Annotated in this window: 49 protein-coding genes, 1 other RNA gene and 2 pseudogenes (1 of these 52 running past the window's edge); 27 read left to right on the top strand and 25 right to left on the bottom strand. The window is 38.3% G+C overall.

Features of this window, described 5'->3' with window-relative positions:
• The 3 genes from ESZ39_RS07845 to ESZ39_RS07835 all read left to right on the top strand — a co-directional run.
• Positions 1–1,787 carry the end of a response regulator gene (locus tag ESZ39_RS07845; protein WP_146879354.1) on the top strand. It extends 2,173 nt beyond the left edge of the window, so 1,787 of the gene's 3,960 nt are visible here — the last part of the coding sequence; its start codon lies beyond the left edge, outside the window; its stop codon occupies positions 1,785–1,787.
• Between the two features lie 2 nt (positions 1,788–1,789).
• Positions 1,790–3,454: a CheR family methyltransferase gene (locus ESZ39_RS07840; protein WP_146879353.1), complete on the top strand. Its 1,665-nt coding sequence runs from the start codon at positions 1,790–1,792 to the stop codon at positions 3,452–3,454.
• Positions 3,455–4,296: 842 nt separating this feature from the next.
• Positions 4,297–6,021, top strand: a complete 1,725-nt coding sequence (locus tag ESZ39_RS07835) for an OFA family MFS transporter (protein ID WP_146879352.1) — start codon at positions 4,297–4,299, stop codon at positions 6,019–6,021.
• Positions 6,022–6,117: 96 nt separating this feature from the next.
• On the opposite strand, the gene ESZ39_RS07830 is transcribed toward ESZ39_RS07835, so the two are convergent.
• Positions 6,118–7,206: a substrate-binding domain-containing protein gene (locus ESZ39_RS07830; RefSeq protein WP_146879351.1), complete on the bottom strand. Its 1,089-nt coding sequence runs from the start codon at positions 7,204–7,206 to the stop codon at positions 6,118–6,120.
• A 301-nt stretch (positions 7,207–7,507) separates the two neighbouring features.
• Between ESZ39_RS07830 and ESZ39_RS07825 the strand changes: the two genes are divergently transcribed.
• Genes ESZ39_RS07825 through ESZ39_RS07805 form a run of 5 tightly spaced genes read left to right on the top strand, consistent with a single transcriptional unit; the run spans position 7,508 to position 13,525 of the window.
• A complete protein-coding gene (locus ESZ39_RS07825; protein WP_146879350.1) occupies positions 7,508–7,990 on the top strand; it encodes a formate dehydrogenase subunit gamma in 483 nt (160 codons plus the stop codon).
• 8 nt (positions 7,991–7,998) lie between these two features.
• Positions 7,999–9,570 (top strand): formate dehydrogenase beta subunit, encoded by a 1,572-nt coding sequence (locus tag ESZ39_RS07820; RefSeq protein WP_146879349.1) that lies wholly within the window; start codon positions 7,999–8,001, stop codon positions 9,568–9,570.
• The gene (gene fdhF / locus ESZ39_RS07815) at positions 9,563–12,466 is read left to right on the top strand and encodes a formate dehydrogenase subunit alpha (protein ID WP_146879348.1); all 2,904 of its coding nucleotides are present in this window, start codon (positions 9,563–9,565) and stop codon (positions 12,464–12,466) included. Before ESZ39_RS07820 ends, fdhF begins: the two co-directional genes overlap by 8 nt.
• A 2-nt stretch (positions 12,467–12,468) precedes the next feature.
• The gene (gene fdhD, locus ESZ39_RS07810) at positions 12,469–13,287 is read left to right on the top strand and encodes a formate dehydrogenase accessory sulfurtransferase FdhD (RefSeq protein WP_146879347.1); all 819 of its coding nucleotides are present in this window, start codon (positions 12,469–12,471) and stop codon (positions 13,285–13,287) included.
• Positions 13,288–13,309: 22 nt separating this feature from the next.
• On the top strand, positions 13,310–13,525 hold the full coding sequence (locus ESZ39_RS07805; RefSeq protein ID WP_146879346.1) for a formate dehydrogenase subunit delta: 216 nt from the start codon (positions 13,310–13,312) through the stop codon (positions 13,523–13,525).
• A gap of 532 nt (positions 13,526–14,057) precedes the next feature.
• Here ESZ39_RS07805 and ESZ39_RS07800 read toward each other — a convergent pair.
• Together ESZ39_RS07800 and ESZ39_RS07795 are read right to left on the bottom strand one after the other, a co-directional pair.
• Positions 14,058–15,404 carry an ABC1 kinase family protein gene (locus ESZ39_RS07800; protein WP_146879345.1) on the bottom strand — a complete coding sequence of 449 codons (1,347 nt, stop codon included), beginning with the start codon at positions 15,402–15,404 and terminating at the stop codon, positions 14,058–14,060.
• A gap of 863 nt (positions 15,405–16,267) precedes the next feature.
• Positions 16,268–16,648: a hypothetical protein gene (locus tag ESZ39_RS07795; protein ID WP_146879344.1), complete on the bottom strand. Its 381-nt coding sequence runs from the start codon at positions 16,646–16,648 to the stop codon at positions 16,268–16,270.
• A 174-nt stretch (positions 16,649–16,822) separates the two neighbouring features.
• Here ESZ39_RS07795 and ESZ39_RS07790 point away from each other — a divergent pair, with 174 nt between their 5' ends.
• Positions 16,823–17,074 carry a type II toxin-antitoxin system Phd/YefM family antitoxin gene (locus ESZ39_RS07790; protein ID WP_146879343.1) on the top strand — a complete coding sequence of 84 codons (252 nt, stop codon included), beginning with the start codon at positions 16,823–16,825 and terminating at the stop codon, positions 17,072–17,074.
• Positions 17,071–17,332: pseudogene (locus tag ESZ39_RS07785) on the top strand (Txe/YoeB family addiction module toxin). The gene ESZ39_RS07790 and the pseudogene ESZ39_RS07785 overlap by 4 nt, the downstream one beginning before the upstream one ends.
• A gap of 103 nt (positions 17,333–17,435) precedes the next feature.
• Here the strand turns inward: ESZ39_RS07785 and ESZ39_RS07780 are convergent.
• The 5 genes and pseudogenes from ESZ39_RS07780 to rnpB all read right to left on the bottom strand — a co-directional run.
• Positions 17,436–17,630, bottom strand: a pseudogene (locus ESZ39_RS07780) (type II toxin-antitoxin system RelE/ParE family toxin); the annotation flags it as partial.
• Positions 17,631–17,646: 16 nt separating this feature from the next.
• A complete protein-coding gene (locus ESZ39_RS07775; protein WP_191321724.1) occupies positions 17,647–18,159 on the bottom strand; it encodes a thioredoxin family protein in 513 nt (170 codons plus the stop codon).
• 921 nt (positions 18,160–19,080) lie between these two features.
• Positions 19,081–19,434 carry a hypothetical protein gene (locus ESZ39_RS07770; RefSeq protein ID WP_223270289.1) on the bottom strand — a complete coding sequence of 118 codons (354 nt, stop codon included), beginning with the start codon at positions 19,432–19,434 and terminating at the stop codon, positions 19,081–19,083.
• A 145-nt stretch (positions 19,435–19,579) separates the two neighbouring features.
• Complete coding sequence (locus ESZ39_RS07765) at positions 19,580–19,858, bottom strand: peptidylprolyl isomerase (RefSeq protein ID WP_146879341.1); 279 nt, start codon at positions 19,856–19,858, stop codon at positions 19,580–19,582.
• 351 nt (positions 19,859–20,209) lie between these two features.
• An RNA gene (rnpB, locus tag ESZ39_RS07760) (RNase P RNA component class A) lies at positions 20,210–20,645 on the bottom strand.
• A 99-nt stretch (positions 20,646–20,744) separates the two neighbouring features.
• Between rnpB and ESZ39_RS07755 the strand changes: the two genes are divergently transcribed.
• Positions 20,745–21,398, top strand: a complete 654-nt coding sequence (locus ESZ39_RS07755) for a glutathione S-transferase family protein (protein WP_146879340.1) — start codon at positions 20,745–20,747, stop codon at positions 21,396–21,398.
• 4 nt (positions 21,399–21,402) lie between these two features.
• Here ESZ39_RS07755 and rsmI read toward each other — a convergent pair whose 3' ends face one another.
• The gene (rsmI, locus tag ESZ39_RS07750) at positions 21,403–22,254 is read right to left on the bottom strand and encodes a 16S rRNA (cytidine(1402)-2'-O)-methyltransferase (RefSeq protein WP_146879339.1); all 852 of its coding nucleotides are present in this window, start codon (positions 22,252–22,254) and stop codon (positions 21,403–21,405) included.
• A 62-nt stretch (positions 22,255–22,316) separates the two neighbouring features.
• On the opposite strand from rsmI, the gene ESZ39_RS07745 reads away from it, so the two are divergent.
• From ESZ39_RS07745 to ESZ39_RS07730, 4 genes are read left to right on the top strand one after another with little or no spacing between them, the layout of a single operon-like run.
• Positions 22,317–24,194 carry a penicillin-binding protein activator gene (locus tag ESZ39_RS07745; RefSeq protein WP_146879338.1) on the top strand — a complete coding sequence of 626 codons (1,878 nt, stop codon included), beginning with the start codon at positions 22,317–22,319 and terminating at the stop codon, positions 24,192–24,194.
• Between the two features lie 13 nt (positions 24,195–24,207).
• Positions 24,208–24,555, top strand: coding sequence for a YraN family protein (locus ESZ39_RS07740; RefSeq protein WP_262984483.1), 348 nt, complete (start codon positions 24,208–24,210; stop codon positions 24,553–24,555).
• A 42-nt stretch (positions 24,556–24,597) separates the two neighbouring features.
• The gene (locus ESZ39_RS07735) at positions 24,598–25,188 is read left to right on the top strand and encodes a phosphoheptose isomerase (protein WP_146879336.1); all 591 of its coding nucleotides are present in this window, start codon (positions 24,598–24,600) and stop codon (positions 25,186–25,188) included.
• 1 nt (position 25,189) lies between these two features.
• The gene (locus tag ESZ39_RS07730) at positions 25,190–25,762 is read left to right on the top strand and encodes a BON domain-containing protein (protein ID WP_146879335.1); all 573 of its coding nucleotides are present in this window, start codon (positions 25,190–25,192) and stop codon (positions 25,760–25,762) included.
• Between the two features lie 252 nt (positions 25,763–26,014).
• Here ESZ39_RS07730 and ESZ39_RS07725 read toward each other — a convergent pair whose 3' ends face one another.
• Both ESZ39_RS07725 and mrcB read right to left on the bottom strand, forming a co-directional pair.
• A complete protein-coding gene (locus tag ESZ39_RS07725) occupies positions 26,015–26,440 on the bottom strand; it encodes a hypothetical protein (protein ID WP_146879334.1) in 426 nt (141 codons plus the stop codon).
• A 206-nt stretch (positions 26,441–26,646) separates the two neighbouring features.
• Complete coding sequence (mrcB, locus tag ESZ39_RS07720) at positions 26,647–29,010, bottom strand: penicillin-binding protein 1B (protein WP_146879333.1); 2,364 nt, start codon at positions 29,008–29,010, stop codon at positions 26,647–26,649.
• Positions 29,011–29,574: 564 nt separating this feature from the next.
• Between mrcB and miaA the strand changes: the two genes are divergently transcribed.
• Complete coding sequence (miaA, locus tag ESZ39_RS07710) at positions 29,575–30,510, top strand: tRNA (adenosine(37)-N6)-dimethylallyltransferase MiaA (RefSeq protein ID WP_146879331.1); 936 nt, start codon at positions 29,575–29,577, stop codon at positions 30,508–30,510.
• A gap of 169 nt (positions 30,511–30,679) precedes the next feature.
• On the opposite strand, the gene ESZ39_RS07705 is transcribed toward miaA, so the two are convergent.
• The 3 genes from ESZ39_RS07705 to hrpB all read right to left on the bottom strand — a co-directional run bounded on the left by ESZ39_RS07705 (position 30,680) and on the right by hrpB (position 36,351).
• A complete protein-coding gene (locus tag ESZ39_RS07705) occupies positions 30,680–31,012 on the bottom strand; it encodes a PBPRA1643 family SWIM/SEC-C metal-binding motif protein (RefSeq protein WP_146879330.1) in 333 nt (110 codons plus the stop codon).
• A gap of 481 nt (positions 31,013–31,493) precedes the next feature.
• On the bottom strand, positions 31,494–33,299 hold the full coding sequence (locus tag ESZ39_RS07700; RefSeq protein WP_146879363.1) for an ABC transporter transmembrane domain-containing protein: 1,806 nt from the start codon (positions 33,297–33,299) through the stop codon (positions 31,494–31,496).
• Positions 33,300–33,843: 544 nt separating this feature from the next.
• Positions 33,844–36,351 carry an ATP-dependent helicase HrpB gene (gene hrpB, locus ESZ39_RS07695; protein ID WP_223270288.1) on the bottom strand — a complete coding sequence of 836 codons (2,508 nt, stop codon included), beginning with the start codon at positions 36,349–36,351 and terminating at the stop codon, positions 33,844–33,846.
• A gap of 461 nt (positions 36,352–36,812) precedes the next feature.
• Here hrpB and ESZ39_RS07690 point away from each other — a divergent pair, with 461 nt between their 5' ends.
• Positions 36,813–37,214, top strand: a complete 402-nt coding sequence (locus ESZ39_RS07690) for a hypothetical protein (RefSeq protein ID WP_146879329.1) — start codon at positions 36,813–36,815, stop codon at positions 37,212–37,214.
• Between the two features lie 361 nt (positions 37,215–37,575).
• Here the strand turns inward: ESZ39_RS07690 and pepB are convergent, their stop codons facing one another.
• Positions 37,576–38,883 (bottom strand): aminopeptidase PepB, encoded by a 1,308-nt coding sequence (gene pepB / locus ESZ39_RS07685; RefSeq protein ID WP_146879328.1) that lies wholly within the window; start codon positions 38,881–38,883, stop codon positions 37,576–37,578.
• Positions 38,884–39,326: 443 nt separating this feature from the next.
• On the opposite strand from pepB, the gene sfsA reads away from it, so the two are divergent.
• From sfsA to panC, 7 genes are all read left to right on the top strand, one after another.
• Positions 39,327–40,037, top strand: coding sequence for a DNA/RNA nuclease SfsA (gene sfsA, locus ESZ39_RS07680; protein ID WP_146879327.1), 711 nt, complete (start codon positions 39,327–39,329; stop codon positions 40,035–40,037).
• Between the two features lie 296 nt (positions 40,038–40,333).
• Complete coding sequence (dksA, locus tag ESZ39_RS07675; protein ID WP_146879326.1) at positions 40,334–40,774, top strand: RNA polymerase-binding protein DksA; 441 nt, start codon at positions 40,334–40,336, stop codon at positions 40,772–40,774.
• A gap of 21 nt (positions 40,775–40,795) precedes the next feature.
• A complete protein-coding gene (gene gluQRS / locus ESZ39_RS07670) occupies positions 40,796–41,692 on the top strand; it encodes a tRNA glutamyl-Q(34) synthetase GluQRS (protein ID WP_146879361.1) in 897 nt (298 codons plus the stop codon).
• A gap of 120 nt (positions 41,693–41,812) precedes the next feature.
• A complete protein-coding gene (gene pcnB / locus ESZ39_RS07665; protein WP_411266864.1) occupies positions 41,813–43,222 on the top strand; it encodes a polynucleotide adenylyltransferase PcnB in 1,410 nt (469 codons plus the stop codon).
• Entirely contained in the window at positions 43,222–43,713 is a 492-nt protein-coding gene (gene folK, locus ESZ39_RS07660; protein WP_146879324.1) for a 2-amino-4-hydroxy-6-hydroxymethyldihydropteridine diphosphokinase, read from the top strand. The genes pcnB and folK overlap by 1 nt, the downstream gene beginning before the upstream one ends.
• 57 nt (positions 43,714–43,770) lie before the next feature.
• Entirely contained in the window at positions 43,771–44,565 is a 795-nt protein-coding gene (gene panB, locus ESZ39_RS07655) for a 3-methyl-2-oxobutanoate hydroxymethyltransferase (RefSeq protein ID WP_146879323.1), read from the top strand.
• A 137-nt stretch (positions 44,566–44,702) separates the two neighbouring features.
• Positions 44,703–45,554, top strand: a complete 852-nt coding sequence (gene panC, locus ESZ39_RS07650) for a pantoate--beta-alanine ligase (RefSeq protein WP_146879322.1) — start codon at positions 44,703–44,705, stop codon at positions 45,552–45,554.
• A gap of 85 nt (positions 45,555–45,639) precedes the next feature.
• On the opposite strand, the gene panP is transcribed toward panC, so the two are convergent.
• The 5 genes from panP to efp all read right to left on the bottom strand — a co-directional run bounded on the left by panP (position 45,640) and on the right by efp (position 51,507).
• Positions 45,640–47,268, bottom strand: a complete 1,629-nt coding sequence (panP, locus tag ESZ39_RS07645) for a pyridoxal-dependent aspartate 1-decarboxylase PanP (RefSeq protein WP_146879321.1) — start codon at positions 47,266–47,268, stop codon at positions 45,640–45,642.
• Between the two features lie 631 nt (positions 47,269–47,899).
• Positions 47,900–48,589 (bottom strand): tRNA (guanine(46)-N(7))-methyltransferase TrmB, encoded by a 690-nt coding sequence (trmB, locus tag ESZ39_RS07640; RefSeq protein ID WP_146879320.1) that lies wholly within the window; start codon positions 48,587–48,589, stop codon positions 47,900–47,902.
• A gap of 44 nt (positions 48,590–48,633) precedes the next feature.
• Positions 48,634–49,407: an ABC transporter permease gene (locus tag ESZ39_RS07635; RefSeq protein WP_146879319.1), complete on the bottom strand. Its 774-nt coding sequence runs from the start codon at positions 49,405–49,407 to the stop codon at positions 48,634–48,636.
• A gap of 5 nt (positions 49,408–49,412) precedes the next feature.
• A complete protein-coding gene (locus ESZ39_RS07630) occupies positions 49,413–50,354 on the bottom strand; it encodes an ABC transporter ATP-binding protein (RefSeq protein ID WP_146879318.1) in 942 nt (313 codons plus the stop codon).
• A 580-nt stretch (positions 50,355–50,934) separates the two neighbouring features.
• Complete coding sequence (gene efp / locus ESZ39_RS07625) at positions 50,935–51,507, bottom strand: elongation factor P (protein WP_146879317.1); 573 nt, start codon at positions 51,505–51,507, stop codon at positions 50,935–50,937.
• A 58-nt stretch (positions 51,508–51,565) separates the two neighbouring features.
• Between efp and epmB the strand changes: the two genes are divergently transcribed.
• On the top strand, positions 51,566–52,582 hold the full coding sequence (epmB, locus tag ESZ39_RS07620) for an EF-P beta-lysylation protein EpmB (protein ID WP_146879360.1): 1,017 nt from the start codon (positions 51,566–51,568) through the stop codon (positions 52,580–52,582).
• A 208-nt stretch (positions 52,583–52,790) separates the two neighbouring features.
• Positions 52,791–53,087 (top strand): hypothetical protein, encoded by a 297-nt coding sequence (locus ESZ39_RS07615; RefSeq protein ID WP_146879316.1) that lies wholly within the window; start codon positions 52,791–52,793, stop codon positions 53,085–53,087.
• A 172-nt stretch (positions 53,088–53,259) separates the two neighbouring features.
• Here ESZ39_RS07615 and ESZ39_RS07610 read toward each other — a convergent pair whose 3' ends face one another.
• From ESZ39_RS07610 to ESZ39_RS07590, 5 genes are all read right to left on the bottom strand, one after another.
• Positions 53,260–53,763: a DUF3016 domain-containing protein gene (locus ESZ39_RS07610; protein WP_223270285.1), complete on the bottom strand. Its 504-nt coding sequence runs from the start codon at positions 53,761–53,763 to the stop codon at positions 53,260–53,262.
• A 531-nt stretch (positions 53,764–54,294) separates the two neighbouring features.
• Positions 54,295–54,972, bottom strand: a complete 678-nt coding sequence (locus tag ESZ39_RS07605) for a GNA1162 family protein (RefSeq protein ID WP_146879315.1) — start codon at positions 54,970–54,972, stop codon at positions 54,295–54,297.
• Positions 54,973–54,977: 5 nt separating this feature from the next.
• Positions 54,978–55,334, bottom strand: coding sequence for a DUF4810 domain-containing protein (locus ESZ39_RS07600; RefSeq protein WP_146879314.1), 357 nt, complete (start codon positions 55,332–55,334; stop codon positions 54,978–54,980).
• Positions 55,335–55,345: 11 nt separating this feature from the next.
• Complete coding sequence (locus tag ESZ39_RS07595; RefSeq protein WP_146879313.1) at positions 55,346–55,651, bottom strand: hypothetical protein; 306 nt, start codon at positions 55,649–55,651, stop codon at positions 55,346–55,348.
• An 11-nt stretch (positions 55,652–55,662) separates the two neighbouring features.
• On the bottom strand, positions 55,663–56,748 hold the full coding sequence (locus tag ESZ39_RS07590; RefSeq protein WP_223270284.1) for a CsgG/HfaB family protein: 1,086 nt from the start codon (positions 56,746–56,748) through the stop codon (positions 55,663–55,665).
• Between the two features lie 633 nt (positions 56,749–57,381).
• Here ESZ39_RS07590 and ESZ39_RS07585 point away from each other — a divergent pair.
• A partial coding sequence (locus tag ESZ39_RS07585) for a transposase (RefSeq protein WP_146879312.1) occupies positions 57,382–57,671 on the top strand: 290 nt, incomplete at its 3' end.

Genomic DNA, 57,671 nt, shown 5'->3' with positions numbered 1-57,671 from the left:
GGCTTATCAACGATATACTTGATCTTTCCAAGGTAGAAGCAGGAAAAATGGATGTTATTCTAGACGAATTTGAATCAAGCACATTTAATGATGAAATTAGCACACAATTTGAACATCAAGCACAAGAAAATAATCTAGCATTCATTGCTTCAGATCATTATAAAGGCCTAATTAATAGCGATAAAGCTAAATTAGCGCAAGTTGTGCGTAACCTAATCTCTAATGCTTTAAAATTTACCCAGCAAGGAACAGTCTCTTTAGATATAGACAATGTTGACCATGACAGCATTAAAATATCGGTGAGCGATACTGGCATTGGTATACCTAGTGATAAATTAAAAAGTATCTTTGAAGCCTTTCAACAGGCTGATGGTGGTACCAGTAGAACCTACGGTGGCACCGGACTTGGACTGTCTATCAGTAAAGAACTTATCCATATGTTAGGGGGAAAAATAAGCGTAACCTCTAAGATTAATGAAGGTAGTACCTTTAGTATTACCATCCCAAAGATGAATAAAGCTATAAATTCAAATGCAAATGAAGAAAGAGATATATACAATCATCAAGCAACAGCATTAAAAGAAGATAATACGCCCAGTAGCGACAGTATTATTGATGATAGAAAGCTTTTAACAGCAGTAGACAAGGCATTTTTGATTATAGAGGATGACAGAAATTTTGCTGATATTTTAAGAGCAAGAATCAATAAAGAAAATGAATATGCACTAATAGCACTCAATGGTAAAGATGGCTTACAACTGGCAAAAGAGTATGAAATAAAAGGGGTTTTGTTAGATTTAGGACTGCCTGATATGAATGGAATAGATGTACTAAAAGAATTTAAAATGAACCCAAGCCTGAGAAAAATACCCGTCTATGTGATTTCAGGCGAGGAGAAAGCCAAAAAGACATTAGCACATGGCGCAATAGGATATAGCTTTAAACCCGTTGCTAGGCATGACATTTCCAATGCTATAGAAAAAATAAATTCATTTAATAACAAAAAAATCAAAGACTTACTGTTGGTGGAAGATGATGACACACAAAGAGAAGCGTTACTTGAATTTACCCAAAGCGGTAGTGTTAAATCAACCGGAGTTTCTTCAAAAACCGAAGCACTTAAAGAGTTAGATAAAGGTATTTATGATGGCATTATTATTGATTTGGGCCTAAATGATGGTAACGGTTTTGAGATATGTGAGTATATTAAAGCAAATAATATTCAAATTCCTATTATCATTTATACCGGAAAAAACCTCAGTACTGACGAAGAGAAAACATTACGACAATACACAGATACTATAGTCATAAAAACCGTGGCATCACAAAAGAGACTGTTAGAAGAAGTTGATATTTTTATGCACAGGGTAAAAATTAAGAGTAAGGGTAAAGTACAAAATATTAATGATATAGATTTAAGCGGCGCAAAAATTCTAGTCGCTGATGACGATATACGCAATATTTATGTGTTGAGTGAAGCCTTAGGCTCTAAGGGTGCTGAAATTATAACGGCAAGTGATGGTAAAGAAGCCGTTGAAATTTTAGATGCACATAGCGATATAAACGTGATCCTGATGGATATTATGATGCCTGTTATGGATGGCTACGAAGCGACAAAAATCATTAAAAGTAATGCTAAAACAAAAGATATTCCTATTATTGCCGTGACAGCAAAAGCGATGGCAGAAGACCGAGTAAAAGCACTCGAAGCCGGGTGTGATGACTATATATCAAAACCTTTAAAAATGGATATTTTATTGGGTATAATGAAAAGCTGGATTAGATAAATATGTTACATATTGCCTTAAAAAATAATATAAAAAAAATACTGATTGAAGACACTATTGACGTTTCAGATACAGTCGTGTTGAAAAGAGAGTTATCCTTAAATTTAGAAAACATTACCTATGAGGTAAGTTTTATATCTATTGATTCAATACCCTATTGGCTAGTAAAATTATTTTTGAAAATGAAAAATCAGATCACTATTGAAACTACCCATAGTGCTTTATGGGGGTATTTATCAAAATTAGGCATAAAAAACAGTTTAAAAAACAATCACTACGAGGTCGATGTCTCTATAACTAAACCGCCGGTTAAGGCAATAGTTTTTGGTGGCAGTGCCGGCAGTATTGAGAAGACATTAGAACTTATAAAACAGCTACCCTATGTGGATATCGCTATTTTTATTGTCTTGCATCTTAGTCCAGATAAAAAAAGTCTTTTAGTCTCAATTGTACAAAATGTGACGCAATATAAAGTGCAAGAAGCGGTTCACAATACTCAGGTAAAAACTAATTGTATCTACATTGCCCCACCAAATTATCATTTAACCATTATAGATAATTACATGTACTTAGATAGTACGCCTCATGTCAGCTATTCAAGACCCTCTATAACGACGACATTTAAGTCTTTGGCGTATGAGTATCAAAGTGCTTTAGTTGCCGTACTTTTGTGTGGCTATGGCAGTGATGGCACACAGAGCATTGTGGATTTAAAACAAAATAATAGTGAAGTTATTATACTTGATCCTCAAGAATGTGAAGCTACTGCTATGCTTGAAAATGCTATCGAAACGAATAATCATAGCAAAATATTAACATCTCAAGAGATAGCAACATATCTTAAATCACTGTTAAGTGCTGAGGTTGACTTAGCCGATGAGCTTGAAATTTTTTTAAAAAACATAAAACTCACTTATGGGTATGACTTTATCAATTACGATAGAGGCTCTTTAAGTAGAAGAATAGAATTAACCATGAAACAAAGCATGATAAGTAGCTTTAGCGAATTTAAAAAAACAGTTTTTAATGATGAAAGCTTATTTGCAAAACTGCTTAGCTCTTTTTCAATAAATGTCACCACTTTCTTTAGAAATCCCGAAGTTTTTAAAACCTTAAGAGAAGATGTTATTCCCTACCTGGAGACTTTTCCATCAATAAGAGTCTGGTGTGCCGGTTGCTCTCGTGGTGACGAACCTTATAGTATCGCCATCATGTTAGATGAACTGGGTTTATTAGATAAAAGTTTAGTGTATGCGACTGACTTTAATCCCCGTGTGTTAAAAGAAGCGGGCAATGGTTTATTTTCTAGAGAAGATTTTACTGATTTTGAAGCAAATTATATAAAAAGTATGGGTAAAAAACCGTTACGAAATTGGTTTGAGTTTGAAGGAAAGGTTGTTGAAATAAAAGAACATATCAAAAAGAAAGTGCTTTTTTTCCAGCATAATTTAGTGACTGATGATTCTATTAATGAGTTTCATTTAATTTTTTGTCGAAATGTGCTTATCTATTTTAATCGCAGCTTACAAAAAACCGTGTTTAAGACTATCAATGATTCACTGTTTAAAGGTGGCTTTTTAGTGCTTGGAGAAAGTGAAAAACTACCTGAAGAATATGATTATAAAATAATAGACAAAAAAATATATAGAAAAGGATTGGTGACCTAAGCGCACCATTAAACTGTGCGCTTAGTTATAATCGCTACTCTTGAACTAAAGTAACATTTTATTTTTTGATAGAACCGGTATCCCAAAATGGACGATGCCAGTAAGAAACTAGCAATCAGCTCTAAGCTTATTTATGATTGAGGATCGTTCAAAGGACTTTTTTTAAAACAGTCCACTACATAAAATCTGTTATAGGCTCAATTAAGCCTGTTGTTATTTTCTGGCTGATTAATATGGATAAATGATGACATTACTCTTTATCGATACTTCTCAATAGTTGATTTAAAATCTAATCTGTTGCAACTGACGAGGCTTTGATAGGTTGCCACATCGGAAAGTATCATTAATCCAAAAATAGGCCATGAACCACACTTAGTTGATTGAGCGCTACTCATTTACTATTTTTCATTTAATGTAATTTTTTGATTTAAACCAGCAAAAATCATCACTGAATATGAATATTGATTCATATTTTAATGCCAATACTCCAGTGCTATAGTTTTCTGGTAATAAAAAACCAATATATGCAATTTAATTCATATACTTGTGTTAATAAAAGCAAGGTAGTTAAATTGATTGTCAAAAAAAGATATAAAAACTTTAGTTGTTTTTAACTCTAAGGCTTTTATAAAAACATACATTCAGCTTAATTATTCTCTTTTTTTATACTTGGTACAGCTTAGCTGTGAATAATTTAGAACAAAGAATAACGGTAAAGCATTGTATGTTTTATGCTCAAAAAAAATTTTGAACATCAATAGCTGCTGTCATTACCATTCATCGTGTTCTAGTTGTACGTGTATAAATATTTATATCAAGCTGTAGCTACAAGGTATTAAATAATGTCAAATAAAAGTGGGGGCTTTTTCTCTTTCTTAATGAAAGATAAAATAATTGCTAAATCGGGGTTTAATCGCTGGCTAGTCCCACCAGCATCTATTGCAATTCATTTATGTATTGGCTCTGTTTACGCATGGAGTATTTTTAACCCTGCGCTTATTAAAGAATTAGGGGTAGTGACGAGTTCATCTGGAGATTGGTCTTTAAGTAACGTTGTTTGGATATTTTCTGTTGCTATTGTTTTTCTTGGCTTATCTGCCGCAGTCGCTGGAAAATGGCTAGAAAAAGTCGGTCCTCGCTGTGTTGGTGTTGCTGCCGCATTTCTTTGGGGTGGCGGTTTTATTATCGGTAGTATTGGTATATCAACCCATCAATTATGGCTTGTTTACCTAGGTTATGGTGCACTTGGGGGCTGTGGTCTAGGTTTAGGCTATGTTTCACCTGTCTCCACTTTACTGCGTTGGTTCCCTGATAAACGCGGTATGGCTACGGGTATGGCCATTATGGGATTTGGTGGCGGTGCGATGATCGGTGCTCCACTTATTGCTGCTTTGTTAAAATTCCATGCTGTTGCTCCTACTTATTTAGGTACAGAAGGTGCGGTAAAATTAATAACTGAAGCGGGTAAACGTTTTGCAGAAACAGCTTCTGGTACAGTAGAAGTTATTGTTGCAACCGCTGGTGAAGCCGCAAGTATGGCTTTTCCTGGTGATGCAGGGGTTTATATTGTAGGTACGGGTGATACCGGTGCGGCAGGAACATTTTTAACCTTAGGTATTGTTTACTTTATTGTCATGATTGTCGCTTCTTTTGCGTATCGTGTCCCTGCTGAAGGATGGACGCCCGAAGGTTGGACTCCACCTGAAAAAGATTTTTCAGCAGAAAGTTTGATCACTCATAATGATGTTCATATTGACCAAGCCATGAAAACGCCTCAATTTTGGAAATTATGGGTTGTTCTTTGTTTCAACGTAACGGCAGGTATTGGTGTTATTGGTGTAGCTAAAACCATGATGGTTGATATTTTTGGTTCGACCCTACCTGATGTAGCTACCGCCGCCTTTGCGGGTACTTACGTATTGATGATTTCGGTATTTAATATGTGTGGTAGATTCTTCTGGGCTTCAATTTCTGACTTTATTGGTAGAAAAAACACTTACCACTTTTTCTTTGTGTTAGGAACGCTACTTTATTTATCAATACCTTACGCTGCATCTCAAGTAAGTGCAGATCCATCAACGGTTTGGTTACTTATGTTCTACGGTGCCACAATGATTATATTCACTATGTATGGTGGCGGTTTTGCAACTATTCCAGCTTATCTAGCCGATATATTTGGTACCTTACATGTCGGTGGTATACATGGTCGCTTGTTAACAGCATGGGCAACCGCTGGTGTTTTAGGTCCGTTTGCTATTACGTATCTTAGAAATATGTCGGTTAATGACGCCATAACCGACTTAGTCGCAAAAATAGATCCTGCAGTATTCCAGGCTAAATTTGGCTCTGCCGTTAGTCAGTTAAATGAACTTGTGGCGGCAAAAACAGTTACGGTGAGTAAGTTAATGGAATTAGTGCCAGCAGGTACTATTGACCCAACACCAAGCCTATATAATACCACTATGTATACTATGGCCGCTTTGTTAGTTGTTGCTTTCTTTGCCAACTTAACCATTCGTCCTGTAGAGGCTAAGCACCATGTTGAAAATACACACCCTAAGGGTTAATACTTTTAACTTGTAAACTGCAATTTAAACCGCTTTAAATTTATTTAAAGCGGTTTTATTTTTATCATGACCATCAAGGTAACAAGCGCTTTAAAATTAAACCTGCCAGGGTAACATATCTTCTAAATCCACAATATCACCACAAGCAATAGACTCATAACCCGCTAACTTTGATACCTCCTCATGAAACTTATCACTTTTTATCTCCGCAATTAAACGCTGTACAGATGGTTCTTTCAGGGTCTTGTGATGACAAACTAACACATAATGTTCAGTAGTTAATGGGATGAAATTCAAACCAAATTGACGAGCTGCAGTTTCAATACCAATACCAACATCAGCCATACCTGAAGCTACATAAGCGGCAACGGCAGAATGTGTAAATTCAAATTTATCAAAACCAATCACTTTTTTAGCGTCCACAGATGATCTTGCCAGTAATTCATCTATTAATAAGCGTGTACCTGAATGTTTTTGCCGATTAATAAATGTAACCTCATCCTGCATTAAGTCTGAAATTTTAGTGATATTTTTAGGGTTATCTTTTTTAACAATCAAGCCTTGTTTACGGGTCACAAACCGAATGACTTTATAGGTATTAGCTTTAAAATATTTATTATAAATATCAATTAAGCTTTGGCTAACAATATCAGTGGGTAAGTGAAATGCGGCAATATTACATTCACCTTTACTTAACGCATTAAATGACTCTTCATAGCTTTTATATTGCAAATCTAATTTAAATTTATTGGTAAAATCAGGCAGCAAAGCCACAGCATAACCATAACTTGCAGCAATTTTTAGCAGAGGGTCTTTCACCATTAAGTGTTTTTGTATTTCTAAATTTAATTCTGACGCTATGCTAATTAACTGAGGTTCAAATCTTGCCTGAGCTCTTTGTTCAGCCCAAAGTAGCTTTTCACCTAACGGCGTTAAAAGTGCCCCTTTGCCTTTTTTTAGTTCGACTAAGTCAGAGCCAAAAAAGTCAGTCCATTTTTTTAGTACATTCCAGACATGACGATACGACATACCTAGTTTTGTTGCCGCTACCGTCAACTTGCCATCATTGTGTACCGCATTAAGCAAGACAAAAAGTCTAGGGTCTACATACTCACCCTGCTCATCATAAAATGACCATGCGGGCTTAATTTGAATTCTCTTTGCCAATGCTGTTTTATTAGTCATTTTTTCACCTGTATATTATTGTTAGTTATATTGTTAGTTATATTGTTAGTTATATTTTTTGTTGTGTATTTTGTCTGTTCTAGTAACTGATAATACTTAAAGCTGTTGACCGATAAATTTTATATTTAACTGCCAAACCTTGTCTTTAAAGCCATCCAAAAAATCACTTATTTATGAATAAAAGTTCATATTCTTATACTAAAGCAATGCTGCTATAGTCAAGTAATAAAGAACTATAAAACAATAACAAATATGAAATTTGTTTCACATATATATTTTATAACAGGCCTTCGGAGTTAGTATGAAAATAGAATTTTCTTCCCCCTTATCAAATGTGGAAAACATCATTGATTCTTTAAAAAATAAAGAAGGCTCTCTGTTACCTATATTACATGCCATTCAAAAAGAAGTGGGCTATATAGCTCCTAAAGCGATTGAGCGAATAGCGACAAAGCTAAAACAAACGCCCGCAGAAATTCATGGTGTTATTAGTTTTTATCATCAATTTCGTACAACTCCTCCTGGTAAATATCAAATTAAAATTTGCCGTGCAGAGGCCTGCCAAGCTCGAGGGAGTCGAGCACTTGAAGCACACGCTAAAGATTTTTTAGCTATTGATTATCATCAAATGACGAGTGATAAAAAATTTAGCTTGGATAGTGTTTATTGTCTCGGTAACTGTGCAACTGGCCCTAACATTAGAATTAATGATGAGCTTTATGGTCGTATTTCTAATCAGAGATTTGACCAAATTCTTTCTAATGTCGACAGCGATTTAAAGTGAGATAGACCATGACAACAAAAATTTTTATTCCACGAGAAAGTACGGCTATTTCTTTAGGAGCACATCAAGTTGCTCAAGCATTTACCCACTATTTATCACAGCATGATCTTGACATAAAGGTCATAAGAAATGGCTCGCGTGGCTTATTTTGGTTAGAGCCTATGGTTGAAATAGAAACAGCACAAGGCCGTATGGCATATGGCCCTGTAGCACCCGCTGATGTTGCAAGTATTATGGAAGATATTAGCCAGAATATCCTCCATGAAAAGCCACAATGCCATGCGCTAGCCTTAGGCTTAACCGAAAACATTGCCTATCTAAAAAAACAAACTCGCCTTACATTTGCCCGTGCAGGTATTACTGATCCCGTCTCGCTTGATGATTACCTTGCCTTAGATGGCTTCAAAGGTTTACAAAAATCAATCGCGTTATCGACTCAAGAAATTGTCACCGCTGTTGTAGACTCTGGCCTTCGTGGCCGAGGTGGCGCTGCTTTTCCTACCGGTATAAAGTGGCAAACGGTAAGAGATGCTACTGCGGATAAAAAATATATTGTCTGTAATGCCGACGAAGGCGATTCAGGGACCTTTGCGGATAAATTAGTGATGGAATGTGATCCCTTCATGCTGATTGAAGGCATGATTATTGCCGGATTAGCGGTCGGTGCTGACCAAGGCTATATTTACTTACGCTCAGAATACCCTATTGCTGATGCAATATTACAACAAGCTATTGAGGTTGCTGGTGTAGCCGGTTATTTAGGTAATGACGTTTGTGGTAGTGGTAAAAGCTTTAATTTAGAAGTGAGATTAGGCGCAGAAGCTTATATTTGTGGCGAAGAAACCGCCCTATTAGAATCACTAGAAGGTAAAAGGGGCATGGTGCGCTTTAAGCCGCCACTACCGGCTTTAGAAGGATTATTTGGTAAACCCACCATTGTTAACAATGTACTCTCCCTAGCCGCTATTCCTTTTATCATGAGTGAAGGCAGTCACGCCTACCAACAATATGGCACAAATCGTTCACGAGGCACCTTACCTTTTCAACTTGCAGGTAATGTCAAACAAGGTGGATTAATTGAACTGCCGTTTGGCTCAAGCTTAAAAGATCTAATTGATGACTTTTCTGGTGGAACCGCCAGCAATCGGCCAATAAAAGCTATTCAAGTCGGTGGTCCATTAGGTGCTTATTTACCTAGCCATAAACTAGATATTTTGCTTGATTATGAAGCATTCTCTAAAGCCTCTGCTGTGTTAGGTCATGGCGGTATTGTCGTGTTTGATGACAGTGTTGATATGCTTGAACAAGCACGTTTTTCAATGGAATTTTGTGTAGTTGAATCTTGCGGAAAATGTACCCCCTGTAGAATTGGTTCAACGCGCGGTGTCGAAGTTATTGATCGTATAAAAAATGATGAGCGCCGCGCTGAAAATATGATTTTACTTAACGACCTTTGCGACACCATGATTGATGGCTCTTTATGTGCAATGGGCGGTATGACGCCAATACCGGTGCGCAGTGCTTTTACTGATTTTCCTCAAGACTTTTTTTTAACCACACAGGAGAACCACCATGATTAATTATTTTGATCCAGCCACTAATACCACGTCTAATAAACCCATCGATTTTAATAAAGATTATGGCACGCCTGCCAGTACCTCAACACAAACAGTGTGTCTTGAGATTGACGGGGTAAAAATAACCGTTGCTGCCGGTACTTCAGTGATGCGCGCGGCCGCAATAGCTGATATTAATATTCCTAAACTTTGTGCAACTGATAACATCGAAGCCTTTGGCTCATGTCGTTTATGTGCGGTACAAATTGAGGGTATGAGAGGCTATCCAACCGCTTGTACAACATCGGTTAAAGAAGGCATGATGGTGTCTACTGAGAATAATGACATTGCAAAATTACGACGCAATATCATGGAACTCTATATATCTGATCACCCACTTGACTGTTTAACTTGTTCAAGTAATGGTGACTGTGAATTACAAGATATGGCAGGAGCTGTTGGCTTACGTGAAGTACGTTATGGTTTTGATGGCGATAATCATCTTGATGCCAAAATTGATGACTCTAATCCTTATTTTACCTTCGAACCCAGTAAATGTATCACCTGCTCTCGTTGTGTTAGAGCCTGTGAAGAAGTTCAAGGCTCCTTTGCTTTAACGATTGAAGGTCGTGGTTTTGCTTCAAAGGTCAGTGCTGGCACCAGCGAAAATGACTTTTTATCCTCTGATTGTGTTTCTTGTGGCGCCTGTGTACAGGCTTGCCCGACGGCAACACTAATGGAAAAATCAGTGATTGATAAAGGGCAACCAGAGCACAGTATTATCACCACTTGTGCTTATTGTGGCGTTGGTTGTTCTTTTAAAGCTGAAATGAAAGGCGAAGAAGTTATACGCATGGTGCCCTACAAGGGCGGTAAAGCCAACCAAGGTCATTCTTGTGTAAAAGGCCGCTTTGCCTTTGGTTATGCGACTCATAAAGACCGCGTCACTGAACCTATGGTGCGCGACAGCATTGATGAAGAGTGGCGAGTCGTCGGTTGGGATGAAGCCTTAGAGTTTGCCGCCAATAAAATTAAAAACATTCAGGCTAAATATGGCCGTGAAAGTGTTGGCGGTATTACTTCATCTCGCTGCACCAATGAAGAAACCTATTTAGTACAAAAATTGATCCGCGCTGCTTTTGGTAATAATAATACCGACACCTGTGCCCGTGTTTGTCATTCGCCAACAGGTTATGGACTCAAAGCAACTATTGGTGAGTCTGCCGGCACACAAACCTTCGACTCAGTGATGCAATCTGATGTTGTTATGGTTATTGGCGCCAATCCAACTGACGCTCACCCAGTGTTTGCCTCGCAGTTACGTAAACGCTTACGCCAAGGTGCAGAGTTAATTGTTGTTGACCCTAGAACCATTGATTTACTTAATACCGCTCACATCAGTGCTAATCATCATCTGCCACTAAAACCTGGTACTAACGTTGCTATGATCAATGCCATAGCGCACGTCGTTATCAGTGAAGGCTTAGAGGACAAAAATTTCATTGAGCAGCGCACCGATGAATATAACGCATGGCGTGAATTTATTCTTGATGACATAAACTCACCCGAAGCAATGGCAGGTATTACCACCGTAAATGCTGAACAAGTCCGTATTGCTGCTCGTGCTTTTGCCAAGGCAAAAAATGGTGCCATTTATTATGGCTTAGGCGTTACCGAGCATAGCCAAGGTTCAACCATGGTTATGGGTATAGCAAACTTAGCATTAGCCACAGGTAATATCGGTCGTGAGGGCGTAGGCATTAATCCATTGCGTGGCCAGAATAATGTTCAAGGCTCTTGTGATATGGGTTCATTCCCACAGGAACTCCCTGGTTATCAGCATGTGAGTGATGATGTCTTGCGCGCTAAGTTTGAAAAAAGTTGGGGCGTAAGTTTAGATAACGAACCGGGCTTTCGTATTCCGAACATGTTTGATGCCGCCATTGAAGGTACGTTTAAAGCCATGTATGTACAAGGAGAAGACATTTTACAATCAGATCCTAATACCCAACATGTACAGGCGGCATTGTCATCATTAGAATGTTTGATTGTTCAGGACATTTTTTTAAATGAAACCGCGCTATATGCCCACGTATTTTTACCCGGCTCTTCATTTCTAGAAAAAGATGGTACCTTTACCAATGCAGAAAGACGCATAAATCGGGTGCGTAAAGTGATGAAGCCATTGGCAAAATTCGCCGATTGGGAAGTCACTCAAAAGCTGTCTAATGCTTTAGGTTACCCGATGAATTATCAACATCCTTCAGAAATAATGGATGAGATAGCCTCATTAGTACCTACCTTTAGTATGGTAAGTTATAAGAAATTGGACGAACAGGGCAGTATTCAGTGGCCTTGTAACGAAGAGTTTCCTGATGGTTCGCCCATCATGCATGTGGACAGCTTTCCCATTGGCAAAGGGCGTTTTGCCATTACGCCCTATCTTGCTAGTGAAGATCGCGCAAACAAGCGCTTTCCGTTATTATTAACCACGGGGCGAATACTCAGTCAATATAATGTCGGCGCACAAACACGACGTACCGCTAACCAAACTTGGCACCAAGAAGATTTGCTTGAAATACATCCTAATGATGCCGAAGAAAGAGGTATTAATGATGGTGACTGGTTAGGCATTAGCAGCCGCGCGGGTGATACGGTACTAAAAGCTAAAGTCAGTGAGCGTATGCAAAGCGGTGTGGTATTCACTACCTTCCATCACCCAATTAGTGGCGCCAACGTTATTACCACCGACAGTTCGGACTGGGCAACTAATTGCCCTGAATATAAAGTCACCGCTGTGCAAGTGGAAAAAGTCACTTCACCGTCAGCTTGGCAGACGCGTTATAAAAAATTCAGTGCACAACAAAAAGAGCACTTTAAACGTTCACCTAAAAAACAAAAAGCCACTATAGGAAGTTAAGTTTGACATTGGAAGACGAACCAAAATTGCAAGCGAGTTATTTAACACTACCTGTTCACTATTGGCAGCAAAGTAGTGGGCAAGAGCAAGAAAAACTTGACTGTATCGCAGAAGAAGTGCCTATTGCCATGGTTTATAATGGCATTTCTCACGCGGTTATGATGGCCTCACCAGCCAATTTACATGAGTTTTCTTTAGGCTTTAGTTTGTCTGAAGGCATTATTAATAATGCCGCTGAAATGTATGATATTGAGCTGGTAGCCAGTGAAAAAGGCATAGAAGTACGTATTGAGATTAGCTCTGAACGTATGATGTCTTTAAAATCACACCGACGTAACCTTACTGGCCGCACCGGCTGTGGTTTATGTGGTAGTGAATCACTGGAGACAGCGATTCGGCCAATTAAGGATGTAACGCCACAAGCGCTACCCTCATCCCAAGTCATTCAATATGCACTGTCACAGTTAAGTGAGCATCAAAAATTACAAGCATTAACCGGTGCAGTGCATGGTGCAGCATGGTGTGACGGTACTGGCAAGATTACCCTCTTGTGTGAAGATGTCGGTCGGCACAATGCTTTAGACAAATTAATTGGCAGCTTAGCGCTGCGTAACATCAACACCCAAAGCGGCTTTGTTGTCATTTCAAGCAGAGCAAGTTATGAGATGGTACAAAAAGTAACTAGCGTTAATATCGCCACATTAGTCGCGGTTTCAGCGCCCACTAGGTTAGCAATAACCCTGGCAAACCAAGCTAAACTTAATTTAATTGGCTTTGCTCGCCCTGGTCGACATACTTTCTATACCAAATTCGATAAATAAATAAATAAATAGGAAAATAGTGATGAGTAGTTCTCAAATTGACAATCTAGTTAGTATGCTCAACCAAATTGCTAATAATAATAATTACAAAAAAACTGACGAAGAAACGGCTAAAATAGTTGCTAATCACGTAAAGAAATTTTGGGCACGTTCAATGAAAGCAAACATAACAAAGTATGCTGATAGCGATGGTTCACAATTATCCCCCACCATAAAACTAGCATTAGCCCAATTGTAAAAGTCGGATTATCATGTTTATCTAAATACAGAGGTTTAGAGTTAGTTAGCTGATAATCGGCTTATCGTGTATGGGTAATGTTGCGAAATATTGTGTATAGATTTGATGACTAGTAATACCAAGTTGATTAATTACCTGCTCATTTTTAATGGTTAAAATGAATAACTACAGCGTTATAAAATTTATAAGTATAATAACTACTGACTAAATTTTATGCCTCGTATTTATCCATTTTTCCTCATGAAAAAGTAGATCACTTAATTAATCAAATTGGTATGAGTGCCCTGTTCGGGCATATATTGACCGTTTTTAATGAAGGCCTGTGGCTTAAGCTTCTGGCCTTTTTTCACACTCGATTGGGTGTTTTTATTACCAAACTTAAGTAGAGCACCGTGACACTTTTAAGCCTAAATGTGTCGACATATTTAGGACTAAAATAGTTGAGCTGACTTATGTGTTAGCTCAACAAAAGATGAATAATTTAAAAGCATTTAAAAAGCGTCAGGTTCCGTTTTGAACAGCCAACTTTGTGTCATGTTTCATCGTTCGGTTGCTTTGCACTTGCCATTAAGTAAGGAGCAAGTGCACCTTTAAAATCCAGTGTTGCACCTAACTTATTGGCTAGCAATATCATGCCTGTCACTTTACGATTCACTAATGCAACCTCAAATATAGGAGATGCTGCGGCTGTTTTATCAGTAATTAAGGGCATAGTTACCTCTTGAATACGCTTAATGAGCTGTTGTTTTTTTAAGTTATAGCCCGTATCACTTTGCAAGCAATCACTAGCTTCAAAACACGCCTTTAGCACAGTATCGATAGCCACAGCACTCATATTATTGTCAACTAAACCAAGCGAATACAGGGCTGAACGCATGTCGTTAGTATTTTGGCGCTGCATAGCATCAGCCATAGCGAGATAATGCACTGAGGTCTGCTGAGAAATCTGCCGGCAAGCGCCGAAATCGAGTAACACTATTTTTTGTGTATCGCTTTGATACAAAAAATTGGCAAAGTTGGGGTCACTTTGCATGAGTTTATCGGTGAACAGCTCTTGGTAGGTTAAGTGCATTAACTGGCTACATACTCGATCGACAATATCAGTACTCATGGTACTAATATCAGTGATAGGAGAGCCTTCAATGTATTCCATCGCAAGTACATTTTGGTCAGTCAGCTCGTCAACGACAAAGGGCACAATAAAACGAGGGTCGTCGCACAGATTTGCCCGATAAGTCTTAAGAAATTCGGCCTCCTGCAAATAATTAGCTTCATTTTTAAGTTGTACTTTTGCTTCCGCGAGCAAGCTAGTCAAATCGATATGTTTAGGTAATACATTGCTCAGTTTTAGTAAACTCATGACGTTATCAATGTCACTGTCAATGCTTTCTCTTACGCCCGGGTATTGGACTTTAATCGCCAGCTGACGACCATCTTTTAGTGTTGCTCTGTGAACCTGACCTATGCTTGCCGACGCAATAGGGGCAAATGAAAAATAACTAAATTGTTGATGCCAATCTTTTGACCAAGACGCTTCTAGGGTTTTGAGTAATTGCGCCTTAGGCATGGGGTCAGCTTCTTGGCGCAGCCGTGAAAGAATGGGTTCCCATTCAACCGGCAGTAATTCACCTGCATCCATGGAGAGTAGTTGACCCAGTTTCATGGCTGCGCCGCGCATATGTGCTAGACGCTTGGTGATAGATACAGCATTGTCGATATTAAGTAAGGACTGAGTTAATGATGGCCGCTGACCACTGAGCATTTGTTTTGTAGCGCCTTTAACAATATTGCCGGCCACAGCTGAGGCCAAACCACCAAGTTTAGCGAAGCGAGCAATTCTTCCGGACGGTACTTTCCGCTCGTTGCGTTTTTCTGTCATAGTAAAATTGCTTTGTTGGGCATGTTAACTTTTCTACCTTTGTGGTGTTTAATGCAACCTCCCTGGTATTTACAGCGAGGGGGGCGATAAGATTAACAAAAAACATTAGCAAAATTAAGCCAGCAACCAGTAATATTAAAATCAAAAAAGACTGGCTGCCAATTTGTTCTATATGCAAAATTTATTTGCCAGATATTACTGTGTTTAGACCCATATACCCGCGCCACTTCAAGGTACAGGTATAAATAACGCCGTAGTGGGTTATTTTAACCAGGTGAAGTGATCAGGAAATTAGTGAAATTGGTATTATACCAATCTAATCGACTATGTCTCAAGTATGTCTCAAGTAAGTGTTTACCGACAAAAAAGCCTCAATATTGCTATCGAGGCTGATTGTAAAATAGTTAAGCTGACGCATAAACCAGATTTTATAATAATTTTTAATTTATCGATTTACAGGCTTTTCATTCATAACGTCTTAAATTTTTCATCTCAGATATCGAAAATCAGGTTATCTTTAGGTCTGCTAATCACTAGAAGCTAACATTAGGTTTAATTCCTGTAATGGCGACTGTAAGCAATTTTCTGTCGTTATCAGTATTAGAATATGAAACACCAGCAGAGAAATTTAACCTGTATTGCATCCACTGGTTGAATTCAAGGCTCATAGCTGCCGTTGATATTAAATTTCTAAACGGCAGCTTTTGCCATATTCGAGACATTAACAAATATATTGTAAGCAATACATTGGATTAGATTTTTATTGATAACGCCTCATTAAGAGACAAATAATAGTTGCTGAAAATAGCGACGAAGGAGCAAATAGCCAACTGTTACTTTTTCCTTTTAAGTGACTTATATTTTTAATGCACCACCTCACCACTGAATCTATCACGGCCTTTCCAATAGTTGCATTCAGGGCAATAACCATCTTCAGGATAATCAATTCCTTCTTCATGAGGGCAGCCTATTATCTCCTGTATCATACTAACGGATTTCACTCTGTTTTCATCAATGAAACGTAATATTTCACTGATAACCTGTTCTGATTTTCTTAAGTCCGATGAAGAAAACCACTTTTTCATTGGTTCAGCTTCTGCATCTTCATGGCTTATTATTGCGCAAACGACTTTTGTTGCAAGATCATTGTTTGGGCCATAAAAAGCAATCGTTGCTATTGGATAACCTTTATCACCTTTACGAACCTTCTTGGTTAGTAATTTCTTATTGTTGCCTTGAGCCATTCGGATACTCCAACATTAAAAAAAATATAACGCCTCACTAAGAGACAAATAACAGTGGGTTAAAATAAGCGACGAAGGAGCAAAAACCAACTGTTATTTGTCCTTTTGAGTAACTTATATGCCGAGGCGCTACACCTGTACCAATAAACGTACATGAATACTTTGGAATTACACATGGATGCAATAAGTTATACAGCCGCTAGAGCAAATTTAGCAAGTACAATGGCGCATGTCTGTAATGATCACGCACCAATTATTATTACCCGTAAAAGTGAAGCTCCAGTAGTAATGCTGTCGTTAGAAGATTATAACGCCATGCAAGAAACTACTTATTTACTTAGATCTCCAGCAAATGCTAAAAGCCTTTTAAACTCTATTGCCGAACTTGAAGCAGGTAATGGCACTGACAGGGATCTTATTGAATGAAATTAACATTTGCAAAAAAAGCTTGGGAACAGTATCTCTATTGGCAAACCACTGACAAAAAAATACTGAAACGTATTAATACCAGAGCCTTTGAAGCACGGATTATCAGGGTATTGGTCTCGAAGAATAAACGATGAACAGAGACTCGTTTATAAATACCAAGATAGCACTATTCTAATTGCACAACTCCGATACTATTACGGCATATATCGCCCTGTTAATCGGCAAAAATTAGTTAGCTATAATGTTGAGGAATGAAAACAGCCAACTGATTTTTATTCTATTAAATAGCTTATAGCGCAATATCACCTGAACCCAACAGCTGACGACTATTTCATAATATTAAAATTTTAATCTCATTTTAAATTTTATAGACAATACGATAGCTAGCAAATATTATTTCTCGGTAACTTGAACCTAATAACACAGGAACCGCACAGCCCATTTCAGGTTGAGATCCAAGTAAATCTGTTTGATTAAATACATCATTCACCCATTTATCAGCGGCAGATGGCTTATCAAGAGCAATAAATTTAGCTGCTGTTATTTTCCGTTTAAAGCGCTTGCTAGCACTATTTTTGTCCGATTAGCTCCATCAGCTGACGTTTTGTTAATGAGCCACTTTTTCTAATTATTTCATCACCATTTTTAAATACTATAACAGTAGGTAAGCTTCTTACTGCGTATAACTTACTTAGCGTTGAGTTTAAGGACACATCAACTTTAACAACCACCACCCTTTCTGCATATTCTTGCGCTATGGTATTTATGGTATTGTTCATTAAAAGGCAAGGACCGCACCACTCCGCCCAAAAATCTACCAACACAGTAGCTTGTTCAGAAACTATTTTCTGAAGTTCATTATCAGCAGTTATATTAATGGGATCGCCTAAAGCTAACTCTCTTTTACTAAGTCTTTTAGATAGGGCGGATACAGGCCATTTACCAATTGCTATAAAATTAGTAATAATCAAGGCTACAAGCAAGACTATCCAACCTAATATCTTCAGAGGAAATAAGTAAATTGAAGATTTTTCAATAAAATCCTCAATGCTATTTAACTTACCTGTAATTTGATTTCCCAAACTCAACTGAAACTCCTTATAGTGCTAACAGCGTATTAATGCGCACTTCGGTTTAATACAAAATAAAATTCGAAATTAAGTGAGGAAAAACACACTTTTTTATTAATAATATTAGTACGTTATCAGCAATCCCCTCCCTTTTCAAACTTCACACTGCTTGTCGAAAGTGAGTATTGAGAAATGTGAGCCGTCGCATGGTACATCACATACGAATAGAACATAAAATATCCTTATAAAACAGTAAATTAAAAACAAAACCCTTCATATTCGTGTCATTTAAAAAATCACGTAACGTGCCATGTCCTTGTCTTGTTTTAGACTTAGTTCGCGCTGAATTAAAAACAAAAAATACAGTTTTAATATCTACTTTAGTGAAATAAAGTTAAAAAGTAATATTTATAACCACTGACTTGAGAAACCATTAATCACCTCTGAAATATGAATTTATTAATCAGAATATTAAGCTCTTCAAAAGCAGTATAGCCAGCAGTTTAGAGCAAGCCCTGAGTATTCGTTTATCAGCTTAGCAGTACCTACAACATTAAAAGCAAAACGGGAAACATTAAAAGTGTTTAGAGCTTGATATTCGTATAAAGCAGGCACATGATCTGAACCAGTTAAGTAGACCCTGTAACAAAATCTGTGTAATACCAATCCCATTAAGTTATTGCTCACTTGTACTAGTTAAAATAGCTCAATGCTGTGTTGCTCTCACTCCCAATAGCCCGCTATTGCTCAATCGAGCGCCTTACCTTGAGTTATTTTTCCTGCGCACAACAAGATCACAAACTTAATGGAACGGGTATAACTGCCTATTATTAATACCCATATAGGATTTAGGATAGGCAGACTATCAAAAGCTTGAAGCTGACGTCAGGGGTAACGAGTTTTTCGCTTTAGCTAAGCTTAGCTGCCATTAAACTACCTAAATTTCACAACGTTATCAGGCACAGATTGTTCCTTTCGTTTGATGCTAAACGCTGATCTATCTCCGTTATGAATATAAATAATACCTTCACCCTCAAAAGGGCTTAGAAACTCAATTTTTCCTCTACCACTAACATGCTTTGCATCATCAGTGCCTTCCCATGAAAATTCTAACTCGGGTATTCGTGTATTCACAACAATGTCCATATCACCTTCAACTGCACAAAAGGTAAATTGTCCTTGGTCATCTTCATTAAAGTGAAAATAAGCTTCTTCAACTAAATCTACCATGTCTTGTGACCAAACTTCCATATCGATGATGCGCCACTTACCAACAAATTCATTCATTATTAATCCTTAAAGTGTAGATGCAAAAAAGTCCCAACTTGTTAGAGTCAGTGCTTTAAGATTAGATAACCGCGGTTAGCCTTGAACTGCCATGTCTTGTGAAAGATATTTTGAAAAGAGTCTGTACTCAAAAAATTGTTGTAAATTACGTCCGGTACAGTACTTTAATGACATGCCAACCAAATTTAGTTTTAACGAGGTGAGGCTTTAATATTGCGCCATTAAAGGCTATTTTATCAAACTGCGGTACCATTTGACCTCGTTTAAACTCGCCTAAATCACCACCCTTTTTACCAGACGGACATGACGAATATTTTTTAGCTAACGTTTGAAACTTAGCGCCTTTACCTAACTGCTCAATAATACCTTCTGCTATTTCTTTGTGCTTAACCAATATGTGAAGTGCATGCGCTGTTGCTACCATAAAAAACCTTGTTAATGCCGTTTGATAACTAAAGCATAAGTGTACTAATAAATATTATCTTTTGGGATAGAAAAAGCCCAACTCTTTCAAATCAAGGCTTCATATGAAGATATCGCAGGAAAAACGACCAAATATAAGGCATTTATTTTAATAACTCGTTGTGATAATTATTAAATAAATAAACAATGCAGTAGTGGGCTATTTTAACCAAGTGAAGTGAAGTGAAGTGAAATGATCAGATCATTAATCAAATTGGTATTCGTTAAACTCTACCCATCTAATCAACTATCTATCAAATAAGTGTTCACCCACAAAAAAGCCTCGATATTGCTATCGAGGCTTATTGTAAAATAGTTGAGATGACGCATAAGCCGGGTTTTGTATCTCTTCCAAGGAAGAGTGACAATCATTCGTCTAGGCTATAAATCGCTCTATAGCTCAAGCAACCTACCCGGTTTCCACGCGAACCACGCTTATACTATGAGAACTTGCGTTAACATAGTCATGAAACCCTATTTGGTCTTGCTCCGGGTGGAGTTTACCCTGCAATTACTGTTACCAGCAATCCGGTGCGCTCTTACCGCACCCTTTCAGCCTTACCTGTGAAACTTTCGAAAAAGTAACCATCGGCGGTCTTCTCTCTGCTGCACTTGTCGTGGGCTCGCGCCCCCCAGGCGTTACCTGGCACCCTATTCATTGGAGCCCGGACTTTCCTCCCCTCTATCTGTTTACCGCTTATTAAAAATAAGTGATACAACGACAAAGCAGCGATTGTCTCGTCAACTCGGGGCGCATTCTACCCCATATATTCACTTAGGTCTAAATTAAATATCACGGGTATAAATCTGCTGTTATAGTAAGCTAAAAAATGACTTAGGCTTTATTTATGATTGAACTTTGGCACTGCCACAACACCCGCTCACTCCGTGTTTTGTGGGCTTTAAAAGAAATGCAGCTTGAATACACCTTACATACATTGGCATTCCCACCGCGTTTTTTAGACCAAGCTTATTTAAAGACTAACCCTTTAGGCACAGTACCTTTTCTTAAAGATGGTGATACCACGCTGACCGAATCAAGTGCAATGTTGTTATACCTAGCAGAGCGTTACCCTCAAACTCATTTGAATATAGCCATAACACACCCAGAATACGGTGCCTACCTGAATTGGCTATTTAGTAGTGATGCTACGCTGACATTTCCACAGACTCTAGTCTTGCGATACAGCCAGTTTGAAAAGCCTGAGCGCCAACAGCCCCAAGTAGTTAAAGACTATGCTATTTGGTATTTAGCGCGCTTAAAGCGCTTAAACATCCATTTAGAAAACCATCACTATTTGGTCGACAATCGCTTCACCATTGCCGACATTAGTGTCGGTTATGCGCTTTACTTAGGCGAACTGCTCGGGCTAGCCAAGCATTATCAGCCACAAACTCAAGCCTACTTACAAAAGCTTAAAAGCAGAGAGAGCTTTATAGCGGTAAAAGATATCGGCCAAAAAAATAGTAACTACACCATTCAGCCGATAGAGATAACCTAAACAGTTACTCTTTCATTGCTAAAGCATATTCATAAAGTGCGTTTTTCTTCACGCCATGAATTTCTGCCGCAATAGCGCAAGCTCTTTTTGGCTTCATTTCTGACAAGAGTAACTTCAGTGTTGCCACCACATGAGCGGGAATATCATTGGGATCAATTTTTTTCCCTTCGATGATCAGCACCATTTCACCTTTAAGCTGATTAGGATCTGCTTGTAAAAAAGCTAATAAGTTTGCCGCGGTGTCTGAATGAATAGTTTCAAAAGTTTTGGTTAATTCTCGCGCCATCACAACATAGCGTTCACCACCAAGAGTTTTAACGATGTCTTCAACGGTATCAATGGCACGGCGCGGCGCATCATAAAACACCATAGTTCGGGGTTCGTTGGCCAGTTCGTTTAATGTTGATTGTCGCGCACCTGTTTTTGACGGTAAAAAACCTTCAAAGGTAAATCTATCAGTGGGTAAACCGGCGACAGACAGCGCAGCGATAGCGGCACAAGCACCGGGAATGGGTGAAACTTGCAGCCCTTGTTGGCGACAATGGCGTACTAAATGAAAACCCGGGTCACTAATTAACGGTGTGCCAGCGTCTGACACTAAGGCGACACTTTTTCCTTCTTTTAACAAGATGGCAATTTGTTCTTGGCGCTGACGTTCGTTATGATCATGCATCGACATGGTTTTATTTTTAATCGCATAAGCTGATAACAAACGTTGGGTATGCCGAGTATCTTCACAGGCAATAATATCGACCTGTTCGAGTATATCCCGCGCCCGTTGACTAAGATCACCTAGGTTACCGATAGGTGTGGCAACTATATATAAGGTGCTGGGCTGAATTTGAGAATCCGACATAATAAAATACTTGTGTTGAGACTGAAGAGGATGAAGTTTATTATAAAGCACTATTAAAAAGTATGGATTTATTAACTTTGACACTCACTAATTGGTTTTCATCTTATAAAAGTGGTCTTTGTGCGTTTATAACAGTCGCTATTTTGGCTAGCTGTTCAACAACTAAGCCAAGTAAACCAGCAGAGTCAGCTGAAAAACAAGCTGAAACTATGCAAGCGCTTGCAACAAATTTAACCGCTGAGCAACTAGTTGCGCAAGCGGCATCACAAGTTTCAGCCAACCAACAGGATGAAGCCCTTAACTCGTTATTAAACGCCAGTGAGTTATATCTAGCACAAGCTAAACCCCATAAAGCGCTTTGGTTAGCTAAGCAACTCGATGGTTTAGCGCCATCGCCAATAGAGCAATATCGCCTAGCTATTATTGAGGCTAAAAGTTTCTTAGCCTTGGCAATAATACCTGATGCTTATCTAGCACTCGAAAACGCCAATAATATTAAAGAAAAAGCGCAACTGACTCACCGCCTTGACTATTTTCAAACATTAACTCAGGTGCAAACACAAAGAAACCTGCCCATTGCCGCACTAGATGCGAACTTAAGAGCCTTTGCTGAAAGCTCACCGGCAACTGAATACGATATTGACATTATTTGGCAACAACTTTGTCAATTATCACCTTGGCAGCACCAACAGTTAATTAAAATGTCGCCACCGAACTTTAAAGGTTGGAGCAAACTGCTTGCTTTTGCCAATCAATTTGGCGATGACCATGCCAGATTCAAACGCTATTTACGCCAATGGCAACGAGAGTTTAGCAGCCACCCTGCAGAATATATTGTGACAAGGTTACGCCAACAAGCGCCAACATTAACTAACGAATATCAAAACATTGCCATTATTATCCCGCTTTCAGGTAAGCAAGAACGCGCCGGCAAAGTAGCGCAACAAGGTGTACTGGCGGCTTACAATATCAATAGCGCTAAAACTTTACACTTTATTGATTCAACAACTTTAGATATGACTACGTTAAATGCCAAGCTAACTGAGCTAAACATCGACTATGTTATAGGCCCGCTACTAAAAGAAAATGTTGAGCGCTATTTAGCCCAAACTGAGATAATAACACCAACATTGTTGCTTAATTTACCATCAGCTATTGCCTTACTGCCTCATCAAGTTGCTTTATCAATGCGACCAGAAGATGAAGCGATACAAGCGGCTACTACACTCAGTCGTCAACATTATCAATACCCAATAATATTAAGCCATCAAGACAATGCCAGTCGTCGCATCGCGCAGACCTTCAGCCAACAATGGCAACATATCACCGGTAAGGCGCCAGAAATTGTCTTTTTTAATAGCGATGCTAAAATGCAAAATCAACTTAAAGCTAGCCTTGGCGTTGATCTAAGCCAGCAAAGAACAAAAGAGCTAAATCGCTATATAAAATATTCCATTCAAAGTGAATTACGTAATCGTCGAGATATTGATATGATTTACGTAGTGGGTTTGCCGCTAGAAACCAAGCTTTTAAAACCTTATATCGACGTTAATATTAGCCCTTTTGCTGATATAATTCCGGTCTATGCCAGCTCACGCAGTCACAGCTCTAAAATAGATAAGAGTGATAATCGTGACTTGTCTGGTTTAATATTTACCGAAATGCCTTGGCAGTTAAAAAGTAAACAACAAAACCAAGTCTTAGCGGCACAAGCAAAAAAACTTTGGCCTAATCGCAGTGACAGCTTACAAAGTATTTTTGCCATGGGTTTTGACAGTTTAGCCTTAGTAGACAAGATTTCTGCTATGCAAAATAAAACTTATGTCCGGCATTATGGTCAAACCGGTATATTACAATTGGGTGTTGATAATATTTTGACCCGCAGCCTAATTTGGGGCAAATACAGTCGCAGCAAGGTACAAGAAATTGCTATGGACTAATAAGAACAACACAGTGACTACAGGTAAAAATAGTGAGCAATTAGCGGCCCACTATTTAAGCCAACAGGGTCTAGTCTTACAGACCTGTAATTTTCAAAATCGCCGTGGTGAAATTGATTTAATCATGAGTGAAAATGATGTTTGGGTCTTTGTAGAAGTGAAGTATCGCAAAAATAATCACTTTGGCGGCGCTATTGCTGCTGTTTCTATTAAAAAACAGCAAAAAATTAAACAATGTGCGGCATTTTATCTGCAACAGGCCGGATTAAATGAATATAATACCCCTTGCCGATTCGATGTTATCGCTATGCAAGGCGATATTAATAACCCAGCAATTACTTGGCTTAAAAATGCCTTTTAATCAATGCCCTTTAAGAAATTAAATAACGGAGCTAAGTCCACCATGTTAGAACGCATAAAAAGTAATTTTACTGAAAGCATACAAACAAAAATTGCCGCCAGCGAATTATTAGCAGGGCCAATTGAACAAGCTGGAATAGCGATGGTACAAAGTCTATTAGCTGGCAATAAAATATTGGCCTGTGGTAATGGTGGCTCGGCTGCTGATGCTCAGCATTTCTCCGCCGAGCTATTAAATCGTTATGAAACAGAACGTCCACCGTTGCCAGCCATTGCCCTGACAACCGACAGCTCAACCATTACCTCTATTGGTAATGACTATCATTTTGATGAAATTTATTCTAAGCAAGTACGCGCATTGGGCAACAATGGTGATGTATTACTGGCTATTTCTACCAGTGGCAATTCTCGCAACGTGATAAAAGCGATTGAAATTGCGGTTTCTCGTGATATGCCAATTATTGCCTTAACCGGTGGTGACGGCGGTGATATTGCTGGCCTACTAGGTGAAAATGATGTTGAAATTCGTGTGCCTTCAAGTCGCACAGCGCGAATTCAAGAAGTGCACTTAGTGGTTATTCATTGTTTATGTGACATTATAGATACTACATTATTTCCACAAACTGAGGCTTAGTATGTCGATAAAATCAATTGTCAGCATAATTACCCTTACTGTGTTACTGCAAGGCTGTGTTGCTGTTGCTGTTGTTGGCGTTGTTGGTGGTGCGAGCATGGCAACGGATAATCGTTCTTTGGGCAATCAAATAGACGACCAAAAAATTGAAATCGATGCCTATGCAAAACTCACCCAAATAGACGCGTTAAGTGACAATACTAACTTACAAGTGGTTAGTGTTAATGGCAGTGTGCTAGTTATTGGGCAAGCACCTAATAGCTATTTACGCGATGAAGCTATTAAAACAATTAATGGGGTCAATGGCGTTAAGCAACTGCATAACCAGATTCGTATTAGCAACACCACATCTTTTATCACAAGAACTAGTGATGTTTGGCTAACGTCAAAAGTAAAAGCCTCTTTATTTGGCGCTGAGAAACTAGACGCAACCAATATTAAAGTGATAACGGAAAATGGTGAAGTGTTTTTGATGGGCTTGGTCACTAAAGCACAAGCGACTATGGCGGTAAATATTGCGCGCAATGCTAGTGGCGTTAACCGAGTGTTCAAAATATTTGAATACTTAGATTAACTCTATAAAAAACGTCTAAAACACTACTATATCAAAAGACAAAATGTCTGAGATAGACCTAAACATCGTCACTCTTTCACATCGATATACATGGATGTATTAATGTCGTGAAGCCATGAATGGCTAGGAGCGACCATGTGATCGTGACACACCGTTCTTCCCTGAACATAAAAAAGCAAACCTAATGGTTTGCTTTTTAGTATAAATTTTTCATTTTTTATCACCTACGAAAAAAAGTCACCGGTTAATTAGTCAACTTGGTATCAGCTGTTCAATATTTGCGGCTTGCTGATCACCTATTAATAACTCGCCTTTTAGCCACTGTAATGCCTGTTGCCATTCTAGCTCTAAGCCAGAAAAAATAGCACTATTCCACTTATCATATGCGCGTAATAAATTTACATCTGCTACAATAATGTGGCTGTTATCTGAATGGCAAACAAAGGCAATGGCTTTTAAACCCTCATAAGAACATATAGATAATTTCGCTTCATAACTATAACTATACTCATTAGTTCTGTTAATAAGCATGCCAAAATCACCCGGTATATGTGCTTTAAAAAAAACGGCACACTCTTCAATCATTTCAAGTGAGAATTCAATACCTTCATCAATTGTAACTTCAACAATATTTTCAGCCAGCAGTATAAAACAACCAAAGTTTAGTCTATATTTCATAATGTTCCTTTTACGTAGGTACTTTTACATAGGTACTTTTATATAAATACCTATAGATAAATACTTTGATGCTAACTATATGGCTTAATAGGCTTTACTCAGTGCTATGTTTTTACGCTCTCCATAGTGCTAAAAGCAGGGTTATTCAAACGACACCATAGCGAAACTTACCCACCAAAAGCTGAGCAGTTAAGCGCACTATAACACTAATCACCAAATAACTTTTCTAGCCAAGATTTCGGTTTTACTTTTTTAGGCACTTGTTGGCATTGTGTTTCATAAATCAACCCCGTGGTAACAGCAGGCAGTAATTGCGAATTATCACAGCTTTGTATCACCGCCCGACCACTTTTATTATCAAAGCGTACTAACTCAACATTTGCTGGCATTTTTGGGCGTCGGCTAACCGCGCCAGTTTTTTGCATAAATTCGGCAAACAGCACTAATGCACCGCTACTACCAGTTAATTTAGTTGATTTGTTATCGTCTCGACCTATCCAAGTGGTGACTAAAATTTCATTATCATAGCCCACAAACCAACTGTCTCTTAAATCATTAGTTGTGCCAGTTTTTCCCGCTATTTTTTTATCTTTAAGCCGCCACGTTAACGAACTTGCGGTGCCTGACGTAGTTACTTTATTTAAGGAAAAGTTGAGTAAATAAGCCGCTTGTGTGGAAATAATGGCTTGTTCTAAGGCCTGAAACTGCCATAAGGTTTCACCACGAGCGCTAACTATTCGCTCTATCGCATGTGACGTTTCAGCCACGCCATGATTAGCAATAGGTATGTAGAGTTGGTTTATTTGCATTGGTGACATATTTAATGCTCCAAGCAGCATTGACGGACGAGTCACAATATCATCCTGATAGCCCAATAAATGAATGGCTTGAGCAACATTGTCCAAACCTAGCTCCATACCTAAATTCACTGTTGGCACATTAAGGCTTGATACTAAGGCATCAATTAAATGCACTTGGCCTCGGTACTGACCATCATAATTTTTGGGTCGCCATGCTTGGCCGTTTTCAGTTGACAGGGTAATCGCTTTATCTGCAATTAAAGTCGCTAAATTAAAGCGTTGATAGCGCTCTAACGCCGCAATATATATCGCAGGTTTAATTAAAGAACCAATGGGGCGCTTAGCATGTAACGCACGATTAAACCCTGCGTAACCAGCCTTTTTCCCGGCAATTAAAGCGCGCACTACACCGGTTTTAAAATCAGACACTACCATCGCCACTTGCAATTCAGCGCCCGACTGTTGCTCTAAAATTGGTAAAGTTTGATCAATACTGGCTTGTAATGCCAGCTGTTGATTAATGGCAAAACCGGTAAATACTCTAACACCAGATTGTTGCTCATATTGAGATAAATGCCGCGCTAATTCAGCTTTGACCAATTGCAGATAAGCGGGGAATTTTTGCTGTTTTACACGACGTTTTTTTCTGATCGATAACGGTGACTCTAGTGCACGCTCAAACTCATGCTGGGCAATAATTTCTTGCTGATACATTAATCTTAAAACTAAATCTCGACGCTTAATAGTGCGCTCTGGAAAACGCCAAGGATCATAGTAACTAGGTCCCTTAACTTGGCCAATAATCATCGCCATTTGTTCTAAGTTAAGTGATTGAATTGACTTACCAAAGTAAAACTCAGCGGCGAGCCCAAAGCCATAAATACCATTGGCATAATGCTGGCCTAAATAGACTTCATTAATATACGCTTCTAATAATTGGTCTTTGCTATATCGATACTCTAAGATCAGCGCCATAATGGCTTCGTTCGCTTTACGCCATAAGGTTTTATCACGAGTTAAAAACATATTTTTAACCAGTTGCTGCGTTAACGTACTGCCACCTTGCACCGTTCGCCCTGCCCTAAAATTTTGATACAGTGCGCGTAAAATGCCTAACGGTGAAACGCCATGATGAAAATAAAAATCACGGTCTTCAATTAATAATAAGGTGTCTAATAATTTTGTTGGCACCGATTGCAATGACACCAAAACCCGGTCCTCTTTGCTTTCAGGCAAAATTCTATCGAGTAAAAGTGGCTCTAATCGCAGTTGTGAAACCTTTTTGTCATTAAGATATAACTTTTGAATATTGCCGTTAACAAGATCAATAGTCATTTTTGTTGCCGCTTCCACACCGGCGCCAAAATCAAAAGCGCGACGATAAATAATGGCGCGAGTTTTTGACAAGGCAAACTCGCCAGGGCGCCTGACATCAAAAACTTTTTTATAGCGATTAGCGACTAACGACTGCTTTAGGTTAGTGAGGCTTAACTCACTGCCTAGGTGATAAGTTTCAATAGCACCATAAACCTGAACAGGCACCTGCCAGCGTTGACCTTCAAACTTATCACGCACTTTACCATCAAGATAAATACTATAAAGAAATAGCACAAATACGGCGATAAAAGTCATTTTCACTACCAGCCAAAATGACCAGCGAATAACACTTTTTAAGCGGTTATTGCTAATATCCTCTGGTGCTTTTGCGTTTTTAAGTTTGTTACTTGATAATTTTTTGGTCGCTTTTTGTACAGGTTTTTTGACTATCATACGTTATTAAAGTGCCTCTAGAAGATACCGTTAAGCGTTTATAATAATCTAGCTAAGACGATATCCCAAACGATAATTTTTAAGCTCATAAAATAGTGCTTAACTCTCAAGCATAACGGCGAAATTAACGATATAATTCTGCTTTTATTTAAATACCAGTTGAAATAATGAATCTGTCAACTTAGCGCTTCAGTAGCGAGCTTAGAACCAGCAAAAGCTGTTATACCAATTTGATTAATTAAGTGATCTACTTTTTCATGAGGAAAAATAAGCAGGTAATTAATCAACTTGGTATTAAGCATAGTTATGCTGTGTTTCATACATTTTGCAGCGTGCACTTGATTGTTACTGAGCTCCCAAAGGGCGAGTTTAAAAGGCTTATAGGCGGCGTTATTGATTTTGAAAATGGAACAACTATTCTCTTCAATCAATGCCTTGCCGACATGGATGTAGGTACTTAGGTTCAGTATGAAACAATGAACCTGTGCCTACAAACCTTTTAATTCTCGCTAAGTCGTGAATTCATTAATTCAATTGGTATAAATCAATTTCTAAAGGTTAACTATGTCTGCATTTAACATGCTCGTTGTACTGGGTTCAACAGCGTCGGGGAAAACCAAACTGGCAGTAGAGCTAGCAAGAATGCTAAACGGTGAAATAATTTCAGCCGACTCTCGACAAGTTTATCGCGGTTTAGATATTGGCAGCGGTAAGGACCTTGATGAATACCAAGAAATTAACCATCACTTAATTGATATTGTTGACCCAGGTTACGAATATAATATTTTTGATTTTCAACAAGATGTTATCAATGCCTATCAGCAAATTAACTCAAAAAATAAGCTGACTATTTTGGCTGGTGGTTCAGCCCTTTATGTTGACTCAATCTTAAAAGGCTATCGCTTAATTGCCGTACCTGAAAATAAAGCACTTAGGTCAACATTAGCTACCTTGAGTCATGAGCAATTAGTTCAACAGTTAATGCAGCTTAAACCTAATGTGCATAACACCACAGATCTTATCGAACGTGAACGACTCGTACGCGCTATTGAAATAGCCGAAGGCGAGCTAGCGGCACAAGATACAATTAATGACTTTCCCGCACTCAAGCCACTTATATTTGCCATAAAATGGCCCAGAGAAGTTATTCGCCAACGTATAACCCTGCGCTTAAGGCAACGCATGGCACAAGGCCTTATTGCAGAAGTGGCACAGTTACATGCCCAAGGTGTTAGTTGGCAGACCTTATATTTTTATGGCTTAGAATATCGTTTTATTGCCCAACATTTACAGGGGCAATTAAGCGAAAATGACTGTTTTCAAAAATTGAACTCTGCTATTCATCAATTTTCAAAAAAACAAGACACTTGGCTGCGAAGGCTAGAACGAAATGGCGCTAAAATACATTGGCTCGACGGCGATAAAAATATGCTTGCACAAGCCATGGCGGTAATAGCGGGCTTAAATAGCTCAAATACTGCAAATGAGTGCAAAACCTAATACAGTAAAAGCTTAGCTGTTTCAGCTAAAAAATAGTATTTGTAAACTTAGATATTAACTGAAGAGAAAATTGACAGAGTAAGTGTGATAATACAGATGGGCTTAGCCTGCGCCGCTCATAAAGCATAGAGCAGCATCAGTTTTAAGCCGTATAAAAAATAATATTTTGTTAACCGCAACACTTTTTATATTTTTTGCCACTACCACATAAACAAGGATCATTACGGTTCGGCGTTTTATCAAACCTAGTGGTGCTTGGCTTGTTAAGTATGGCGCTCAGTTCAATAATATCTTCGTCAGCGGCGCTATCTACCGTGATGTCAGCAAACAGTTCATTATCGGCAACTAATATTACGATTTCTAATTTCTTTTCTTCACTAGTCACCACTAGCGTTAACGGGTGTTTTTCTGTACCAAGCTTAACAGCACGCTTAGTGTTATAACCTGTTTTTACATGGTTTACTCTGGTATGGATACGCCCTTTGTAATACAGATCGTGCATGATGAACTCCGCTAAATGAAAGACTAAAAATTAAATACTAGGTTTGAGCGCGGCAGTATAACGTAAAACGTAAAATAGTCGACTGTTGAATGCATGAACTTAAGCCTTGCCTAGCTTTTAGTGAAAGGTGGCTAGAGATTAATTTTTTTGCTCATTGTTCAGCCAGTAACAGCTCGTTGACTAAAAAAGTAAACTAATAGCGAGTTATTGGCCTAATGTCTTTGATATAAAACATCGCCTTTGGCTGCATAGCCACTTATATCGGTTAGCGTTTTAGTGTTAATTTAGCTTGTACACTTAGCAACAAGTCAGAGGTAAAAATGTTGAACAGCGTGATTAATACCAAGTTGATTAATTACCTACTCATTTTTAATGGTTAAAATGAATAACTACAGCGTTATAAAATTTATAAGTAGAATGACTACTGACTAAATTTTATGCCTTATATTTATCCATTTTTCCTCATGAAAAAGTAGATCACTTAATTAATCAAATTGGTATAATTAGCCTCGGCATAGGCTTTATCAAACTGTAACTCACAAAGCCTTTGATAAAGTTTTGAGCTTTTTAACAACGATTTATGATCGCCCTGATCAACAATTTTACCTTGGTCCATCACCACGATTAAATCTGCATGAATCACCGTAGCTAATCGATGCGCGATAATTAATGTTGTTCTATTTGTCATTAATTCATCTAATGCGGCTTGCACATGATGTTCACTTTCTGCATCTAAAGCGCTGGTTGCTTCATCAAGCAGTAATACCTCAGGATCTTTTAAAATAGCGCGGGCTAAAGCAATTCGCTGTTTTTGTCCACCAGATAATCGCACCCCTTGTTCACCTAAAAAACTCGCGTAACCTTGCGGTAATTGGTTAATAAATTCATGGGCATGGGCTTTTTTCGCAGCGCTAATAACCTCTTCATCACTCGCTTGTGGCTTACCATAACGTATGTTGTGCCAGACATCAGAGCTAAACAGTATAGGGTGCTGTGGCACCATACCCATGGCTTGACGTAAGTCGGTTAATTTTAGCTGAGTGATGTCGATATCATTAAAACTAATACGGCCTTTTTGAGGGTCATAAAAACGTTGTAATAATTCAAATAGTGTTGTTTTTCCTGCACCCGAGGGCCCCACTAAGGCGACAATTTTCCCGGTTGGTATCGCTAAATTTATCTGATGAAGTGCCGCACTGTCTGGCCGTGATGGATAATAAAAATCAACATCTTTAAAGCTGATCACCGACTCGGCATGATTATTCATCACTTGTGGAGAAGCTAACTCTTTAATATCACTTTTAATTTCAAGTAGTGCTAACAACCGAGTCGCCGAGCCTGCTGCTCGTTGTAATTCACCATATACCTCAGCAATAGTGGCGACAGACATAGCAACAATGATGGCGTAAAAAATAAAGGCGCCTAGTTCGCCAGCACTCATCTGCCCTTTTAGCACATCCATACCGCCCACCCACAACATGCCACTGATCGCACCAAAGGTAAGAAAAATAACAATAGCGATTAAATATGAGCGTTGCTTTACACGTTGTTTGGCGACAGAAAACGCTTTCTCTACTTCATGGGCAAAAGCATGTTGTTCTTTTACTTCATGGGTATAACTTTGCACAATTTTTATATTTTGAATAATTTCCCCAGCATAAGTACCGACATCAGCAATAGCACCTTGTGAACTTTCGGCTAACTTTCTAACTTTACGGCCATAAATCATCATAGGTATTAAAATAATTGGCACTGAAAAAACCACAAAGAGCGTTAATTTAAAATTAGTCACCATTAACATCACTAACCCGCCAATGAGCAATAATATACTGCGCAGTGCCATTGAAAAAGACGAACCAATAATAGACTGTAATAAGGCGGTGTCAGTGGTTAAGCGCGACATTAACTCACCACTGCGATTTTCTTCAAAATAGCTAGGGTGCAAAGTAACAATACGATTAAAAACCGCTTTGCGCATATCAGCGCTGACCCGTTCACCTAACCAAGACATTAAATAAAAACGACTAAAAGTGCCAACGGCAAGCAAACTAATTAAGCCAATTAAACCCAAAATTGCTGATTGCAATTGTGCAACTGAACCAGCAATAAAACCACCATCAATAACAAACTTTACTCCTTGTCCTAAAGACAAGTTAACCGCCGCAGTGATTAATAAGGCGAATAAGGCCAAGGCTAACATTAGCTTATATGGTTTTATAAAGGCGAAGATAGGTAACAGACTGTTGAGGGCTTTAGACTTGTTTTTTGCAGAACTATTATCTGAAATAGGCTGATTAATGGTTTTGCTGTTGTCGATCACAGTGGCTTTCCAGGATAGTTTTCTTCTATTAGAGGTGGTTATGAAAATACATATTTCAAGTAGACACACTATAATAAAACCGCGAAAAAACTATCAGCAAAAATGCAGTGGTTATGTCTTTAGTTAACATAGTGCCAAAAATCCCGCTAAATGCTAGAGAAAACTAGAGCTTTAATAGCTAAAAAACTCTAATAGTCGGATGTACATTGGGGATGTTTTAATGAAAAGGTAGTTGGACTACTTAACTCGCTTAACGCTTGATATGTTGCTTATTTTTTCTTGTTGCTTGTGCATTAGCTGGGTCGTCCGGCCAAAAATGCTGATTAATGTGAAGCTGTATTTTAGATTGACTGCATTAAAAGCCATAATATATATAGTTATTAGCTAAAAAACACAATATCTACATTGACCACTTGATTTCAGACTAAACATTGACAAAAATTGACAAAATTCAACTATGGATTGACAACTATACTATAAGAGACTAATTCAATAAATAATGATTATAGCGTTAAGTATTTCGACTTTTTCTAGAATTACCTGCTTTTTCTGAAAATGGGTCTACAGGCCATCTATGGCGGGGATATTTAGCTCGCATATCTTTTGCAACTTCAACATATGATCCTCCCCAAAAGTTGGCTAAATCACTCGTTATTTGTATTGGTCTTCGAGCTGGTGATAACAATTCAAATCGTAGTGCTATACTATTGCCAGCTAACATCGGAGATTTAAGCTCTCCAAACAATTCTTGTAATACGACAGCCACTGTTGGCTCTGAATTTTTGTCGTAAATAATTGAAACCTTTTTATTACTTGGTGTTATATATGTTACTGGAGCTTCTTTATCAAGTACTTTTGATTCTTCATATGTTAATAATGAGGATAATAGCGGTAATATTTTCACCCGTTTTAATTCAGATATTTTTTTAATATTTGAGACATACGGCAATAACCAGTTTTCTGAAGTACTCATGATTATAGCCTCGGATAACACAGGAAACCCCTCCACTTTACCACCAAGCCATACTACCCTTTTCAACCAGTCATCACATTCTTGAGTCCAGCTTAATATGTTTCTAGCATCGGTCTTTAGCAAGGATTTAATACTGTCTAATATAAATTCAATCGGAACGTCATTATTTCTTGTTTCTTCGATAATTAAACTGCCATATTTCTTCAGTACCCTTGCGTATACACGGCTTTTGTTTGGTGCTAACTCATATGCTATTTGTGCTGAAATTTTTTGCGAAAACCTTTCGGCTAAAATATATTTATTAAAAGTAATAGCACTAAAGACTCGACCTTCTTTTTTTTGAGCATCGCAATCATTAACAACTAAATATTCATTATTAATAAGAGGATCATCTTCTGCAAGAAAGACCCCTTTACCATTTGCTAGTTGATATTTATTACTATTAGCTGAACGCCTTTTAGCCAGCCTTTCAGGAAATGCTAGCAGTAACAAATATGCTGCGATATCTGAAATACCTGAAATATCAACTGTGCTTTTTTTATGCCTTATAGATGACTGTAGTGTCCGAACATCTTTAGCTACCGTTTTTAAGGTATTTCTATTTACATAGGCTTTATTAACATTACCGGTATCGTTCTCAATAAGGACCTGTAGTCTCATCAAAAAATCAGCACTATCACTACTGGGTAATATATCTCGTTCTGACAAAAGAGCAGCAATATTACAAGCAATTTCACGCTCTTGATTACCATTAGCTATCAACATCATCTTAGCTAATCTTGGGTGGATAGGCAGAGCACTTGCTTGCTTTCCAAGCGTTGTGATTTTTCCTGATTTCTCAAGCAACCCTAGTTTTACGAGCAAATGTTGAGTTGAGTCATAATGAGCTTTTGGGGGGGGTGTTAACCAATTTATTTCTTCGTAACTTGAATGCCCTGCGCTTGCAAGTTCTATCACTGCATCAGATAAATCTGCATTCAAAATTTCTTCTTCTTGATAATCTTTTAACGCTATATGTTCGGATTCACTCCATAGCCTTAAACATTTTCCTTCAGATAACCTGCCTGCTCGACCCTTACGTTGCTCAGCTGATGCTTTTGATATATTAGTGGTAGTAAGCTTTGACATGCCACTGGATGGATTGAAAATAAGTTTCTTTTCCAGACCTGAATCAATGACACAGGTAATACCTTCGATGGTTAAACTAGTCTCAGCAATATTAGTTGTGAAAATAATCTTTCTAACATCTAATGGTGCTAATGCCATAGCCTTTTCCTGCTCTTCCAATGGCAATGAACCATGTAATGACACCAGTTTAAGTTTATTGTTTTCTGAAAATACTGTTGCAGCATGTGAAATACACTTTTTTATGTCTGCAACTCCTGGTAGAAATACCAGAATATCCCCTTCGTCTTCAATGACATTAAATATTGCTTTACAGACATTCGATGCTAATTGTTTTTTATCTGTTTTTTGATGAAAGACACTGACAGGATAAGCCCTTCCTTTGCATAACATCACAGGTGCGTCATCAAGGTATTTTGATACTAAATTAGTATCTAATGTTGCGGACATAACTAAAAGGCGAAGATCTTCGCGGATCACCTGTTGAATTTCAAGAGATAACATAAGTGACAAATCGGTATTAATGGATCTCTCATGAAACTCGTCAAATATTATAAGACCAACACCGGCTAATTCAGGATTTGATTGCAGTCGCCTTGTCAATACTCCTTCGGTTAGGATTTCAAGTCTTGTGGAAGCTGATATTTTTTTATCATTTTTTACTTGATAGCCAACAGTTTCACCAACCTTTTCACCGAGGCATTTAGCTAAGTAATTAGCAATTGACCTTGCTGCCATTCGTCTAGGCTCAAGCATAATAATTCGCTTACCATTAAGAAAATCAGCTTTTAATAATTCAAGCGGTACGACAGTAGATTTACCTGCCCCAGGTTCAGCCTGTAGCACTACACTCTGGTTATCTTTTAACTCTCGCAAAAGTTCGACTAGTATTTTATTAATTGGAAGGTTAATTTTATGCACTCTTTGTTTTAGTTTATCGGTTGTCTTCGATATGAATAAGCATTTAATACGAGATGTAAACAAACACTTTATTGATACGATCCTTCAAGCTGAACTATACCTAAAAAATATTTTAGCTTATATCATTCATCCTTAACCACCCTAGGTATTATACCAATCCCATTAAGTTATTGCTCACTTGTACTAGTTAAAATAGCTCAAGGCTGTGTTGCTCTCAATCCCAATAGCCAGCTATTGCTCAATCGAGCGCCTTACCTTGAGTTATTTTTCCTGCGCACAACAAGATCACAAACTTAATGGAACTGGTATTAGATAGTAGTCAGTCCAAACATAGAAAATAAATTTTTAACCTTGATTTTTAAGAAGATTTAAATTGGCAAATTTTCGAAAACATGCTTACTTGGCAAGCGCGTAAAATACTGCTATTACTGTTCCCCCTTTGGTTGAAATGGCGTTTGACAATGGAAACAATAGTGGAAGATAAATATTCAATAGCATCGCGCTCGAACATTTTACAAGTAGAAGCTTTTGGGCCATTTAATGCTCAGGTGACCGAAAAATATATCAACGATATGTATGGTGCTTGTGAACAGTTTTCTGGTCAACCTTGGGGCTTATTAATTGCTTTTTATGGCAATAGTGTTTTTTCACCTGAAGCGGAAGATGCCTTAATAAAGGTCAATAGATACCGCGTAAAACATGGCTTAATTGCCAGTGCAAGTGTATTAATTGACAGCAGCACTGCTGATATTCAACAGTTACAGCTAGGACGGATTTACCAAGCCTGTAATATTACCTTTTATGTTTTTAGTGATATAGACAGTGCAAAGTCTTGGCTGGAACAATATCTACAACAACGCTAAACCACATTAAAAAGTTAACAGTCCTTCACCAATCTCACGCGCTTAAAGCCACCAGTAACATATAAAAAACAATAAAAAGCTGAATAAATGTCAACTTGCTAAGTGGCTATTAGCTTACTGAATGACGAGCGCTTTGAGCGCGACTAGTGAAAGTGAATAATACCAAGTTGATTAATTACCTGCTCATTTTTAATGGTTAAAATAAATAACTACAGCGTTATAAAATTTATAAGGTGAATAACTACTGACTAAATTTTATGCCTTGTATTTATCCATTTTTCCTCATGAAAAAGTAGATCACTTAATTAATCAAATTGGTATAACTGCCACTTAGCCTCGCCAAAACCTGCCTTTAAATAAATTAATGCTGAGTAATTAAGTCTGCAATCGTAGCAATACCGAGACCTGTTGCACCAGCAGCCCATAGGCTAGAATCTGCACCATTATAAGCGCCAGCTAAATCAAAATGTAACCAACCAGCACCATCGTTATCAACAAAGCGTGATAAAAATCCTGCAGCATTACTCGCACCACCAGCGCCACCACCTTTTGCTGTCCGACTATTGGCCGTATCAGCAAATGCCGATGGACATTTATCTTGATGCCAAGACGCTAAAGGAAACTGCCATAATGCTTCACCGGTAGTTTTTGCTGATGCTTGTGCTTTTGCCGCCACGTTATCATCAAGCGCAAATAAAGCAGAGTAATCACCGCCAGTTGCCATCACAGCAGCACCGGTTAAGGTGGCAGCATCAATAATTATTGGCGCGCCCGTTTCACTAGCGGCCATTAAACCATCAGCTAGCACAAGACGGCCTTCGGCATCGGTGTTAGCCACTTCACAAGTAACGCCATTTTTATAGGTAATAATGTCGCCAAGTTTATAGGCATTACTGCTGATCATATTTTCTGCACAACATAGGTATAACTTAACCCGTTGGTTCAAACCTTGTTTGATTGCCAATGCCAATGCACCGGCAACAACAGCTGCGCCGCCCATGTCACACTTCATATCAAACATACCAACATTGCTTTTAAGACTGTAACCACCGCTATCAAAGGTAATGCCTTTACCCACTAAGCAGGCAGTAACTTCAGCATTTTCATCAGCACTCGGGTTAAAATCAAGCTCAAGTAAACATGGCTCATTAACACTACCTTTACCGACATTGTAAATACCCATCCATTGTTGCGTTTTGAGTGCTTCGCCTTGAATAAGACGAGTCGAAACATGGTTAGGGGCAAGATTTTTAATGTACTCTGAAGTTAATTGTGCCAACTTTAAAGGGTAAAGTTCAGCCGGTGTTTGGTTAGTTAAGTCGCGACTCCAAGCATAAACAGCTAGCTTATTTTGCAAACGTTCAATCAAGGCTGGCTCACCACAAAAACTGATGTTCTCTAGTTTGTTAACACAGCTAAATCCAAGCGCAAAGGCCCACTGACTAGCTTCATCCCATGCATCACCCTGAAGCGATGCATGCTCAATGTCTAATTTTTCTATTTTACGCGCCGCCATTTGAATTTTTCGTAAACGATGAACAGCGTCTTGAGGTAAGTAAATAGCGATATTATCATGGGTAATTTGTAGGGTTTTATCTTGCTGCCAACCTTGTGCGTGATTACTAGTGGTTAAGGTTATTGATACTGAAGCAGAATTAGCTGTGGTCATGTTATCGCCTTTGCATTTAATGTTAGACTAATAGTCTATACCCGTTCCACTAGACCGGCAAACAATTAACCTTTGCGGCTTATTTATCAAACTGCTTTTTTATCTGCTTTAGGCTAAACCGATTAATGGCATTGAGCCTAGTAAATACCTTATTACTTAGCTTAGTTGGCGTTAAAATTTTTATCACTATTTTTTATCGTTATTTTTTTATCACTATAACATTAGTGACATTTTGCAGATGATTCGCCAGAGCCCCACATACGCTTTTATGGTCTTACGTACTAAAAAATTCAGTACGCCAAGACAGTTTTGTGGCCTTAAACTATTTTTTATCCCTAAATTATAATGACCATAAAGCGCATTGACAGAAATTAGCAGTTCAACAGCTCATCACGTAAAATGAAATAAATCTGATGACTCATAATATGTAATGAAAGTATGTAATGAAAATTAATTTAACCAAAGCGACTATAATTAAGCGTTACAAACGCTTTTTGGCAGATATCACCTTAGCAGACGGTAGCGATTGCACTATTCATGTTGCCAATACCGGTGCGATGAGTGGCTGTGCTGTTCCTAATGATACTGTTTGGTTTAGCACCTCAAACAACGCCAAACGTAAATACCCCTTTAGTTGGGAGTTAACGCAGACCCAAGAGAATCATTTTATTTGTGTTAATACACTGCGGGCGAATCAACTGGCAGAACAAGCTATTTTAAATGGCACCATTACTGAACTACAAGGTTTTAAAACATTAAAGCGCGAAGTAAAATATGGCGATGAAAATAGTAAAATTGACTTTCACCTGACCGATAAAAGTGGCCAAGAGAGTTTTATCGAAGTCAAAAGTGTGACTTTATTGGCAGAAAATCAGGGCTATTTTCCAGACGCTGTGACCTTACGAGGGCAAAAACATTTACGCGAGTTAATGGCCATGGCAGAACAAGGCCACAGAGCCGTACTTTTATTTGCCGTACTGCATTCAGGCATAAATGATGTAAAGCCTGCAGCACATATTGATGCTAAATACGCAGAGCTGCTGCGTGAAGCAAGCGAACGAGGCGTTGAAATCATAGCCTACAAAGCTATTTTTCAAAAAGAAAAACACACTTTTACTGTCGCTTTAGCCAACAAAATATCGGTCATACTTTAATGACAACAAAGAAATAGCGACGATAATGATTGACGCGGGGGTTAAAAACTTGCTAAAAGAGCTTGCCCAAATTTTATCGCCACCTTGGTCAAAAATCAAACAGTCGTAATATTTTAAAAATATTTTTAATTTTATGCTGATTATTTATCAATTAAGCCTTGAATTTTATAGTAGCTAACACAATATATGTGGGATATTTTAGGCCTATATACAGTGGCCGTTACAACCAAGCGATGAAGTTACATGATGTAACCCATATTCATCGATTTAGGTCGAGTAGCATTAGGAGAATTAGCATGCCAGCACAGAAAACATTAGGTATATTAGCATTAGCAGGTGTCAACCCTTACGTTGAAAAACCTAAAGAAGAATACATGAATGCCGCGCAACTAGAACATTTCAAAAAAATTCTAGATGCATGGCGTATACAACTTCGCCAAGAAGTTGATCGCACCGTATCGCATATGCAGGATGAAGCCGCAAATTTCCCTGATCCCGTTGACCGTGCCGCTCAAGAAGAAGAGTTCAGTCTTGAATTACGCACACGTGACCGTGAACGTAAACTGATCAAGAAAATTGAGAAAACCTTACAGCTTATCGAAGATGATGACTTTGGTTTTTGTAACTCTTGTGGCATTGAAATCGGCATTCGCCGTTTAGAAGCCCGCCCAACCGCAGATCTTTGTATTGAATGTAAAACATTGCAAGAAATTAAAGAGCGTCAACTCGCGGGTTAAAAGCCCTCAACGTTGTTAGCCATCAGCCAATCTTTGCGACCCGATACCTCAAGTATTTATCGGGGTCGCTTTGCGCCTTCTCCTTCCGGTTTATTACATTTTGGTTCATTAATTGCTGCGCTGGCAAGTTATCTAGACGCCAAGCACAATAACGGCCAATGGCTAGTAAGAATTGAGGATATTGATCCACCTCGTGAAAAAGTGGGTGCCAGTGCTGCTATCCTAACAACACTGGAAAACTATGGTTTGCACTGGGATGAAGAAGTACTTTACCAAAGCCAACAAGATAAAGTTTATCGCGAAGTATTAGCCGAATTAGGCCAGCAACAACTCAGTTATTATTGTCGCTGTACTCGGGGCGAAATTAAAGCCACAGGCGGAATCTACCAAGGCCATTGTCGACACTTATCACAGCCCGCAAGCAATAGTGCTATTCGCATAATTAACACCATGGGTATCTCGCAATATCACGACCTTATTCAACACTCAGTAACCTGCAATACTGAACTGGCTCAAGAAGACTTTATTGTCTTAAGAAAAGATGGCCTATTTGCCTATCAATTAGCGGTTGTTGTTGACGATATCTATCAAGGTATTACCCATGTTATCCGCGGTTGTGATTTACTTGAACCGACAGCACGACAATTAAGTTTTTATCAGATATTACAGCGTAATCCGCCTAAGTTTGGCCATTTCCCACTAGCGGTAACTCAGCAAGGTTTTAAGCTTAGCAAGCAAAATAACGCCGCAGAAATTGATCAAAAAAACCCAGTACCTTCACTATTTGCCGCCTTAACATTTCTGGGTCAACAGCCGCCCAAACAATTACAACAAGCCAGTGTTACTGAACTTTTAACCTGGGCAATCGCCCACTGGTCAATTACTCAAGTACCAAAATCACAAGAAATAGTTTTATAAGTACAATTAACGCCGATTTTTCACCCTGTTTGCATTCTCTTTTCCTTTACACTGTTATATCATTGCGCGGGAAATTTATCGATAAAACTGGGGTCCACCATTATCAAAAGCGTGATCAATTTGTGTAAAAAAGTACTCGGAAAAGCCCGAAAAAAAAACGTTAAGCAGCCATCATTTGAACAGCCTATTATACTTTCACGTGATCAGCACCCTGTATCTAGAAAACACATCAGTCACAATGCCTTAAAAGTATTGTATCGCTTAAATAAAGGCGGCTATGACGCTTACTTAGTGGGCGGTGGTGTTCGCGATATTATCTTAGGCTTTGAACCCAAAGATTTTGATATTGCCACCAACGCAACCCCTGAGCAAATTAAGGAATTGTTTCGTAATTGTCGACTTATTGGTCGTCGCTTTCGTCTTGCCCATATTGTTTTTGGCCGTGAGATTATTGAAGTGGCCACGTTTAGGGGCCATCACGATAGCGATGAAGAAAAAAACTGCCAGAAAACTTCAAAGCAAAGTGAAGACGGCATGCTCTTGCGTGACAATATTTATGGCAGTATTGAAGAAGACGCCGAACGTCGTGACTTTACCATTAATGCACTTTATTACTCGGCCAAAGACTTTAAAGTTTATGACTTTGCCAATGGTGTTGCTGATGTTTACGCCAAACAAATTCGCTTAATTGGTGACCCTGAAACACGCTACCGTGAAGACCCAGTTCGGATGTTACGGGCTATTCGTTTCGCGACAAAATTAGACATGGAGATTCATTCTGACACTGAAGCGCCAATAAAAACGCTGGCGCCACTGATGGCTAATATCCCGCCTGCACGATTGTTTGAAGAGTTTTTAAAGCTGTTTATGTCTGGCAAAGCGTTACCGAACTTCGAACTGTTGCGTGATTACAGTTTATTTCAGTACTTCTTCCCTGCGGTTGATCAGCAACTGAATCAAAAATCTCAAGTTTATTTAGCTGACTTTATCAGTTTGGCAATGAAAAACACTGACCATAGAGTTAATAATGATCAGCGTGTTACCCCGGCATTTTTATTTGCTGCTATGCTTTGGTACCCGATGCAAGAGCACATAAAACGCTTAAACCGTGAAGCCCAATTAACACCACAAGATGCATTTTTTGGTGCGTTAAGTGAAGTGATGTCAGAGCAACAGCGCAGTATTGCTATACCCAAACGTTTTCAAGCCGTGATGAAAGACATTTGGATTTTACAAGAAAAGTTAGTTCGCCGAGATGGTAAACGAGCATTTAAAGCACTTGAACATCCTAAATTTAGAGCCGGTTATGACTTTTTATTACTGCGCGCTGAAATTGAACAGCCAAACACCAGTAATAGCGAGCCAGGTTCTCTGCAAGAACTTGCTAAGTGGTGGGGAGACTTTCAAGAGTCTAATGTTGATACACAACAAGTGATGATCAAAAGTATTGTCCCCAGTAAAAGTGGCCCTCGACGCAACACACGTAAGCGTAAAAAACCTCGGGTAGAAAGCACTAGTAGCGAAGCATAATGGCTTTAGCCTATATTGGTTTAGGCAGTAACTTAGCTGATCCGCAAGCACAAATTTCTTCTGCGTTAGATAAACTAGCGCAGTTAGAACATTGCCAGATCAGCAAAGTATCTTCATTGTATTTTAGTCGCCCTATGGGGCCACAAGATCAACCTGATTACATGAATGCTGTAGTCGCCATTGAAACAAACTTGAGTGCCATTGCGTTACTGGATCAGCTACAAAATATTGAGCAAAATGCTGGTCGAGTTCGCAAAGATAATCGTTGGGGCGCTAGGGTGCTTGATTTAGACATCCTCTTATTTGCCCAGCAAATGATAAGTACTGAACGCTTAACAATACCGCACTATGGCTTAAAGCGACGAGAATTTGTGCTATTACCCCTGGCAGAAATAGCCCCCTACTTAGTTTTACCTGATGGTGATAGTATTCAAGCGCTGGCTAACCAAATAGATAAAAATGGACTAAAAATTCACAGTAAGTTAAGTTAGAATAACAGCTCTAAAAGTAGCAAAGATTAATGCTGCATCATAACCAACGGAAATATTATGGCCCAAATAACCACCGCCACCTTAAAGAAAATGAAACAACAAGGTGAAAAAATTACCACTATTACCGCCTATGATGCCAGTTTTGCGAAAATATTCGATCAAGCAGGTATTCATGCAATATTGATCGGTGACTCACTAGGCATGGTTTTACAAGGCCATGACGATACCCTGCCCGTTGATATTGAGCACATGGCTTATCATACGCTTTGTGTAAAACGTGGCGTAGAAAATAGCCTTATTATCGCTGATATGCCTTTTATGAGTTACGCCACTACTGAACAAGCCTATGTAAACGCCGCTAAGCTAATGCAAGCCGGTGCTAGCATGGTAAAAATAGAAGGTGGCCAGTGGCTAGAAGCAAGCATTAAAGGCCTAGTTGAGCGTGGTATCCCAGTTTGTGCGCATTTGGGCTTAACGCCACAATCGGTCAACGTATTTGGCGGCTTTAAAGTACAAGGTAGAGAAAGCGACAAAGCCCTAGAAATGATTGAAAACGCCAAAGCATTAGAAGCGGCAGGCGCACAGTTATTAGTACTCGAGTGTATTCCAAGTGGCTTAGGTAAAGCTATTACAGAAGCGGTCTCAATACCGACCATTGGTATAGGGGCAGGTAAAGATACCGATGGACAAATTTTAGTGATGCATGATGCCTTAGGCATCTCATGTAGTTATATGCCTAAGTTTTCACGTAACTTTTTAATCGATACTGGCGATATTAAAAAAGCAGTAGAGCTGTATATTGACGAAGTTAGTAAGGGTAATTTTCCAGGCCCTGAACACATTTTCAAATAGCTAGCGATTATAATTTCGCACAGCCAAGCCGATTATTATGTAGACCATTAGAAGGTGAGTCATTAATGTATCTGTGGGTATAAAACCCATTGTCATTAAAACACCGGCCTTTAACATCGAACAGAAAGTAGAATACCATGCAAACAATTGAACAAATTTCGAATTTACGTCGCGAAATTAATCTTTGGCGCCAACAAGGTCTTAACATTGCTTTTGTTCCCACTATGGGCAACTTACACCAGGGACATATTGCCTTAGTAAAAAAAGCCAAATTGGTTGCTGATAAAGTGGTTGCCAGTATTTTTGTTAACCCAATGCAATTTGGTGCAAATGAAGATATCGGTAATTACCCTCGCACTATGGCGGCCGATCAAGACAAATTACTGGCCGCCGGTTGCGACTTATTATTTACTCCCACACCAGCGATTATTTATCCTAAAGGTTTAGACCAACAAAGTTATGTTGAAGTACCGAATGTTTCTCAACATTATTGTGGTGAAAGTCGCCCTGGACATTTTCGTGGTGTAACAACCGTTGTTTGTAAGTTGTTTAATTTAGTACAGCCGGATATTGCCTGCTTTGGCTTAAAGGACTATCAGCAAGTACAAGTAATTCAAACCATGGTGGAAGACTTATCCATGCCGATTGAGATAATAGCGGTTGAAACAGTACGAGAAACCTCAGGTTTAGCGTTAAGCTCACGTAATAATTATCTCAATGAACAAGAAAAAAACATCGCGCCGGCCTTAAGTCAAAATCTTAAATGGCTAGCTCAAGCGATACAAAGCGACAATAACTTTATTGGCTTAGCGCAACAGGCCGCCAATAATATCGATATAGCTGGCATGAAAACCGATTATATTCATATTTGTCACGCGCGCACTTTACAACCTGCCAGTAAAGACGATAAACAACTGGTGATTCTCGCTGCCGCGCATTGTGGTAAAGCAAGGTTAATTGATAACCTACAAGTGACCTTAACTTTATAGCTTTATAGCTTTATAGCTTTATAGCGCAGTAAACATTAAAGCGACGACCTAAGGTAGTCGCTTTTTTATTTGCCAATGAAAATGTTCAAGTCATCGTCAGTAACAAGGGCAAAAAGCTTTCACTTTCTTGTGCCAGCGTTGCTTGTTCCGCTAGAACATCTTGTAGAATAGTTTTTGAGGTCAGTGGATTAGCCAATACAACGCGAAAAACTAAAGTTTTACGCCCTTGATACTTTTTCACTTCAATACGGGTACGAGAAACAAAAGATTTACCATTTTCACGTTGACGTTTTTGAATAAACTTGGTCAGTTTATCGAGCAATTCATTGATATTTTCTTGTTCAATATCATCAGCATTCGCCAACAACTTTTGTACAATAGCTGGATTATAACGATACGTTAGCAAGCATAACTCAGGTCTAGTGATCAATTCAAAGTCAGGGTGTTGCGCGATTAACTTAGCAAAATAATGGGCTTTTTCAATACTGTTATTAATCAGCATTTCATAGCCAGGCCGGCTGATCACGTGCAGCGCAGAATATACCAGCATTGCCATACCTGGGCGTGAACCTTCCAAAGTATGACTACCTAGATCTTTTGAGCCTTTACGTAAAATGTACTCCGCATGATGCTCAATAGCGGCTACCGAGGCTGGGTTTTTAAATACGACTAGCCCAGCGCCCATCGGCACATACATTTGCTTGTGTGCGTCGATAGTCACTGAATCAGCTAACTCAATGCCTTTTAATAAGGGGCGATATTTATTTGATAGTAAGGTCGCGCCGCCCCACGCGGCGTCAACATGAAAATGCGCGCCATAACGTTGCGCAATAACGGCTATTTTATCAAGGGGGTCGACATTGCCGGTTTCAGTGGTTCCAGCAACACCAACAATACTGAGCACTTGAATATTCTCACTGGCTAATTGCTGGCATTTCGCTGCTAATAATTGGCAGTCAATTTTATTATTTTCATCAGTTGGAATCGCAATAACGCTGTCTTGACCTATGCCAAGTACATCTGCTGATTTTTTCAGTGAGTAATGACCACGAGCTGACACTAAAATAGCTAAGCCATCATACTGATAGTGTTTAAGCGCCTTAAATAAGCCCTCACGTGCTACACCTTTAAAGTCCCCATCAGGCTTGAGTAAGTTGTTACGTGCAACCCAAAGTGCTGTTAAATTAGCGACAGTACCACCTGAGCAAAATGCACCTAAGGAGTGATTAGCACTGTGCATCCACTGTTGATAAAATGGTGCTTCTTTTTCATAAACTAACCGATGCATCATACCGAGAACTTGTCGTTCCATCGGGGTAAATGCTTTAGAGGTCTCTATTTTTACCAAATTTTGATTTAAGCCCACCATCAACTTTGACAACGGCAAAATAAAGTAAGGTAATGCTGAGGTCATATGGCCAATAAAACTTGGACTTGAGGTATGCACAGACTGAGACACCAACTTGTCAAGCAAGTGCTGCATGTGGTCAGAAACAAAAGCAGGCTCTTCAGGGATCTGCGAACCGGCAAAATCTTTTTCAATTTCGCTTAACGCTTGTTCTGTTGCCGCTATATGTGCGCCAAGAAAGCCTGCCAAGTTTTGCGACATCTCATTCTCTATTCGCCCTAATGTAGAATCAGGGGCGACAGGAATGGTAAAAATGCGCAGTAAAGACTCTTCAGACGCTTTTGCCGCGCGTTTATTCACCGTCATATTTATTCACTATTAACGACTTACCTTCAGTAAGTTGATCTTTATATATGTGCGGCACTGTAATAAAAAATTAAGCAAAAGTCTCGTTTTTTCAATCAAAATTGACTTTTAAAGATAAGATTAAGCCAAATAAAGCTTAATTTAATTAGGCTAAATTTAGCGATGATACTCAACTAATACCAGTTCCATTAAGTTTGTGATCTTGTTGTGCGCAGGAAAAATAATTCAAGGTAAGGCGCTCGATTGAGCAATAGCTGGCTATTGGGATTGAGAGCAACACAGCCTTGAGCTATTTTAACTAGTACAAGTGAGCAATAACTTAATGGGATTGGTATAAAATGCGGCTTAACTCACTAAAGTTGCTATATAAACTAAACCCAGTTCAACAATTGCTAAGCTGCTTAATGCCAGCATAAAAACGGTTTTTTTAATATTGTTTATCATGTTATTCATCCTAAATTACCAGTTGATATAAGAAAGTAATATCAACATTCAGGCCAGAAACGTAACCACATGAAATATATATAAAAAACAATAAAAACCAGCTTAACACTGAATAATAAAAAGGTATGAATTGGCTAAAAAATTGTTAATTTAACCAATTTTTTTTGTTTTTAGTTTACCGCTGTTATCACTTAAAAATCCGCAATTGCCAGCATTGCTGTCCACTCGCTTGATACTTTGCCTCAAATGGCGTTAATGGCTGAGCGTCATTAATCGCGGATATATCGCCTTGCAAAGAAAATATACTCGCTGCCAGTTGAAACTCTTCTAAGTAAAGCCGCCAGTTGCTGCGTAAAATAATTTCTTGTCCAACAGCAATAATTTGTGGAAAAACAGCACTACCGTGCCAGCGCCTCTGCACATGCTTAGCTTTTGGCCAAGGATTTGGATATAAAATATAATGCTGACTTATTTGCCAGTTAGCGGTCACAACAAGGCGATAAAAGTCATTTAAATCAGCGCGGATCAAATGATAATTCTCTACTCGGCCTTGACCGTCATCATGCTCAACTTCATCTACATTACGGTTAATTCTATGAGCAGATTTATCTATCCCTATCACTAAGGCATCTGGATTTTGCTTGGCTAATAAGCGTGTGCTTTGACCCACGCCACAACACGAATCAAGAATAACTTCACCCGAAAATGCCTGCACAATATGATTAATTTCATCAAATGCTTGCTGAGTGTGTGCTTGTATTGGCTTTTGTGATGGATGCGCAATATGCTTATGAACGATTTCAACCAACTTTTCATGCATGTCGGGCTGGTTAGTCTCAATCATTCTTGAGTCACCGGTTATTTCTGTATTGCTCATTACTTTTTACCTATAAATTTCAATATTTCAGCTAGTTATTAAGCTTAACTTCTTAAACCAATACCTTTAGTAATTAGCACCATAGCAACAGTATACAAACTCACAATAAATACACCTAATACCGAAAATGACAAGGCTAAACTCACATCAGAAATACCTAAAAAACCATACCTAAAAGCACTGACCATATAAACAATGGGATTGATTTGCGATATACCCTGCCAAAAGTCAGGTAACAAACTAATAGAATAAAACACGCCACCCAAATAGGTCAGTGGCGTTAATATAAAAGTGGGAATAATAGATATGTCGTCAAAACTACCCGCAAAAATAGCGTTAATTAAACCACCCAAAGCAAAGGTAGCTGAGGTAAGTGCTACCGTAGTAATAATCACCCAAATATTATGTATTTGTATATCAACAAAAAACATCGATACAAATGTCACTATACCACCTACCAACATGCCTCGCGCCATTCCGCCGCCAACATAGCCAGCGACAATAACCCAATTAGGTACTGGTGCTACTAGCATTTCTTCAACATTTCGTTGCCACTTAGCACTGAAAAATGATGAGGCAACATTAGAATATGAATTGGTAATAACAGTCATCATAATCAAACCGGGCACAATAAATGACATATAATCAAAACCGCCCATTTCACCAATACGCGAGCCAATTAATGAGCCAAAGATAACAAAATATAAACTGATAGTAATCGCTGGTGGAACCAATGTTTGCACCCAAATACGCATAAAACGGTGTATTTCTTTGTGCAAAATGCTCTTAAGCGCAATGATATTTCTAGATGATGCCATGATATTTATTCCTTAACCGCGCTTTTACTCGATGCTTGACCACTACCGACTAGACCAACAAATAACTCTTCTAGGCGATTACTCTTATTTCGCATACTTAATACTTCAATACCTTGTTTATTGAGCTCACTAAACACAGCATTAATGGTTTGACGTTTTTTAACATCAACCTCTAAGGTATGATCATCAATAACTCTAGAGCTAAAATCTGCTAAAGCGGTTGGCACACTATTTGGCTTTAAATCAAAAACAAAAGTTTCAACATCTAATTTAGCTAATAATGATTTCATATTCGTATTTTCAACAATAATACCTGAGTCTATAATGGCAATATTTCGGCAAAGCATTTCCGCCTCTTCCAAATAATGTGTCGTTAAAATAATGGTAATGCCTTGCTGATTAAGCTCACGTAAAAACTCCCACATTGAGCGGCGTAGTTCAATATCTACACCGGCAGTAGGTTCGTCGAGTATTAGCATTTGTGGCTCGTGCATTAATGCTCGAGCAATCATTAAACGGCGTTTCATGCCACCTGAAAGCATACGGGCTGAGTCATTACGTTTCTCCCATAAGTTTAATTGTTTTAGATATTTCTCAGCTCGCTGAACCGCTAATTTACGCTCAACACCATAGTAGCCCGCTTGGTTAACCAAAATCTTCATTAATGATTCAAATTGATTAAAATTAAACTCTTGCGGTACTACACCAATAAAGCTTTTCGCTGTTTCAAGTTCTTGATCAATATCATGGCCAAAAACAACAACTTTACCTGCTGTTTTATTCACTAATGACATAATAATGCCTATAGTGGTAGATTTACCGGCGCCATTGGGCCCAAGCAAAGCAAAAAAATCGCCTTGTTTTACCGTTAGATCGATGCCTTTTAATGCTTGAAAACCACCTTTATAGGTTTTCTTTAATCCTGATATTTTTAATGCTGATTGCATAGCGAACCTTAAAAAAATTGCGTGTCTTTAACGTGGGGGCAAGTTGGTCATTTTCAACAGATAAAGCCGTTGTTCTTTAGCCACAGCAAACTTAGAAAATTAAAGCGTAATAATACTTAACGAGCAAAAATTTCGCTAATATCATTTGCCTTGCCACGGTGGAAGAATATGATGAATTTATCCCCATTTGATTAATTAAGTGATTACCTTTTTTATGAGGAAAAATGGATAAAGACAAGGCATAAAATTTAGTCTGTAGTTATACCAATCCCATTAAGTTATTGCTCACTTGTACTAGTTAAAATAGCTCAAGGCTGTGTTGCTCTCAATCCCAATAGCCAGCTATTGCTCAATCGGGCGCCTTACCTTGAGTTATTTTTCCTGCGCACAACAAGATCACAAACTTAATGGAACTGGTATTATTCATCTTATAAATTTTATAACGCCGTACCTATTCATTTTAACCATTAAAAATCAGGAGGTAATTAATCAACTTGGTATTACTCAATGGTATCATTTTTCAGTAACAAAAAAGCCCGCAAAATGCAGGCCTTTGTTATTAAACAATAGTAGCTAAAGTTTAAGACTTACCCGCACGTGAAACATAGTCACCATTGCGCGTATCAACTTTTACCACATCACCTATTTGAACAAATAATGGTACACGTACCACAGCGCCAGTTGCCAGTGTTGCCGGTTTGCCACCCGTACCTGCGGTGTCACCTTTTAAGCCAGGGTCAGTTTCAGTAATTTGTAATTCAACAAAGTTAGGTGGTTCAACTGAGATAGGGTTACCATTCCAAAATGTAATAGTACAAATATCACCTTCTGCTAACCACTTAGCCACATCACCCACGGCTTTATCATCGGCAGCTACTTGTTCAAAGGTTACGTTATCCATAAAATGCCAAAATTCGCCATCAGCATATAAATAGCCTAACTCTGAGTCCATAACATCGGCGCCTTCAACACTTTCGCCTGATTTATAAGTTTTTTCTAATATTTTGCCAGATATTAACTTACGAATTTTAATACGGTTGAATGCTTGCCCTTTACCTGGCTTTACAATTTCATTATCGATAATGTTACAAGGTTCACCATCAATCATTAATTTAAGTCCAGCTTTGAACTGGTTAGTGCTAAAGTTAGCCATAATTATTATGCTCGTTCGTTCACGCAGTACACGCAAAGGTTAAAAATTGAATATAGAAATGCCGCAAATAATAACCCAAATCAGCGATAAATTGCACACTTCTTGGCAAAAAGAATTAGCAAATGTTATTACTGATCCAAAAACCTTGTTAGAATTGGTTGAAATTTCACCAGAAAGCTATCAACAGCACTTTGCTGCCCGTAAACTATTTCCGGTACGTGTGCCACGGCCCTTATTGTCTCGCATTAAAAAAGGCGATATCAACGACCCTATTCTAAAACAGGTTATGCCATTAGATTTAGAGTTCTCAATGACTGACGGTTATAGCGAAGATCCACTAGAAGAACATGATACCGTTGCACCAGGATTGCTGCATAAATATAAACATCGCGTACTAATGATGGTGAAAACCGGCTGTGCGATTAATTGTCGTTACTGTTTTCGCCGCCACTTTCCTTATGCCGATAACAGCCCAAACAAGGTACGATGGCAGCAAGCACTTAGCTATATTGAGCAGCATTTAGAAATCAACGAAGTCATTTTTAGTGGTGGCGATCCATTAATGGCCAGTGACGAGCACTTGCAGTGGTTAATTACTGAAATTGAAAAAATTCCCCACATTACCCGCTTACGTATTCACACACGTTTGCCCATCGTCATTCCGCAGCGTGTAACGCCAGCTTTAATCAAAGCCTTAAGCTTAACCAGACTTAAACCCGTCATTGTTTTTCACATTAATCATGCCAACGAAATTGATACTAACGTTGCACAAGCTATTGAACCTTTGCTTGCGGCCAGAATTCCATTATTTAATCAAAGCGTATTACTAAAAGATATTAATGACAATGCCAAGACACTGGCAGCACTGAGTGAAGGCTTATTTGATGTGGGTATTCAGCCCTACTACTTACATTTATTTGATAAAGTACAAGGAGTCGCCCACTTTGATATCACAGAATCAGAGGCTAAAAAAATAACTTTGCAACTGCTAGCAATTTTACCTGGTTATTTAATGCCAAAACTTGTCAGAGAAATTGCTGGAGAAGCTAATAAGACGCCGATTAGTCTTACTTAACATCGGCCTATTAATTATCAGCGTAATTTACTATCAAAACTTGTCGAAAACTAAAGAAATATAAGTAATTTGGCCTAACATTAGCTATTTAAATATCACAGTAAGTTAATACTAAAACTTATGAGAGAAATGATCAGAGAAGCTAACAAAAGCCTAGCCAATTTGGCATAATAGCGCCATTAAACAGACAAAACCAAGATGAGTTATTATGAGCGAAGCGGTACACAAACAATTAATCGATAATATTTCAATCATTTTAAAGAAGTCACTAGCGGCAGACGCCACGTTAAATACCTTACGTGAAGCCAAACAAGCAGGCTTCGCAGCGATATTTACCGCAGATGCTGGCTTCAAATGTTCAGCAAATACTTTTCAACCTTATGTTGAAGAAGTGGCAAACGATTTGGTGTTTTGGCAAAAAACCTCTGATGAGCAAGCACTGATCGATATCGTAAAAAAAATTGAACAGTTATTTATGGTGCTAGCTAAGCTTGAACAAAGCTAAACACCTAGTAGCTAAAACCAAAAAACGCAGCTTTGCTGCGTTTTTTATACCTAAAACTTATTATGCCCGTTCGATTTAAAACTTATCACTGATATATTTTTAGCCAAGATAGTTATTGCTAAAAAGTACGAGTTAATAAACTCTGGTTAATAAAATCTGGTAAAAAGCATGACTATTTAACTATGTCATTTTCGAAGGTCTTTCTAAACCAATCATCAAACATAGCTTTTTCATAACCTAAAGTTTGGTTACGATATCTTAAACTGCTATGCATTAAAAAACCCATATCTTTTAATGAGATCTTTGCGCTTTTAACCACTGTATTATCGGCATTGAGTAATTGGTAACTGAACTCTATACGTGGAAAAAAGATATCTTTTATAATGCGAATACGCTTCATACCTCCAAAATTAACATCGCCAGCTAAATCTAGATTCGTGATATCAAAAACTAACTTTTGTTGTTCTGGTAGCGCTTCAGCCATTTTAGCAAAGTGCTCTTCAAAGGCTTTAAAAGTTCTATCCTTAAAATGTTGACGATGCCCTTGGCCTGCATCGATATCAGAATACTTGTCAGGATTTGTCCACTTAACTTCAACTTGCGCCGCTTGGGCTGTTACCGCTGATATTAAAACGACAACAAGGCTTAATAAACCTGTCATAAATTTATTCATCATTTCATCCTCTTTATTGCTTTCAGTATAGTAGACCGTAAAACCTAAGAAAAGTGTCGATCTAATTGTTAATTATCATGCTGGATAATATTAAGCGGGTTCATAACACTCTACCCTATCAATATCATAGCCACGTAGCTAATATTACCTGCTATATAAACAGTGTTAAGCTTACAATAGCCAATGAAGGAACAATCTATTAATCTTTATCGAGTTAGTGCTTTTATAAAAGTGACTTTATTACTTAATTCAAGACTCATTGTTTAGTCTACTTTTGGTTGTCTGAGACCTACGAAGACAGTCTTTGCCGCTTTAACTCAATATTTATAAAAATAAACACTACCAGAACATCTTAATTAGTGATTTAAATACTTTTGCTAAAACAGTAGTTTTATTCGCGTGATTATACAAGGAAGATGTTTTGAGTACATGATTTAATGATAGCAACATAAAAGCGGATATAATTATATCCGCTTTTATAATTATAAATTTAACAAAATTAAATATTATCAAAAAGTAATTCAATAATCTTTATTATTCTTTTGGCATTTGCTGCATAACCTTAATTTTTTGATCCTTAAGATATAATGGATGGTAAGGGCCTACAGGTACCGTTCCAACAAAACGACTATTAGCCTTTTTTGCGTAATCAGTGTAGTCAGCTGCCGCTGTATTTACTGCTGTAACTATCGCACCAACTAACAAGCCGGCTAAACCACCACCGCTATTGCCACCACTAAGGTCGACGACTACAGTTCCGGTATATTTCCATAACGTCTGAGATGATTTTGTCGACTTTATTTCTGCATCAATTGACACAGTCAAGCTTGAAGCAATAACAGCATAGTCCGTATCCCACTCTACAATTTTAGTAAATAAAACAGCGTCAGCACCGAAGTACTCATGAAATTTACCTAGAGGCATATCGTACACTAGCTCTGCATCGTAGATACCTTCTTGTTTTAATATCTCTGTAGTTAATTCATATGGGAATGTATAGTAACCCTGAAACGCAATAGGTATCTCAACCGTTGTCGCATAATAAGCTTTAGCATCAGCAGCTGTACTTAAATTGATCGGTGGCATTATCAATAACGAACGTGGCTTCTCATTGTACATTTCTGGGAATTCGTCTATTTTAGTTACATAACTAGGGCTAGCACAACCCGATACGATCACAACAACCAATGCAAAGCATATAGTTTTAAGCATATTTACTACCCCTGTGCCTTAACTTTGCTGATCAAATTATTCATAAAGATCACTGCCTCTGGATAAATGTCTTTTTCCAATTTAAAGTAGGAAACCGCCTTCTTTGTATCATTCACCTTTAAGTACAAATAACCTAAATTCGCGTATACACCAGGCGGAACTCGTAAGCCACGATTGTCCGAGCGCTGAATAACGTCTTCTAAAGCTGTCTTCCATTCGCTTTCAGAAGCTTCACCAGTATCTTTTTTCATCGCATAAAACGACTCTGAATATTCTCCATAATCATACATTGGCTTTACGCCATTAGCACAACCAGTCGCTAATATAGCGAGTAAAACCACACTTAAAATATTAATTCTCATGTTGTCACTCCTTAATTCGGTACGTTAAATTCTTTATCTTGACCATCGCCTAATAGAACAACACGATCAACAAGCACTTTTCCATTTTTACGAATTGTAACTCTTTGCTTACCAGGACTGACCTCGTAAACATTTTTGTAGCCTAGTTTATCGACTATAAAAGGAGTTCTGCTTCCTACCACAACCTCTGTGCCTACTGCATTGCCGGTAAAGTAGACATACGAGACTGAATCAGGCGTTCTAACACCTGAGTTATAACCACAAGCAGTTACCATCGAAGCGAAAAGTAACACTAATACTAAATTTAAACGTTTCATCTAAAATGTCCTTATTTACTTTCTTGAATATAAAGTTCGCTAAAGTCATTTTGGGTAATATATTTATTTAAGTCACCACTAACGATTTCAGTAATCGAGATCTCACTTTCTGGTGTATCACCCATAGTAGTTAAAACCTCTATGCTGCCCACTTTCTTTCCTGGCAACGTAATAAACATCCCCGTCTGAGGATTTTTAACCTTATTTCCTTGTTTTAAAACATCAAACTTAGAACCGATCATAATATTTTGTGATTTACCACCTGAAATAATTAAATTCCCATCTTCAGCTGCAAGCACATACGATTTCCATGGTTTACCTAACATATTTTCAATCACATTTGAGCCTAAGTTAGTAATGGCTGCATCTAACACTTTGTCATTTAGGGAACTGTCATAGCCAGCCTTATCACCAACCCCCATGATTGAGCCTGCTTCAGAATAAGCAACACCCTTACCACTTTCAGAGTAAATAATCTTACCCGTTGAAACTTCAATTAGACGAATATGAACAGTCGCGTTCGCTTCTTGCTTTTTAACTCGAGAGAAAATACCTACTTCACTCGTATTCTTACGACCAAACCCAGTAATTGAACCGACAATGATGTAATCAGCGGCATTTTTAACATTACCTTCACCACCTATATTTAACTCTTGCTCTATTTGCGTAAGGTCCGCACGCTCCAACATAATGAAACGACCAGTTTGAAACAACTTGGCAGACAAGATGTCCATAGCTTGTTTACCAATACGGTTGTTGTTCTTATCTACAAAGAATCCCTGTCCATAGTTGGTTTCATTTGTAAATCGGCTAATGGCTACTTTTCTTTTTAAATATTTTTTTTCAGTATTTTGAGCAACCAAAGATTGACTAATTACAGGCTCTTTTTGCTGAACAGTACTGATATTTTTCTTATCTACGGTTGCACACCCTGTGGCTAGCAACAATGCAGTTACGATTATTAAACACTTCCGTATCATATTGTTTCCTTTATATTTGAATAAAAAATGCATTAGAACAATGCATTGTTTAAACAGCAATGGCAAATAAGAATATTGCGTAACAACTGAAATCATTAAATTTTTATAACCACCCAAATAGTTCTTTAATTTTAAATGCTCAAGTTACATTCTCGACTCTAACTTGTACTTATCAGCCATATTTAATATCAGGGGTTAGGAAAGTGCACTGACAGCCGCTGTATTAAATATCTGAAACGACCGCTTTCGTATCAAACTTGTCTCTTTTTTACTCAGTTTTGACAAAGACAATAAGGTCAACTCTGTAGCAAAAATGATCGTTTATATTTTTTATACCTTCTCAGTGATTCTTCTTTCGAACTCTTTACCTAAAGTAATATTCAGCTGACCACTTTTTCTACCTATTCAAGTTATGCACTTACTATTTGAATCCAAGAAGTAAATAAAAAAGCCCGAATATTTCTATTCGGGCTTTTCTATTTTGAGCTATAAATGGTTTTGACTATTTATGCAGAGGATAAACTGTTTAGTTCAAGGCGCTTTATGACGAAATTTAGGGCTTTCTAAACGAGTTATAAAGCAACAAGAAGTTAACAGTTTAGACCAGCATAATTACATCATGCCGCCCATACAGTACTTATCTATTTTTTTTATTGAATTAGGGGCTGTTGATCTTTCGTGATTAAATTTTGAACTAAAAAAGGCGATCTCGTATAATAATTTCGCCAAAAACAAAAACACGAGCTCACCATGCCCCGAACAATGCTTAACGACCAGCACTGGTCAAAACTAAGCGTCATAATGCTCAAAGATAGAGTGTATAACAAGCCCCAACACAGAAATACTTTGGAAGGGATTCTATATCGAATGCGAACAGGCTGCCCCTGGCGTGATGTGCCAAAGTCATTTGGTGATTGGAGTGCAATATATAGACGCTTTAATTTATGGTCAAAGAAAGGTGTTTTAATGAGGCTTTTCAAGTCATTAAAATATGAGCCTGATCTTGAATGGGCGTTTATTGATGGTAGTATTGTTAAAGC

Source organism: Colwellia sp. C1TZA3 (assembly GCF_007954265.1).
Taxonomy (GTDB): Bacteria; Pseudomonadota; Gammaproteobacteria; order Enterobacterales; family Alteromonadaceae; genus Cognaticolwellia.
The sequence above is the reverse complement of the archived record's forward strand: the minus strand, read 5'-3'. Positions and strand labels throughout refer to the sequence as shown.

Coding starts and splice junctions, on each gene's coding strand:
- ESZ39_RS07840 (WP_146879353.1), top strand. CDS start 1,790: ATGTTACATATTGCCTTAAAAAATAATATAAAAAAAATACTGATTGAA.
- ESZ39_RS07835 (WP_146879352.1), top strand. CDS start 4,297: ATGTCAAATAAAAGTGGGGGCTTTTTCTCTTTCTTAATGAAAGATAAA.
- ESZ39_RS07830 (WP_146879351.1), bottom strand. CDS start 7,206: ATGACTAATAAAACAGCATTGGCAAAGAGAATTCAAATTAAGCCCGCA.
- ESZ39_RS07825 (WP_146879350.1), top strand. CDS start 7,508: ATGAAAATAGAATTTTCTTCCCCCTTATCAAATGTGGAAAACATCATT.
- ESZ39_RS07820 (WP_146879349.1), top strand. CDS start 7,999: ATGACAACAAAAATTTTTATTCCACGAGAAAGTACGGCTATTTCTTTA.
- fdhF (WP_146879348.1), top strand. CDS start 9,563: ATGATTAATTATTTTGATCCAGCCACTAATACCACGTCTAATAAACCC.
- ESZ39_RS07805 (WP_146879346.1), top strand. CDS start 13,310: ATGAGTAGTTCTCAAATTGACAATCTAGTTAGTATGCTCAACCAAATT.
- ESZ39_RS07800 (WP_146879345.1), bottom strand. CDS start 15,404: ATGACAGAAAAACGCAACGAGCGGAAAGTACCGTCCGGAAGAATTGCT.
- ESZ39_RS07795 (WP_146879344.1), bottom strand. CDS start 16,648: ATGGCTCAAGGCAACAATAAGAAATTACTAACCAAGAAGGTTCGTAAA.
- ESZ39_RS07790 (WP_146879343.1), top strand. CDS start 16,823: ATGGATGCAATAAGTTATACAGCCGCTAGAGCAAATTTAGCAAGTACA.
- ESZ39_RS07770 (WP_223270289.1), bottom strand. CDS start 19,434: ATGAATGAATTTGTTGGTAAGTGGCGCATCATCGATATGGAAGTTTGG.
- ESZ39_RS07765 (WP_146879341.1), bottom strand. CDS start 19,858: ATGGTAGCAACAGCGCATGCACTTCACATATTGGTTAAGCACAAAGAA.
- ESZ39_RS07755 (WP_146879340.1), top strand. CDS start 20,745: ATGATTGAACTTTGGCACTGCCACAACACCCGCTCACTCCGTGTTTTG.
- rsmI (WP_146879339.1), bottom strand. CDS start 22,254: ATGTCGGATTCTCAAATTCAGCCCAGCACCTTATATATAGTTGCCACA.
- ESZ39_RS07745 (WP_146879338.1), top strand. CDS start 22,317: ATGGATTTATTAACTTTGACACTCACTAATTGGTTTTCATCTTATAAA.
- ESZ39_RS07735 (WP_146879336.1), top strand. CDS start 24,598: ATGTTAGAACGCATAAAAAGTAATTTTACTGAAAGCATACAAACAAAA.
- ESZ39_RS07730 (WP_146879335.1), top strand. CDS start 25,190: ATGTCGATAAAATCAATTGTCAGCATAATTACCCTTACTGTGTTACTG.
- ESZ39_RS07725 (WP_146879334.1), bottom strand. CDS start 26,440: ATGAAATATAGACTAAACTTTGGTTGTTTTATACTGCTGGCTGAAAAT.
- mrcB (WP_146879333.1), bottom strand. CDS start 29,010: ATGATAGTCAAAAAACCTGTACAAAAAGCGACCAAAAAATTATCAAGT.
- miaA (WP_146879331.1), top strand. CDS start 29,575: ATGTCTGCATTTAACATGCTCGTTGTACTGGGTTCAACAGCGTCGGGG.
- ESZ39_RS07705 (WP_146879330.1), bottom strand. CDS start 31,012: ATGCACGATCTGTATTACAAAGGGCGTATCCATACCAGAGTAAACCAT.
- ESZ39_RS07690 (WP_146879329.1), top strand. CDS start 36,813: ATGGAAACAATAGTGGAAGATAAATATTCAATAGCATCGCGCTCGAAC.
- pepB (WP_146879328.1), bottom strand. CDS start 38,883: ATGACCACAGCTAATTCTGCTTCAGTATCAATAACCTTAACCACTAGT.
- sfsA (WP_146879327.1), top strand. CDS start 39,327: ATGAAAATTAATTTAACCAAAGCGACTATAATTAAGCGTTACAAACGC.
- dksA (WP_146879326.1), top strand. CDS start 40,334: ATGCCAGCACAGAAAACATTAGGTATATTAGCATTAGCAGGTGTCAAC.
- folK (WP_146879324.1), top strand. CDS start 43,222: ATGGCTTTAGCCTATATTGGTTTAGGCAGTAACTTAGCTGATCCGCAA.
- panB (WP_146879323.1), top strand. CDS start 43,771: ATGGCCCAAATAACCACCGCCACCTTAAAGAAAATGAAACAACAAGGT.
- panC (WP_146879322.1), top strand. CDS start 44,703: ATGCAAACAATTGAACAAATTTCGAATTTACGTCGCGAAATTAATCTT.
- panP (WP_146879321.1), bottom strand. CDS start 47,268: ATGACGGTGAATAAACGCGCGGCAAAAGCGTCTGAAGAGTCTTTACTG.
- trmB (WP_146879320.1), bottom strand. CDS start 48,589: ATGAGCAATACAGAAATAACCGGTGACTCAAGAATGATTGAGACTAAC.
- ESZ39_RS07635 (WP_146879319.1), bottom strand. CDS start 49,407: ATGGCATCATCTAGAAATATCATTGCGCTTAAGAGCATTTTGCACAAA.
- ESZ39_RS07630 (WP_146879318.1), bottom strand. CDS start 50,354: ATGCAATCAGCATTAAAAATATCAGGATTAAAGAAAACCTATAAAGGT.
- efp (WP_146879317.1), bottom strand. CDS start 51,507: ATGGCTAACTTTAGCACTAACCAGTTCAAAGCTGGACTTAAATTAATG.
- epmB (WP_146879360.1), top strand. CDS start 51,566: ATGCCGCAAATAATAACCCAAATCAGCGATAAATTGCACACTTCTTGG.
- ESZ39_RS07615 (WP_146879316.1), top strand. CDS start 52,791: ATGAGCGAAGCGGTACACAAACAATTAATCGATAATATTTCAATCATT.
- ESZ39_RS07610 (WP_223270285.1), bottom strand. CDS start 53,763: ATGATGAATAAATTTATGACAGGTTTATTAAGCCTTGTTGTCGTTTTA.
- ESZ39_RS07605 (WP_146879315.1), bottom strand. CDS start 54,972: ATGCTTAAAACTATATGCTTTGCATTGGTTGTTGTGATCGTATCGGGT.
- ESZ39_RS07600 (WP_146879314.1), bottom strand. CDS start 55,334: ATGAGAATTAATATTTTAAGTGTGGTTTTACTCGCTATATTAGCGACT.
- ESZ39_RS07595 (WP_146879313.1), bottom strand. CDS start 55,651: ATGAAACGTTTAAATTTAGTATTAGTGTTACTTTTCGCTTCGATGGTA.